This window comes from Clostridioides sp. LIBA-6622 (assembly GCF_056716095.1).
Genome location: NZ_CP196998.1, coordinates 132,843 through 190,513, shown reverse-complemented (window position 1 = coordinate 190,513; position 57,671 = coordinate 132,843). Strand labels below are relative to the sequence as shown.

34 protein-coding genes, 32 tRNA genes, 11 rRNA genes and 1 riboswitch (2 of these 78 cut by a window edge) are annotated in these 57,671 nt (G+C 36.0%); of the genes, 2 read left to right on the top strand and 75 right to left on the bottom strand.

Going from position 1 to position 57,671, the window contains the following annotated elements; genetic code table 11:
* The 10 genes from ACTG47_RS01255 to metK form a co-directional block, all read right to left on the bottom strand.
* Positions 1–149: the 5' portion of a glycosylasparaginase gene (locus ACTG47_RS01255; protein WP_479925809.1), read on the bottom strand. It extends 811 nt beyond the left edge of the window; the window shows 149 of its 960 coding nt (coding positions 1–149); its start codon is at positions 147–149; its stop codon lies beyond the left edge, outside the window.
* Positions 150–241: 92 nt separating this feature from the next.
* Entirely contained in the window at positions 242–760 is a 519-nt protein-coding gene (locus ACTG47_RS01250) for a GrdB-related putative oxidoreductase (RefSeq protein ID WP_169469738.1), read from the bottom strand.
* 10 nt (positions 761–770) lie between these two features.
* The gene (gene celB, locus ACTG47_RS01245) at positions 771–2,105 is read right to left on the bottom strand and encodes a PTS cellobiose transporter subunit IIC (RefSeq protein ID WP_169469739.1); all 1,335 of its coding nucleotides are present in this window, start codon (positions 2,103–2,105) and stop codon (positions 771–773) included.
* 38 nt (positions 2,106–2,143) lie between these two features.
* Positions 2,144–2,470: a PTS sugar transporter subunit IIB gene (locus tag ACTG47_RS01240; protein WP_169469740.1), complete on the bottom strand. Its 327-nt coding sequence runs from the start codon at positions 2,468–2,470 to the stop codon at positions 2,144–2,146.
* 25 nt (positions 2,471–2,495) lie between these two features.
* The gene (locus ACTG47_RS01235) at positions 2,496–2,804 is read right to left on the bottom strand and encodes a PTS sugar transporter subunit IIA (RefSeq protein WP_169469741.1); all 309 of its coding nucleotides are present in this window, start codon (positions 2,802–2,804) and stop codon (positions 2,496–2,498) included.
* A gap of 140 nt (positions 2,805–2,944) precedes the next feature.
* On the bottom strand, positions 2,945–4,858 hold the full coding sequence (locus ACTG47_RS01230; protein ID WP_479925808.1) for a BglG family transcription antiterminator: 1,914 nt from the start codon (positions 4,856–4,858) through the stop codon (positions 2,945–2,947).
* Between the two features lie 333 nt (positions 4,859–5,191).
* Entirely contained in the window at positions 5,192–5,932 is a 741-nt protein-coding gene (locus ACTG47_RS01225; protein ID WP_479925807.1) for a double zinc ribbon domain-containing protein, read from the bottom strand.
* 44 nt (positions 5,933–5,976) lie between these two features.
* Positions 5,977–8,196 (bottom strand): SF1B family DNA helicase RecD2, encoded by a 2,220-nt coding sequence (gene recD2, locus ACTG47_RS01220; RefSeq protein ID WP_479925806.1) that lies wholly within the window; start codon positions 8,194–8,196, stop codon positions 5,977–5,979.
* Between the two features lie 259 nt (positions 8,197–8,455).
* A complete protein-coding gene (locus tag ACTG47_RS01215; protein WP_479925805.1) occupies positions 8,456–9,553 on the bottom strand; it encodes a YkvI family membrane protein in 1,098 nt (365 codons plus the stop codon).
* A 318-nt stretch (positions 9,554–9,871) separates the two neighbouring features.
* Positions 9,872–11,065 (bottom strand): methionine adenosyltransferase, encoded by a 1,194-nt coding sequence (gene metK / locus ACTG47_RS01210; RefSeq protein WP_479925804.1) that lies wholly within the window; start codon positions 11,063–11,065, stop codon positions 9,872–9,874.
* Positions 11,066–11,201: 136 nt separating this feature from the next.
* Positions 11,202–11,305, bottom strand: a riboswitch (SAM riboswitch).
* A gap of 188 nt (positions 11,306–11,493) precedes the next feature.
* On the opposite strand from metK, the gene yyaC reads away from it, so the two are divergent.
* Entirely contained in the window at positions 11,494–12,003 is a 510-nt protein-coding gene (gene yyaC / locus ACTG47_RS01205; protein ID WP_161803358.1) for a spore protease YyaC, read from the top strand.
* A gap of 103 nt (positions 12,004–12,106) precedes the next feature.
* Here the strand turns inward: yyaC and fabZ are convergent, their stop codons facing one another.
* The 40 genes from fabZ to ACTG47_RS01005 form a co-directional block, all read right to left on the bottom strand.
* Positions 12,107–12,535: a 3-hydroxyacyl-ACP dehydratase FabZ gene (fabZ, locus tag ACTG47_RS01200; RefSeq protein ID WP_479925803.1), complete on the bottom strand. Its 429-nt coding sequence runs from the start codon at positions 12,533–12,535 to the stop codon at positions 12,107–12,109.
* Between the two features lie 15 nt (positions 12,536–12,550).
* Positions 12,551–13,570 (bottom strand): rod shape-determining protein MreB, encoded by a 1,020-nt coding sequence (gene mreB, locus ACTG47_RS01195; protein ID WP_169469747.1) that lies wholly within the window; start codon positions 13,568–13,570, stop codon positions 12,551–12,553.
* Positions 13,571–13,765: 195 nt separating this feature from the next.
* Positions 13,766–14,026, bottom strand: a complete 261-nt coding sequence (gene spoIIID, locus ACTG47_RS01190) for a sporulation transcriptional regulator SpoIIID (protein WP_044212029.1) — start codon at positions 14,024–14,026, stop codon at positions 13,766–13,768.
* 97 nt (positions 14,027–14,123) lie between these two features.
* Entirely contained in the window at positions 14,124–14,792 is a 669-nt protein-coding gene (locus ACTG47_RS01185; protein WP_479925802.1) for a peptidoglycan DD-metalloendopeptidase family protein, read from the bottom strand.
* A gap of 65 nt (positions 14,793–14,857) precedes the next feature.
* Complete coding sequence (gene spoIID, locus ACTG47_RS01180; RefSeq protein WP_479925801.1) at positions 14,858–15,919, bottom strand: stage II sporulation protein D; 1,062 nt, start codon at positions 15,917–15,919, stop codon at positions 14,858–14,860.
* A gap of 86 nt (positions 15,920–16,005) precedes the next feature.
* Complete coding sequence (gene murA, locus ACTG47_RS01175) at positions 16,006–17,259, bottom strand: UDP-N-acetylglucosamine 1-carboxyvinyltransferase (RefSeq protein WP_169469750.1); 1,254 nt, start codon at positions 17,257–17,259, stop codon at positions 16,006–16,008.
* A 20-nt stretch (positions 17,260–17,279) separates the two neighbouring features.
* Entirely contained in the window at positions 17,280–18,017 is a 738-nt protein-coding gene (locus tag ACTG47_RS01170) for a YwmB family TATA-box binding protein (RefSeq protein WP_479925800.1), read from the bottom strand.
* A gap of 86 nt (positions 18,018–18,103) precedes the next feature.
* Positions 18,104–18,973 (bottom strand): 4Fe-4S binding protein, encoded by an 870-nt coding sequence (locus ACTG47_RS01165; protein WP_169469752.1) that lies wholly within the window; start codon positions 18,971–18,973, stop codon positions 18,104–18,106.
* Between the two features lie 181 nt (positions 18,974–19,154).
* On the bottom strand, positions 19,155–20,456 hold the full coding sequence (locus ACTG47_RS01160) for a sulfurtransferase (protein ID WP_479925799.1): 1,302 nt from the start codon (positions 20,454–20,456) through the stop codon (positions 19,155–19,157).
* A gap of 193 nt (positions 20,457–20,649) precedes the next feature.
* Positions 20,650–22,482: a glutamine--fructose-6-phosphate transaminase (isomerizing) gene (gene glmS, locus ACTG47_RS01155; protein ID WP_479925798.1), complete on the bottom strand. Its 1,833-nt coding sequence runs from the start codon at positions 22,480–22,482 to the stop codon at positions 20,650–20,652.
* Between the two features lie 268 nt (positions 22,483–22,750).
* Positions 22,751–24,097, bottom strand: coding sequence for a phosphoglucosamine mutase (gene glmM, locus ACTG47_RS01150; RefSeq protein WP_479925797.1), 1,347 nt, complete (start codon positions 24,095–24,097; stop codon positions 22,751–22,753).
* A 170-nt stretch (positions 24,098–24,267) separates the two neighbouring features.
* On the bottom strand, positions 24,268–24,825 hold the full coding sequence (locus tag ACTG47_RS01145) for a 2-oxoacid:acceptor oxidoreductase family protein (RefSeq protein WP_169469756.1): 558 nt from the start codon (positions 24,823–24,825) through the stop codon (positions 24,268–24,270).
* A complete protein-coding gene (locus ACTG47_RS01140; RefSeq protein ID WP_003420710.1) occupies positions 24,826–25,578 on the bottom strand; it encodes a thiamine pyrophosphate-dependent enzyme in 753 nt (250 codons plus the stop codon).
* Entirely contained in the window at positions 25,578–26,657 is a 1,080-nt protein-coding gene (locus ACTG47_RS01135; protein ID WP_169469757.1) for a 3-methyl-2-oxobutanoate dehydrogenase subunit VorB, read from the bottom strand. The genes ACTG47_RS01140 and ACTG47_RS01135 overlap by 1 nt, the downstream gene beginning before the upstream one ends.
* Positions 26,658–26,686: 29 nt before the next feature.
* Entirely contained in the window at positions 26,687–26,902 is a 216-nt protein-coding gene (locus tag ACTG47_RS01130; RefSeq protein WP_169469758.1) for a 4Fe-4S binding protein, read from the bottom strand.
* Between the two features lie 42 nt (positions 26,903–26,944).
* Positions 26,945–27,622, bottom strand: coding sequence for an ATP-binding protein (locus ACTG47_RS01125; protein ID WP_479925796.1), 678 nt, complete (start codon positions 27,620–27,622; stop codon positions 26,945–26,947).
* The gene (buk, locus tag ACTG47_RS01120; protein ID WP_479925795.1) at positions 27,612–28,691 is read right to left on the bottom strand and encodes a butyrate kinase; all 1,080 of its coding nucleotides are present in this window, start codon (positions 28,689–28,691) and stop codon (positions 27,612–27,614) included. The genes ACTG47_RS01125 and buk overlap by 11 nt, the downstream gene beginning before the upstream one ends.
* Before the next feature lie 21 nt (positions 28,692–28,712).
* Positions 28,713–29,615: a phosphate butyryltransferase gene (ptb, locus tag ACTG47_RS01115; RefSeq protein WP_021382540.1), complete on the bottom strand. Its 903-nt coding sequence runs from the start codon at positions 29,613–29,615 to the stop codon at positions 28,713–28,715.
* 304 nt (positions 29,616–29,919) lie between these two features.
* A complete protein-coding gene (locus ACTG47_RS01110) occupies positions 29,920–31,101 on the bottom strand; it encodes a CdaR family protein (protein ID WP_479925794.1) in 1,182 nt (393 codons plus the stop codon).
* Positions 31,098–31,937 (bottom strand): diadenylate cyclase CdaA, encoded by an 840-nt coding sequence (gene cdaA / locus ACTG47_RS01105; RefSeq protein ID WP_021382536.1) that lies wholly within the window; start codon positions 31,935–31,937, stop codon positions 31,098–31,100. Before cdaA ends, ACTG47_RS01110 begins: the two co-directional genes overlap by 4 nt.
* A 915-nt stretch (positions 31,938–32,852) precedes the next feature.
* A tRNA-Arg gene (locus ACTG47_RS01100) sits at positions 32,853–32,926 on the bottom strand.
* 9 nt (positions 32,927–32,935) lie between these two features.
* Positions 32,936–33,010, bottom strand: a tRNA-Gly gene (locus ACTG47_RS01095).
* A 10-nt stretch (positions 33,011–33,020) separates the two neighbouring features.
* Positions 33,021–33,097: transfer RNA gene (locus tag ACTG47_RS01090), tRNA-Asp, on the bottom strand.
* A 5-nt stretch (positions 33,098–33,102) separates the two neighbouring features.
* Positions 33,103–33,178 (bottom strand) — tRNA-Val (locus tag ACTG47_RS01085).
* A 5-nt stretch (positions 33,179–33,183) separates the two neighbouring features.
* Positions 33,184–33,257 (bottom strand) — tRNA-Gly (locus ACTG47_RS01080).
* Positions 33,258–33,266: 9 nt separating this feature from the next.
* Positions 33,267–33,341: transfer RNA gene (locus tag ACTG47_RS01075), tRNA-Glu, on the bottom strand.
* Positions 33,342–33,348: 7 nt separating this feature from the next.
* Positions 33,349–33,424: transfer RNA gene (locus ACTG47_RS01070), tRNA-Met, on the bottom strand.
* A gap of 15 nt (positions 33,425–33,439) precedes the next feature.
* Positions 33,440–33,525: transfer RNA gene (locus ACTG47_RS01065), tRNA-Leu, on the bottom strand.
* A 5-nt stretch (positions 33,526–33,530) separates the two neighbouring features.
* A tRNA-Asn gene (locus tag ACTG47_RS01060) sits at positions 33,531–33,605 on the bottom strand.
* 6 nt (positions 33,606–33,611) lie between these two features.
* A 5S ribosomal RNA gene (gene rrf / locus ACTG47_RS01055) occupies positions 33,612–33,728 on the bottom strand.
* A gap of 114 nt (positions 33,729–33,842) precedes the next feature.
* Positions 33,843–36,739: ribosomal RNA gene (locus ACTG47_RS01050) — 23S ribosomal RNA — on the bottom strand.
* A gap of 207 nt (positions 36,740–36,946) precedes the next feature.
* Positions 36,947–37,022, bottom strand: a tRNA-Ala gene (locus ACTG47_RS01045).
* Positions 37,023–37,077: 55 nt separating this feature from the next.
* A 16S ribosomal RNA gene (locus tag ACTG47_RS01040) occupies positions 37,078–38,580 on the bottom strand.
* A gap of 110 nt (positions 38,581–38,690) precedes the next feature.
* Positions 38,691–38,767: transfer RNA gene (locus ACTG47_RS01035), tRNA-Ile, on the bottom strand.
* 11 nt (positions 38,768–38,778) lie between these two features.
* A tRNA-Leu gene (locus tag ACTG47_RS01030) sits at positions 38,779–38,867 on the bottom strand.
* A gap of 5 nt (positions 38,868–38,872) precedes the next feature.
* Positions 38,873–38,989: ribosomal RNA gene (gene rrf / locus ACTG47_RS01025) — 5S ribosomal RNA — on the bottom strand.
* Between the two features lie 200 nt (positions 38,990–39,189).
* Positions 39,190–42,086, bottom strand: a 23S ribosomal RNA gene (locus ACTG47_RS01020).
* A 240-nt stretch (positions 42,087–42,326) separates the two neighbouring features.
* A 16S ribosomal RNA gene (locus ACTG47_RS01015) occupies positions 42,327–43,829 on the bottom strand.
* The 16S, 23S and 5S rRNA genes sit together here with 12 tRNA genes alongside, the layout of an rRNA operon.
* Before the next feature lie 806 nt (positions 43,830–44,635).
* Complete coding sequence (gene nrdG, locus ACTG47_RS01010) at positions 44,636–45,175, bottom strand: anaerobic ribonucleoside-triphosphate reductase activating protein (protein ID WP_479925793.1); 540 nt, start codon at positions 45,173–45,175, stop codon at positions 44,636–44,638.
* Between the two features lie 21 nt (positions 45,176–45,196).
* On the bottom strand, positions 45,197–47,548 hold the full coding sequence (locus tag ACTG47_RS01005; RefSeq protein ID WP_479925792.1) for an anaerobic ribonucleoside triphosphate reductase: 2,352 nt from the start codon (positions 47,546–47,548) through the stop codon (positions 45,197–45,199).
* Positions 47,549–47,920: 372 nt separating this feature from the next.
* On the opposite strand from ACTG47_RS01005, the gene ACTG47_RS01000 reads away from it, so the two are divergent.
* Entirely contained in the window at positions 47,921–49,108 is a 1,188-nt protein-coding gene (locus ACTG47_RS01000; protein WP_479925791.1) for a pyridoxal phosphate-dependent aminotransferase, read from the top strand.
* Positions 49,109–49,283: 175 nt separating this feature from the next.
* Here ACTG47_RS01000 and rrf (ACTG47_RS00995) read toward each other — a convergent pair.
* From rrf (ACTG47_RS00995) to ACTG47_RS00875, 25 genes are all read right to left on the bottom strand, one after another.
* Positions 49,284–49,400, bottom strand: a 5S ribosomal RNA gene (rrf, locus tag ACTG47_RS00995).
* 114 nt (positions 49,401–49,514) lie between these two features.
* Positions 49,515–52,411 (bottom strand): 23S ribosomal RNA (locus ACTG47_RS00990).
* A 269-nt stretch (positions 52,412–52,680) separates the two neighbouring features.
* Positions 52,681–52,756, bottom strand: a tRNA-Ala gene (locus tag ACTG47_RS00985).
* Positions 52,757–52,811: 55 nt separating this feature from the next.
* Positions 52,812–54,314 (bottom strand): 16S ribosomal RNA (locus ACTG47_RS00980).
* Between the two features lie 116 nt (positions 54,315–54,430).
* Positions 54,431–54,507, bottom strand: a tRNA-Met gene (locus ACTG47_RS00975).
* A gap of 7 nt (positions 54,508–54,514) precedes the next feature.
* A tRNA-Phe gene (locus ACTG47_RS00970) sits at positions 54,515–54,590 on the bottom strand.
* Positions 54,591–54,593: 3 nt separating this feature from the next.
* Positions 54,594–54,670: transfer RNA gene (locus tag ACTG47_RS00965), tRNA-Ile, on the bottom strand.
* A gap of 6 nt (positions 54,671–54,676) precedes the next feature.
* A tRNA-Pro gene (locus tag ACTG47_RS00960) sits at positions 54,677–54,753 on the bottom strand.
* 60 nt (positions 54,754–54,813) lie between these two features.
* A tRNA-Trp gene (locus ACTG47_RS00955) sits at positions 54,814–54,889 on the bottom strand.
* A gap of 11 nt (positions 54,890–54,900) precedes the next feature.
* Positions 54,901–54,974 (bottom strand) — tRNA-Ile (locus ACTG47_RS00950).
* 4 nt (positions 54,975–54,978) lie between these two features.
* Positions 54,979–55,055 (bottom strand) — tRNA-Pro (locus tag ACTG47_RS00945).
* Between the two features lie 8 nt (positions 55,056–55,063).
* Positions 55,064–55,154, bottom strand: a tRNA-Ser gene (locus ACTG47_RS00940).
* Positions 55,155–55,178: 24 nt separating this feature from the next.
* Positions 55,179–55,267, bottom strand: a tRNA-Ser gene (locus ACTG47_RS00935).
* Between the two features lie 2 nt (positions 55,268–55,269).
* Positions 55,270–55,345, bottom strand: a tRNA-Lys gene (locus ACTG47_RS00930).
* A gap of 10 nt (positions 55,346–55,355) precedes the next feature.
* A tRNA-Gln gene (locus ACTG47_RS00925) sits at positions 55,356–55,431 on the bottom strand.
* 9 nt (positions 55,432–55,440) lie between these two features.
* A tRNA-Arg gene (locus ACTG47_RS00920) sits at positions 55,441–55,517 on the bottom strand.
* A gap of 10 nt (positions 55,518–55,527) precedes the next feature.
* Positions 55,528–55,601 (bottom strand) — tRNA-Gly (locus tag ACTG47_RS00915).
* A 9-nt stretch (positions 55,602–55,610) separates the two neighbouring features.
* A tRNA-Tyr gene (locus ACTG47_RS00910) sits at positions 55,611–55,695 on the bottom strand.
* A gap of 14 nt (positions 55,696–55,709) precedes the next feature.
* Positions 55,710–55,784, bottom strand: a tRNA-Thr gene (locus ACTG47_RS00905).
* Between the two features lie 11 nt (positions 55,785–55,795).
* Positions 55,796–55,872: transfer RNA gene (locus ACTG47_RS00900), tRNA-Asp, on the bottom strand.
* Between the two features lie 5 nt (positions 55,873–55,877).
* Positions 55,878–55,953: transfer RNA gene (locus ACTG47_RS00895), tRNA-Val, on the bottom strand.
* A gap of 5 nt (positions 55,954–55,958) precedes the next feature.
* Positions 55,959–56,033: transfer RNA gene (locus tag ACTG47_RS00890), tRNA-Glu, on the bottom strand.
* Between the two features lie 4 nt (positions 56,034–56,037).
* Positions 56,038–56,112 (bottom strand) — tRNA-Asn (locus ACTG47_RS00885).
* Positions 56,113–56,119: 7 nt separating this feature from the next.
* Positions 56,120–56,236 (bottom strand): 5S ribosomal RNA (gene rrf, locus ACTG47_RS00880).
* 135 nt (positions 56,237–56,371) lie between these two features.
* Positions 56,372–57,671: ribosomal RNA gene (locus ACTG47_RS00875) — 23S ribosomal RNA — on the bottom strand; it runs 1,597 nt beyond the window's last position.

The following is a 57,671-nucleotide window of genomic DNA, read 5'->3' as shown; positions in this document are numbered from 1 at the left end:
TAACCAACTGACTTATAAAATGGATAATCTTCAACTCTTCTTATAGCAAGCTCTACAGCATCTCCTGCTTCCAGACCTTTTTCTAAACGCTCTGATGCCTCAGTTATACCTTCTAGAGCCATTCTCCATGTTGCTATCATTCCCCACATGTCAAAATTCCCCTCCTTATTATATAGATTCTACCAATCTGTTTTTATTATAAATATTATATTATTTAGACTTGTTCGTATTAGAACATTAATTAATAACAAAATTCTTCTCTCATTAAAGTTATATCCTCTTTATTTGCCATTGATTTTGCTAATTTACATATGTTATTCAATGAATCATTAAGTCCAATTCCACCTTTTTTTGGTGTCTTAACTATACATATATCACTTTTATACTCGTTTATTATATCTACATTTTCTTCTGACATAGCTGCAAATGCTGATATATCCGTCTTATCATTTATATTTTTACATAATATAGCTGACATCTTAGAAAAATTTTCATAATTGAAACTTGGTCCACAAATTACTACATCAGGGTTTAATTTTTTTACCATTGCTATCATTTTATTTGTTACATCTTCTTCATTATTTATAAAAAATTCGTCTCCACAAAATAATGTAGCTATTACTTTAGATTCATTTAAAAATGGTTCCATCATTATACCTGGACCTAATGGACTTGATTTTCCAGCAGGAGGTATATTATTTTTTTCTTTTCCTCCAGCACCAGCTTGTATTTGGTCCAATATCATAACTATTTTTTTCATAATATTCCTCCTATAACACTAAATCATCAAAAGATATATCATCATCTTCCTCTTCAACGTTTGTCTTTTCCTCATTCAAATATTGTTTGTCCAACATTTTTATAAATGGCATATACATAAATATTCCTAGTACAAGAAGTGCTAATTGTAAAACAGCCCCTTGCCATCCTGTCGTTAGAAAACCAGAGAATATAATTGGAGTTGTCCATGGTAATTGAACTCCATTTGTAAGTGGCACCAAGCCTGCTGACATACAGAAATAAGCTATTATTATATTTATTGTTGGAACTATTGCAAATGGTATCAATAATATTGGGTTAAGCATTATTGGTAGACCAAATATCAATGGCTCATTTATACCAAATATTCCTGGTAAAATTGATAATTTTCCCATTGACTTTATACGTTTACTTTTACATATTAATAACATAGCTATGACTAATGATAGTGTACTACCTGCTCCACCAAATGTTGCAAACATATCTTGGAATTGACCAGTTATTATGTTTGGTATTTTTGAACCAGCTTGAAATGCAGCTAAATTTTCAGCTGATAAAATCTTTAATATAGGATTATATACAGCTCCAACAACACTACTTCCATTTATTCCAAAGAACCAGAATAAGTGTAAGAATATGTAAGCGATTGCCATCGCACCTAAGCTATTTCCTAGTTTTAATAATGGCATCTGTAAAAATTTAAATATAAATTCATGTATACTTCCATATGGTGTAGCTTCAAAGGCTATCTTAACTAAGAAGAAGACTATCATAACTATTGCACTTGGTATTAATGCAGCAAATGATTTTGATACAGTTGGAGGAACTCCATCTGGCATTTTTAATGTCCATCCTTTTTTGACGACTGCTGCAAACAATTTTACAGAAGTTATTGCTGTTATCATACCTACAAACATTCCTTTAGAACCCATCCATCCTAGTGGTATACCTGTTACCATATAAACTGATGTTGTTCCTTCTGGTGTATATGGTATTACAAATGGTGTTACTATAAAAAAAGCAACTATTGCAACTGCCGCTGATGCTATTGGGTCTACATCTATTTGTTTAGCATAAGAATATCCAATTCCTAGAACTGCAAGCAGAGTCATTACTTCAAATGTTGCTACAGTTGGTTGTTGTAATTTAACAGCCCAATCTGAGCCAAAAATTTGACCTACAAATTCATCCCATCCTTTTATCGGAAAATTTGCTACTAATAAAAATAATGAACCTATTATTAATAATGGTGATGATACTAAAAAACCATCTCTAATTGCAATTAATAATTTATTTTTACCTATTTTCTCAGCCAATGGCATAAGTATTCTTTCCAATTTATTCATCTATCCACCCTCATTTCCAATTATTTTCTATTACAATTCTACGCTTGTTTAGATTTTATTAACTTTATAGCAAGTTTTAATACTCTTTCCCCATTCATAGTTCCATAATCAGCTTCATTTATTATATCTATAGGCTTACCTTGAGCTTCAAACTTTGGCTTTAATTCCTTTAGCATGTATTTAACTTGTGGTCCTAATAATATACAATCTGGATTTTTTTCTACAACTATTTTATCAATTTCTGCGATTGGAAATGCTTCTACTTCTATTGGTAAATTATGCTCATCTGCTACTTTCTGCATCTTACCTGCAAGCAAACTTGTTGACATCCCAAAACTACAAAATAAATATACTTTTCTTTTCATTTTTTTAAATCCCCCTTAATTCTTTTTATTTTAATTTTTGAATTTCTTTTCTTAATATAATCATTTCTTTTATAAGATTTCTCTCACTCATACAAGTCATCAAATGGTCTTGAGAGTGAATTAATAAGATAGATATATCTGACTTATTTCCTCCAGCTTCCTTTTGTATAAGTTCAGTTTGTACTTTATGTGCTTTTAAGATTTCTTCGTTTGCACTTTCAACTAATTCATCCGCCTTTTTAAAATCGTTTTCCTTTGCACAACTAAGTGCTTCATAAAGCATAGATTTTGCATTTCCAGCATGAATTATAATCTTTAAAACTATTTCTTCCATTTTTTCCTCCTAAGTTGCTTCTCTGCTTTTAGTTAGTTTATATCTTACAAACATATAATATCGTATAAAAACAAAAAAACATGCACAACTTTTTCCATCACATGGAAAATTTTGTGCTTATTCACATTTTACTATGAATTTTATATAAGAATATCTTTTACTTTTGTTATATTACATTTAGTTAAAGTAGCTAACATTTCTTCATCTTCGGTTAAACTAGATATTTCTTTAAATAACTCTCTAAATACTTTTCTATCATCATCTTTTTTGTAAGCTAATAAAAGTATAATATTTATATCTTTTCCATTTCTAATTTTTATTGGCGTTTTTAATCTTGCAAAACATAACACAGATTGCTTTATATATTTCATGTCCCCATGAGGAAATAATATCCCTTTACCAACATTAGTTGGATATGATTTTTCTCTTGTTATAATAGATTCTAAATACGCCTTTTCTGCATAATGCTTTTCAATCAATAAATTAGTTAAATATGTTATAGCTTCATAAATATCATCATGCTCTAACTCTCTTATTAAATAATCAGACATCATTAATCTGTTCATAAGTTTATATGAGGTATTTTTTTCTTTTATTTTATTTGTAAATTCTTTGAGCTTATTCTCATCTTCATCAGTAAATAATGGAGTTGTTATGAAAATTGGCTTTTGAATATTTTCATATTCTTGAAATGCAATTATAAAATCTATTGTTTTATTAAAGTTATCTCTTTTTAAATCTTCCTCTCTTAAAGTTTCAACAATTTCTATATTATCAAATCTCTTTTCTATTTTTACTTTTAATAGCATACTTACCCCAAAACTAAACGGACACACAATACTTGCTCTCTTATTTAATTCCCTTTTGTTATATTTTCTTTCTAGAGAAGTTTGGAAATGAAGCGTAAGATAACCTATTTCATCTTCAGTTATTTGCTCTCCTTTTAATTCAATTCCTATTGAATTTGATATTACTGTGAATAAAAAACAAAACTTAGTCTTTATATTATCTAATAGTGGGTTTTCCAGATAGACATTACTTTTCATTTGGTGCATTGTAACATTTAAATGACATATTAATTGCTCATAAAGCAGTATATCATTATTGAAATTTATTCCTGATTCCTCTGACACTAAATTTATAATTTTTTTTGTATATTCTGCTAATTCTTCATTTAAATACAGTGCTCTTTTAGTGTTACTACTATTTATTTGCTTATTCATCCCAAATATTAAAGATTCTATAAACAATTTTTCTTCATGATTTAATACTATAGATAAATTAGAATTTAATTCATCTTCTACATCTAAAATAAGCATTTTTAACTTTAGTTCTTTCTTAGCATTTAATACTTCTAAAGAGTTTCCTAGTCTTATTCGTATTATATTTATAAGTAAAAACAACATTAATTGCCTAAATGATATATCTGTAAGTCTTATATCCATATTTTCTTCTATAGTAGACATTATGTTTTTGACAACTATTATATCTACTATATGGAAATATTCTACTTCATCTATATTGAGTCTGTATTTGTCTATGTACTTAAACAAGAATGATACTAGCATTACTCTTATATCTTTCTCATCCCCTTCAACGCATATACCACTACCTTTTTTAGTTGAGACATTTAAGTTATAGTTATTTAATGCCACTGACAATTTACTTATTTCTTCTCTTACTATATTTTTATTTATATACAATTTATTAGATAAATCATTTAAAGTGATTTTTTTATTGTTACAAAGCAGTAGATTCAATATCTCAACTTGCTTGTGTAGCTTACTATTTACTCTTTTAACTTCACCTCGTAACTTCTGATTTACTAGTATTTTATCTGTATCATCTCCACTAAATTTAATTCCTATGTTAGGTTTTCTTTTTATATAAGCATTACAAAAAGTAGATAACCAGTCATCAATATATTTACAGTCATTTCTTATCGTTCTTTCTGAGCATTCAAAATCATTGGCAATTTCATTTACATTTATAAAATCTTTTTCTAATAGCAATGTTGTTAACAAGTTTTCCTGTCTTTTATTCAAATATATCACCCCTTTATGACTTAACTTTAATTTATTATATACAAAAAAGAGCTACACATAAAAGTATTATGCTAGCTCTCTTTAATATGATATTTAGCTGACCTGGTTTTTGACCCCACACTCGCCTACTGGAGGGTTCGCTTGGGTTCGCCGCACTACTACTCTCTCTCGATTTTATTATCGGTAGGTCTTACTTCTAAGCCGCACCATGATCATTAACCCAATTTTTAGTGTTAACTTACGTGGATCCTTTTGCCTGCGACTGGCTTGGACTTTCAACCACAGACCTAAATATCACTTATTCATTTTAATCTTTAAAATTAAAATTGTCAACATATAAGATTATTCCATAATATAATTATCACTTGATCTTGTCAGTAGAGTCAATACAAACACCTTATTAGCACCAGATAACTTTAGAAGTTTAGAAATTTCATTTGTTGTCAAACCAGTAGTAAATATATCATCTATTAAAAGTAGATTTTTATCATTTATTAATTTTATATTTTCTTTAATTTCAAATACATTTTCTAGTTCTTCTTTTCTTTCTTTTTTGTTTAATTTATATAGCATTCTAGTATATTTCTTTCTACTTATACAATCTAATAATGGAATATTAAGTATCTTACTTAAATTAAAGGCTATTTTTTGTGCCTGATTAAAACCTCTTTTATTCAGTCTTTTTTTATGAAGAGGGACAAATAGTATATAATCAAATTTCAAGTTTTCTAAATACAACTTTTCTTTCATTATTTGAGCTATATACTTAGCCATAAATGTCTTTTGATTATATTTTAGTCCTAATACTATCTTTTTGGTTACATCATTATATTCAATACAAGATATAGATTTATCAAAATAAAAGTCTTTATTAAAACAATAGCTACATACTTCAAAAAACTCCTTTTCAATTGAATGACGTATTATTGGTTTTCCACATTTCATACAACCATCTTGTATAAAATTCATTTCATTAAAACAGCTTTTGCATATTGAATAAGAATTTGTTTTCTTTATGGATTTATCACAAATTATGCAACTTATATTCTCTGGATATATAAAATCCAAACATTTATTAATCATATTTTTTAAACGCTTAATAAAATTATCATTGCATACTTTCATATTTATTCTATCAACAGCCCTTCTCGTTTAAATTTATTCAACTTATATCCTAAATTTGAATACCTTTGATTCACTCTATTATTTTTTATCATATATTCAAGATATTTTACATCCCCAACTAATACAACTAATTTTTTTGCTCTTGTTACAGCTGTATATAATAAATTACGGCTAAGTAACATAGGAGGAGCCCAAGTTATTGGTAATACCACAACTGGAAATTCACTTCCTTGACTTTTATGTATCGTTGTACAGAAACTATGGTCAATTTCATCTAGTTCATCATATAAATAGGATACAATTTTAGTTTGGTCAAATAATACATATATAGTTTTCTTATCTTTATCTATGTGGTAAACATATCCTATATCTCCATTATAAATACCCTCTCCACTTTCTTTTTGGTCTTCTGTCTCCCATTTTTTTGTATAGTTATTTTTTACTTGCATTACTTTATCTCCAACTCTAAACAGTCTTTTAGAAAAACTCTCTTCAACTTTAAATTTTTCTTTTTTGTTAAGATACTTTTGTAACTCTATATTGAGATTAGTGACTCCTAACTCTCCTTTTCTCATTGAAGATAAAACTTGTATATCTTTTAATTTATCAACTTTATAAAATTTAGGTAATCTTTCATTAACTAATCCTATTATTTCATTTAATATTTCTTCATTAGTAGATTTTCTTATAAAAAAGAAATCCTTCTCTTTTGTATTTAAATAAAGTGGCTCTCCATTGTTTATTTTATGAGCATTTACAATTATCATGCTCTCCTGTGCTTGTCTAAAAATTTCATTTAATTTAACTACATTTATGATATTAGAATCAATCATATCTTTAAGTACATTTCCAGCTCCTACAGAAGGTAATTGGTCACTATCTCCAACCAAAATTACCCTTGTTCCTAGTTTTATAGCTTTAAGCAAGTTGTACATTAAAATAATATCTACCATTGAGACCTCATCAACAATTATTACATCTGAATTTATTGGGTCTTCTTCATCTTTGAAAAAAGTTAAATCATCATCTGTTGAAAAACCCATTTCCAACAGTCTATGTATAGTTTTTGCTTCTTTATCAGAAGTTTCACTCATTCTCTTTGCTGCTCTTCCTGTGGGAGCTGCTAAGGTTACACTTTTACCATTATTCTCAAATATTTCTATGATAGAATTAATAGTGGTTGTCTTACCAGTTCCTGGACCACCAGTTATAATTAATACTCCACTATTAATAGATTCTTTAACTGCTAAAATTTGTTTTTCTGCTAACTTGATTTTTTTATCTTCTTCCAAAATATTAATTTCACTATCTAGATCTATTTTCAGGTCTTCGAATTCATACTGTGATAATTTTACTATTTGACTACACACTCCATTTTCAGCTAAATAGTATGGCATAAGATATATAAGATTTTCATTGTTTACTTTCTCTATATGTATTTTTTGATTATAAACTAGCATCATTATGCACTCTTTTATTATCTCTCCATTTAACTCCAATAATTTTTCCGAATCTTGTATTAAAACATATTCTGGTAAGTACGTATGTCCATTGCCTAGAGATTTATTTAAAGTGTATAAAATTCCCTGACAAACTCTATCTTTGGAATTTTTATCTATACCAATTTTATTAGCTATACTATCAGCCACCTTAAATCCAATTCCTCTTATATCTTCAGCAAGTTGATATGGATTTCTATTTATAACTTCTATTGCATTGCTTTTATATTTTTTATATATTTTTAAACAGTAATTTGGTGTTATTCCAAAAGGAGATAGTTCTATTATTATATTTCTCAGTTCCCTATCTTCTTCATAGCTTTTTACTATTTGTTTTATCTTTTTACTCCCTATACCCTCTACTTCTTGCAGTCTTTCTGGTGAATTTTGTATCACATTTAGTGTATCTACACCAAACTTATCAATTATTCTCTTAGCCATTTTTTCACCAATACCATGTATCATTCCAGAAGATAAATAAACATAAATTCCTTCTAAGGATGAGGGTGTCACTGGCATAAAACTATTCACTTCAAACTGAGTACCATAAATTTTATGGTTTACCCATTTACCTTCAACTTCTATACTTTCTCCAATTGCCAAAGTAGGCATACACCCTACAATTACAATTTCATCCTTTTCATTTACTAGATGAGCTATTGTATATCCATTGTCCTCATTTTTAAAGACTATTTCACTTATCATTCCTTCTAATTTTTCCATTTTTATCTCCTAAAAATACTAATACTCGCTCCAGTTAAGTTAGTGTATTTTATATGTTAAACTATGATAGTGCTAGAAAAGTTTTTATATTTTTATACTTAACGTAATTTCCAACTATTATACATTTTATCAGAAACAAAAAAATTGTGCATCCAAAAAATATGGCACCTTAAAAGACAGGTGCCATATTTCAATACCTATTTTATTTTAATTGCTTTATGTGTATCTATAAAGTAAATTTGATAAATTTATTCTAATGCTAACTTATTTCAGATTTGTTTTCCTTATATCCACTGGTCTTAGTAATTCTTCTATAAAGCATACATAGTAAAATTAAAATTCCCATGTAACCTGTATATGGATATAGTGTTCCTACTAGTTTATCAAATGGTAATAGGCCTCCTATACATGCTAATATACTTACTACTATTGTTATCATTCTAAATTTAGGATGGTCATCTTCTACAAATCTGTTAGTTACTGACCATAATAGTGGTACTGCTGTTGTGTATATTCCTAATAAAAGTACTACTGAGAATAAAATACCTATTATTGGAGATATCTTATCAGCTAAGTAAAGTGCTGGTATCTCTTTTGTATATATATTTCCTATGTCTGAAAGTAATGCTAAATTCATCATTATAGCTGCTGCCATAAGGGCTACTCCACCTACTATACCACCCCACACAGCATCTTTCTTATTTACTGCAGAAGAACCCATTCCTGTCAAGAATGTGATTACTATTATTACATTATAACAAGTATAAAGTACACCTGAGAAATACCCACTTGATGTAGCAGTTTTGATATTTAGACTATCAACCATAGCCCCAGCATTTGGTAAAGCATCAATATTGCTACATAAACTAATAGCTCCTACTAAAAGTGTAAATATTATTATTATAGGACCTATATTACCTAGTATCTTAGAAAGTCTTGTTAAACCTAAAGAAACAGTTATTAGGGAAACGATTGCCATACCAATCCTACCTACATATGGATTTAATCCATAGTACTCTGATAGTGTAGCTCCTGCTCCTGCAATCATTATTACTAGTGTTCCAAATAAAAATAATGGTCCAAACCATTCAAAGAATGTACCAAGATATTTTCCACAATATACTTGATAAATCTTTATTGGCTCTTTAAGCTTTAACTCTCTTCCTTTATCTATAACTTCTGCTCCAAACCATGAAAATAATACCATAGATATTATTCCACCTATAATACCAGCATATCCATAAAACGTAAAAAATTGCAATATCTCTTGACCAGTTGCAAATCCAGAACCTATTACAGTAGCTACATAAGCTCCAGCAAAACTTATAACAGTTTTAATATTTACTTTGCCTGACATACACTACTCCCCCCTAATTAAAATAATTTTTTAAGTGTAAGTTTATTAAGATTATATTAGACGTATTATTATGATATTTCAATATATTTTTAATTATTTAACAGTAGTTAACACAATCTTAACCATTATTTAACATATTGACCATAATATGTACTCATTTAGTATAATATTATAAAATAAAATATACTATTCTAATTAAATACTGTTTATTTATTATATGATGAAAAATTAACATTTATTAAAAATATTTAATCTACAATAAAAAAACTGTTAGAAAGTAATCATAGAATTACATTCTAACAGTTTCTTAGTTAAAAATTATTCACCTAAAGCATCTTTTTTTAATTGCTCAACTTTGTCAATTTTTTCCCAAGGTAAATCTATATCAGTTCTACCAAAGTGACCATAAGCAGCAACTTTTTTGTAAAGAGGCTTTCTTAAATCTAAGTCTCTTATTATAGCTCCTGGTCTTAAATCAAAGTGTTTTTCTACTAATTCAACAAGCTTTTCCTCTGAAACTTTGCCTGTCCCAAAAGTATCTATGAATATAGATAATGGTCTAGCTATACCTATAGCATATGCAAGTTCTATCTCACATTTATCTGCAAGACCAGCTGCAACAATATTTTTAGCAACATATCTAGCAGCATAAGCAGCAGATCTATCAACTTTTGTAGGGTCTTTTCCTGAGAAAGCTCCTCCACCATGTCTAGAATATCCACCATAAGTATCTATTATTATTTTTCTTCCTGTAAGACCTGTATCTCCTTGAGGCCCTCCTATAACGAATCTTCCTGTTGGATTTATATAAATTTTAGTTTCTTCATCAAGTAATTCAGCTGGTATAACTGCTTTAATAACATGATTAATTATATCTTCTCTTATTTTATCATTTGATACTGTTTCACAATGTTGAGCTGATATAAGAACCGTATGCACTCTTATAGCTTTATTTCCTTCATATTCAACAGTAACTTGAGTTTTTCCATCTGGTCTTAAATAATCAACTATACCTGTCTTTCTAACTTCTGTAAGTCTTCTTGATAACTTATGAGCTAAAGATATTGGAAGTGGCATTAATTCTGGAGTCTCATTACATGCAAATCCAAACATTATTCCTTGGTCTCCAGCCCCAACCTTTTCTATTTCTTCTTCTATCTCTTCTCCAGTCTTACTTTCTAGACCTTCATCAACTCCCATAGCTATATCTCCAGATTGTTCATCTATAGAAGTTATAACTGCACAAGTATCACAGTCAAATCCATATTTTGCTCTTGTATATCCAATCTCTCTTACTGTTTCTCTTACTAGTTTAGGAATATCTACATAAGCAGATGTACTTATTTCTCCTGCTACTAAAACTAATCCAGTTGTAACTGTAGTTTCACAAGCTACTCTAGATTGTGGGTCTTTTTCTAATAATGCATCTAATATTGAATCTGATATTTGGTCACATATCTTATCAGGATGTCCTTCTGTAACTGATTCTGACGTAAATAAATGTCTTGCCATTTTTATTCCCCCTTATACATTCTTAATTTTTATTATAGGTTTTACCTTATTTTTAATTTTAGAAATTTTACTCAAAATAAAAAACCTCTCCTTTATAAGAAGAGGTTAATAATCGTAATTGCATACTAATTAACTGACCTCATCTTTCAAGACTTTTGTCTTGTAGGAATTAGCACCTTTTCCCATTTGGGTGGTTGCTGGGCTTCACAGGGCCTATCCCTCAGCCGCTCTTGATAAGGTAATCAAGATTTAAGTTTTATTTTACTTTACTAGCTTACTATTTTTTTAAAATTTTGTCAAGATTTTTAGTCACATTTTTCCCATTCCTTTTTTTGTAAGACAAATAAAATATTATCCCTATCTGAAATTTAAAGTTAGGTCTTTTTACTGTCTTTTATTCATATATTTTTTTGAAGGGGGTGTTCCTATTGTATTTAGCTAAAGTAAATTACAGCGATGATGATGTTATACAGATGCTAAGTTCAGTTCTAAAAACTATAATTAATGAAAATACGATTGTTGTTTGCATAGGAACAGACAGGGCTATAGGTGATACGTTAGGCCCTTTAGTTGGAACAATACTTAAGAACAGTAAATTTAAATACCCCGTTTACGGTACACTAGATAACCCTATTCACGCCTTAAATATATATGAGTCTTTAGATACTATAAAAAATACACATATACAAGGTAACTTCTTGGCTATAGATGCTTGCTTGGGGTCGCAGAGTAACATAGGTAATATACAGATTAGAGAAGGACCTATCCTGCCCGGAAAAGGTGTTGGAAAAAAACTACCTCAAATAGGAAATTATTCTATAGTAGGGATTGTAGATAAAATTGATGAAAACAATAGACTTTCATTTAATAATATACGTCTTAGCTTTATATTGGACTTAGCTGAAACAATAGCCTTAGCTTTATTAGTATCCACCTAAGTCCAATGTGAAGTAACTGATAAAATTCTTTATATAAAAAGGTAGATATTTTAGAGTATCTGATAGAATACTCAAAATTATCTACCTTTTTAATTTTGTATTTTTACTTTTCCACTAAAGCGAACATTAATTCCCCTTTACAGACAAGCTCTTCTCCAACATATGCCTTAGCATCTGCCTTAGCTATATTTCTTCTAAGAGTCGTCATTTCAACTTCCATAGTCAATGTATCTCCTGGTCTTACTTCTCTCTTAATTCTAACTTTATCTATACCTGCAAATACACCTAATTTTCCTTTATTTTCTTTTACAGACATCATTGCAACTCCACACACTTGTGCCAAAGCTTCTACTATCAATACTCCTGGCATTAGTGGATATTCTGGAAAATGACCTTGAAAAAAGGGCTCATTCACTGTTACATTTTTTATACCAACAGCTCTTTTTCCAACTTCTAACTCTGTAATCTTGTCCACTAATAAAAATGGATATCTATGTGGTATTAATTTCTTTATTTCATCTATATTTAGCATTCTAAACTCTCCTAATTATTTTCTTCTAAAAGACCCACCTGTTTCAAGTAAATCTATTGAACCCAAAGCTATACCTGTACCTTTTGCAACACAAGATAATGGCTCTTCTGCTATTGTAACAGTTATACCTGTTCTCTGTTCTATTATTTTATCTAATCCATATAATAATGAACCTCCACCAGTCATTATTATACCAACATCTCCTATATCTGCTGCTAATTCAGGAGGTGTTTTCTCTAAAACAGCATGAGTAGCAACTACTATTTGCTCAACACATTCTCTAAGTGCTTCTAGCATTTCTGTTGAATTTATAGTTATAGAACTAGGAAGTCCTGTAATTAAGTTTCTTCCTGTTATCTTCATATATTTTTCTTCTTCTCTCCTAAATGCAGAACCAATTTCAAACTTAATTTTCTCTGCTGTTCTTTCACCTATAAGAAGGTTATGTTGTTTTTTCATATACTTAACTATAGAATCATCAAATCTATCTCCACCAACTTTTATAGATTCACTTACAACAGCTCCCCCTAAAGATATTACAGCTATATCTACAGTTCCTCCACCAATATCTATAATCATATTACCATTAGGTTGAGATATGTCTACTCCAGCTCCTATGGCTGCTGCTATTGGTTCTTCTATGATATATACTTCTCTAGCTCCAGCTTGTCTAGTAGCATCCTCTACTGCTCTTTTTTCTACTTCTGTAACACCAGTTGGCACACATACCATAATTCTTGGCATGAAGAATCTTCCAAATCCTTTTTTATCAACTATCTTATCTATAAAAGATTTTAACATCTTCTCAGTTACATCATAATCTGAAATTACACCATCTCTTAAAGGTCTTATAGCAACTATATTACTTGGTGTTCTTCCTATCATTTTTTTAGCTTCTTCTCCCACAGCTAAAACAGAATCTGTCCTATTATCTATTGCTACAACAGATGGTTCTTCTAAAACGATTCCCTTACCACTAACATAAACAAGTACATTTGCAGTACCTAAATCTATGCCTATATCAGCTCCAGCCATTTTTTCAACTCCTTCATTTATATATTAGATTATATTATAAGTCTACTTTAATACTCCTATAATAAAGCATATACAAAAATCTCGCTTTAATCAAGAGAAAATAAATGTTTTGAGGGTATTATTATTTTGCTATTTATAATTATTTAATATATTTATTACAATAATCTAACTCAATAAAAAAAGTAGGTTTTTAACCTACATTTTTTTATGTTCCTTCTCATACTTTAATTTAGTTGCTAATCCCCCTCTAATATGTCTCTCTGATTTATTCTTGTCTAGCACACTTTTAACTTCTTTGGCAAGGGATGGATTTATTTCCTTCAATCTTTCTGTAACATCCTTGTGAATTGTACTTTTACTTACTCCAAATGTCTTGGCGGTTTGTCTTACTGTAGTGTTTTTTTCAAGTATATATTTTGCTACCACTATGGCCCTTTCCTCTATATGAGATCTCAAAGATTACCCCCCTCACATAATAGCTTTAATGATATATATGTAAAAACACCAAAAAATATAACAAGCTTAACCAAATATGATTAAACTTGTTATACTTTTACTTAATTAGACTCATTGGGTCTATAGATTTCTCTCCATTATATGCCTCTAAGTGTACATGGATGCCCTCTTCACTTTCTATTTGAGAAGTGCTTCCTACAGTACCTAGAGATTGTCCTTCTGTTACCTTCTGTTCTTTTTTAACACTAACATTTTCATCTAAGTTTGAATATACAACTACAATATTATTGTCACTTTTTATTTTTACTGATTTTCCATATTCTTCATCATCAAATACATCTACTACCATTCCGTTTAATAGAGATTTTATTTCTTTACCTTTAGTACAACTAACATCTACACCTTTATGAGTCTCCCAGACATCTAGTGTTTTAGAGTAACTAGGTTCTTTTTCTGAATATCCTCTTATTATTTTATCTCCAATGTAGTTTAATTTTGTTGCACTCGACTTATTTTCCTCTTTTGACTTAGCTTTTTCTAAGTTTTGTTTTGAATCTGTTGAAGTAGGAATAGCATCTTTCTTATCTTTTTCAATTAAATGTATTTCCTCTTCACTATCTTTATTAGCATTTTCTATCATTCCTTTATTAGAAGCTAATTTATCTACATTATTATTTGTAAACCAAACTCCACCTACTGCTAATAAACAAACACATACAAATAAAGATAAATAAAAACCATCTTTTTCTAACAGCTTTTTCTTCATTTTGCACCTCCAAATATATTTCTACATTTGGATTATTGACGTGTTTTTGGTATTTTATACAATTATTAGTATATATCTTTTATTTTTGTATCTGTGTAGTAATGTGATAATATATCATAATATTTATAGCCTTCTTCTGCCATTCCTTCTGCTCCCCACTGGCTCATACCAACACCATGACCATATCCTTTTACTACAAAATCTATGTATCCTTCTCCAAATTTTATGTCAAAGTTTGCAGAGTTCAACTTAAAAACAGTTCTAATGTCTGTTCCAGTCAGCTCTTTATTTCCTAGTTTTATTTTTTCTACAGTTCCTGCATCACTTCTTTGAGTTATTGAAACTTGTTTACTTAAATTATTTGTATCTATTACAATAGTGCTATATGCTCTTCTAAGACTCTTAACAAAGTCTGTATTACTTATTTTAAGTGTAGATGCAAACTTAGGAGAATACTTATCATAAGGACTTTCTACAGATTTTAGATAAGGATATTTTGCAGAAAATACTTCTTCACTGTTTTCTGTTTTTCCTGAAGATGTAGAAAAATAAAGAGGAAGTATTGCCTTATCATTATAAGTTATTATCTGTCCTTTAGTTCCTCTAACTGCTTCTTGGATTTTAGAGTATTTGTTCTTAATCCATTCTTCACCATTCAATTTTTTAAGAGTATCATAACTCTTGTATTCTTGACAGTGCTTATAGTCAGTACATACTACTGCATTTTTATGCTTACCTGATTGTCCATGCTCTTGCTTATATACTACATAGGTTCTAGCTGCCACAGCTTGAGCTTTCAGAGCCTCTATGTCAAAATCTGAAGACATCTCCCCAGCTATTACTCCACATAAATAATTCTCCATGTCCATTTTTTCAGTTTTTCCTTTTATATGATTGTACACATTGATGGTTGGTGTTTTTTTATTTACAGTTTCATAGTTCACTATCTTTTTTTCTTCATTACTTTCTTCTTTAATATCACTTTTTTTAATAGTTTTGTTTATAGAAACTGACTTCTCTGGCTTTTCAGTTAGTTCTACATTTTTATAAGAAACTAAAGTTATAAGTGATGGAACTAACACAGAACAAGTCACGAATCCTAACAAAACAACCAATGGGTTCTTCATATACTCTCCTCCTTAGCTTTTAAAACCTTGTATTTAAGTATATGAACAACCCTATTAATTTATAACTTTCTTCTCTAAACCAATTATTAATCTTCTACTATTTCGATTCGACCACCTAATGCTGTTATCTTCTTATCTATATCAACATAACCTCTTTGAATATGGTATATTTCTCCTATTTGAGTTTCTCCTTCTGCTATAAGACCGCATAAAATAAGGGCTGCACCTGCTCTTAAATCAGTAGCATTTACTGCTGCACCATGTAATTCATCTACACCATTAACAACTGCACTTCTTCCATCTATTTTTATATTAGCACCCATTCTATTAAACTCAGCAACATGCATAAATCTATTTTCAAAAACAGTTTCTATAACTACACCAGTTCCGTTTGCTACAGTAAGCATAGCCATAAATTGTGCTTGAACATCTGTAGGAAATCCTGGATGTGGTAAAGTCTTTATATCTATTGGTTTTAACACCTTTGGACCTACTACTCTAACAGAATTGTCCATCTCTGTAATCTCGCAACCAGCTTCTCTTAATTTAGCTACAACTGGCTTTAAATGCTCCATTAAAACATTTTCAACAGTTATATCACCTTTTGTCATAGCTGCTGCAACCATATAAGTTGCTGCTTCTATTCTGTCTGGAATTACATTATGTTCTGCTCCTTTTAGCTCTTTAACACCTTTTATCTTTATAGTGTTAGTACCTGCACCTTTAACATCTGCTCCCATTTCATTCAAAAAGTTTGCTAAATCTACTATTTCTGGCTCTTCTGCTGCATTTTCTATTATTGTAGTACCTTCTGCTAAAGAAGCTGCCATCATTATATTTTCAGTTGCTCCAACAGATGGAAAATCCAGATATAATTTATTTCCTACTAACTTTTCTGTTGCTGCCTCAACAAATCCATGGTCCATCTCTATCTTTGCACCCAAAGCTTTAAATCCTTTTAAATGTAAATCTATAGGTCTTGTTCCTATAGCACATCCTCCTGGCATAGAAATTTTTGTACTATTAAATCTAGCAAGCAATGGCCCCATAACCAAAAAAGAAGCTCTCATCTTTCTTACAAGCTCATATGGAGCTTCACAAGTCTTTATATTACTTGCATCAACAGTAAGTATATTTTCTTTATATTCAACTTCTGCACCTACATGTCTTAATAAATCTGATATAACATGAACATCTCTTAAATTTGGTACTCCATTCAATGTTGATTTTCCGTTCGCTAATAAAGTTGCTGCTATTATTGGTAAAACTGCATTTTTTGCGCCATCTATTTTAACACTACCTTTAAGTGGATTACTCTTTTTTACTATTATCTTAGCCATATTTTTTGATCTCCTCATAATTAATAATCTAATTTTATAATTGGTGTGGCAATATATATGAGTGTTTTTCCTTCATCCTCATTATATCTAATTCCTATATTTAAATTAATTTTTTCCCCTAAATATTCTAAATCATCATCATTTAATACTTTACTATATGCTGTTACTGATAAAAAGTTTACGTCTTCAACTTTATCTATTTGCTTAGCATTCATATTATATAATATTTTTTGTAAAATATCATCATATTTGTTGTTTTGTAACCTTTTTGTGTATTCTCCAACGATACAAGCAGACACATCTACTTGAGATGAATATTTATTTAACACAGCTTCTACGTTATTATAAATATCCTCTTTATGTTTATATACTTTGTTGTCCAATATGTCAACTATTATGTAACTTTCTTTATTATTTTTATTTATTCCTTTTATAGAAATTTCTTTATCGCTACCTTTTATAGTAGCACATAATTGTATTTTATCGCCATACCCTTTTTGATTCCAATTTATTCCTTTTTCATCTAGTTTTAGATTGTTAATTATTTCTATAAAAATATTACGAAATTCTTTATTTGATAAATTATAATTTATAACAGAATTAATTTTAACATTATAAAATTTGAAGTCTGCTTCTGAAATTTCAAGCGCATTAATTAATCTATTATATCTAGTATTTATACTTGTATCTGCATAAGATATAGTCATCCCTATAGTCATTAATATAAAAAAGCATATAGCTAATTGTATTCTTTTCATAATAAAAAATCCCCCTTAAATATGTTTTCCCGTATAATAGAATTATTAACAAATTTAAGAGAGATATACTTTCTCAATATGTATTTTTATGCATTTTGTAATTTTATATTCATTAAATGTTTCTCAAACTCTTCTATACCAATTCTTTCCAATACTTTGCTTATTCTTTCTCCTGGACTTGCTAATTGTTTATATGTATTAAATACATCTTGAACTAATTCTTCTATATTATCTTCTGTATATAAGTTGCTAAGTCTATCTCCAAATCTATAACCTCTTCCCATTCTACCACCAAGGTAAACAGCTAATCCTTTTTTATCAACTTCCATAGCTCCAAATGGACATACTTGAGCACATTTCCCGCAATTTACACACTCTTCTTTATTCCACACTAACTTCTTATTTTCCATATATACTGATTTCTGTCTACAAGATGATGTACATAATCCACAATTTTTACATTTATCTTCATTAAATTTTACATATACTTGTCCTACAATACCTACATCATTAGTATTAGCCTTAGCACAATTGTTTGGACATCCAACTAAAGTAATCTTAGTTTTAGATGGTAAATCATATCCAAAATATGAATCATGTAACTTTCCACATAATTCTTGTGTATCATATATTCCGTGTTGACATACAGTACCTTTACATGCAACTAGTGGTCTTACTTTTTTTCCTGTACCACCATGTTCTAAACCTACAGTTTTCAAATCTTCTTTTATTGAATCTATATCTTCATATTTTATCCATGGTATTTCCACAGCTAATCTAGTAGTAACACCCAAATAACCTCTACCATATTTTTCAGACAACTTTGACAAGTTAATAAGTTGTTCTGCTGTAAAGTTTCCAGCCCTACTTAATATTCTTATTGAAAAATATCCTTCTTGGCTTTGAGCCAATATACCTTCAGCTTTCAACTTTGCTTTTTCATCTTTGCTAATCATATTTCACACCTCGTAATATAAATTTATAGTTCTATACTGCTAATAATATGTTTAAATAAGTCTATATTTATATAATCATATTCTAACTCTGTTTATATTTTAAAACATAATAAAGGTATATTCAACTTAATAAAGCGAATACACCTTTATATTAAGTGATTCTATTGCACTTTAAAAGACTTTATTTATATTCTCCAACTTCAATTGGATTTGAGTTATCAAGACTCCATCCCATCCATCCATCACTATAAAGAGAGGTATCTTCTACACCCATTACATTTGCATATGTTAATACTTCAGCAGCACGCCATCCACTTCCACACATAAATATCAGTTGTTTATTCACATCTATATTTCCTTTATTCCACATTTCTAAAATCTCATATTTATTTCTCATTGTATCATCAATATTACGATATTCTTCTAGTGAAACACTATCACTGCCTGAATGCCCATATAAAGCACCTGGTACACGTCCTTTTTTATCATAATATGTATATCCAGATATTTTACCTATATGCTCATTCCAAGTACGAATATCTACTAATGCACATTTATTTTTTTCTTTTAGTTTTTGCTTTAATTCAGATGTTGTAACGATTAATTGTGGATTAGCTGGTATATTTGCTCCAAAATTAGTGCATGAATGCCTTGTGTTACTAGTAAATTCTAATTCATATCCTGCTGATATCCATGAATTTATTCCACCATTTAAAATCCTTACATCTTTTACTCCTATATATCTCAATATAACAGCTAGTCTATAAGATGCCATAGTTGTACCACTTGAAACTATTACAGTATCATCCTTTGTAAATCCATAATCTAATGCAAACTGAGTCAGATTATTATCATTAGCTAGCATCCATGTTGGAGGGGGTTCTATAATATCGGTATTTATATGAACACTTGTAGGTATATGACCTTTTGCATACGATTCTTTTCCTTCTCCCCAACTTGCTTCAATCATTTTTATATTTTTGGAATTTTCGAATGTCTCAGGTATTCCTCCATCCAGTATTTCTTTTATTATAAAAGCTGGCATTATCATTTGATAATTTTTATATCTTTCCATTGGAAGATTTTCATTCTCTGCCCATTGCTTAATGTCATATTTATATAGATACTTATATCCCTTTTTAAACAAATACTCTGCTACAAACAAAGAATCTTTTCCATTTGCATCATATAATACTATATTTTTATTTAAATCAATTCCTTTAGTCTTCAGTGCTTGCTCCAGTACTTCATCCTTTTTATCCGAATATACATTTAACCAATTAGCAGAAAAGTCTACAGCTCCTTTTATATGACCACCTCTTTTTACCCCATCTAACTTCCATCCATTGTATGCATCATTTAAACGAGTATCAACTACAATCCAAGATTTATCTTGTATTTTTTCTTGTAGAAATTCTGTAGAAATTGATTCAAGATTAACAAAAAAATCTTCTTTTTCTTTCTTTTTAAAATTATTTGACATAATTTATTATCCTATTTATAATATTTTTTTATTTAAAATTGTTTCATTAAGTTAAAACTATTTTCTCATAAAGTATCAAATTAATTATAACAAAAAAACAAGTCTAATTCTTATAAAAAAACTCATCCTATAAAATACAAATAATAGAATGAGCTTTTTAATAAATATTATCTATTTAATTTTTAATATATTTTTATTCAACTGTTACTGATTTAGCTAGATTTCTTGGTTTATCAACGTCGCATCCTCTTAGTACAGAAACATGGTAAGCAAGTAACTGCATTGGTACAACAGCTAATATAGGAGATAAAATATCATCTGAATTTGGTATATAGATTATTTTATCAGCAGCTTTCTCAACATCTTTATTGTGACTTTGAGCTATAGCTATTACATAAGCTCCTCTTGCTCTTACTTCTTCCATATTAGAAACCATTTTTTCAAATAATTTTTCTTGAGTAGCTATAGCAATTACAGGAGTTCCTTTTTCTATTAAAGCTATTGTTCCATGCTTTAATTCTCCTGCTGCAAAAGCTTCTGCATGTATATAAGAAATTTCTTTTAATTTTAATGAACCTTCCATTGCTAAACTATAATCTATTCCTCTTCCTAAATAGAATGCATGGTCAGAACTCACAACTGTTTTAGCAATTTCTTTTATATATTCTTCGTTATCTAGTATTTCTTGTATCTTTGATGGTATTTCTTTCATCTTAGAAATCATACTATCATAAAATTCTCTATTTATTGTACCTTTTTTAATAGCAAAGTCTAAAGCTATCATATATAGAGAAGTTATTTGAGTAGTATATGCCTTAGTTGATGCAACTGCTACTTCAGGTCCTGCCCAAGTATAGAAAACATCATCTGATTCTCTAGCTATAGATGAACCTACAACATTAGTTATAGAAAGTATTCTAGCTCCTTTAGTTTTTGAATCTCTTAATACTGCTAGAGTATCTGCTGTTTCACCAGATTGACTAACTAATATTACTAATGAATTTTCATCTACAAATGGGTCGCTATATCTAAACTCTGATGCTATATCAGTTATTACTGGTATATTTACAAATTTCTCTATAGCATACTTTCCAAGTAATCCAGCATTATATGCTGTTCCACAAGCCACTATATAAACTTTATTTATTTTATCTAAATCTTCTTTAGAAATATTTATACTATCTAAAACTATACTTCCATTGTCATCAAGTCTTCTTTCTAATGTTTCTCTAACACCTGTTGGTTGCTCGTGAATTTCTTTTGACATAAAGTAATCATATCCACCCTTAGATGCAGCCTCTACATCCCAAGTTACATGGAATACTTCTTTTTCCACTAAATTTCTATTAGAATCATAAACTGTTACATTTTCATCCTTTAGATGAACTATCTCTCCATTTTCTAAGAAATAAACATCCCTAGTATATTTTAATAATGCAGGTATATCTGATGCTATAAAGTTTTCGCCTTCTCCAACACCAACTACAAGAGGGCTATCTTTTCTTACAGCTACTAATTCATTTCCATGTTCTTTACATATAACGCCTAGTGCATAAGCTCCTCTTAATTTTGATATAGTTTTATATACAGCATCTAATAAATTACCTTCATAGTATTTATCTACTAAATGTGCTATTACTTCTGTATCTGTCTGAGATTCAAATTTAACACCTTCAGAGATTAATTCTTCTTTTATTTCCATGTAATTTTCTATTATCCCATTATGAACAACTGCTATTGTTTTAGATTGATTAAAATGAGGATGTGAGTTTACATCAGATGGCTCTCCATGAGTTGCCCATCTTGTATGCCCTATTCCCAAGTTTCCATCAATAGGATTCTTTTCTAAATCTTCTGCCAACACAGATAGTCTACCTTTAAACTTTCTAATATTAAGCTCTTCTCCATTAGAATTATTAACTGCTACTCCTGCTGAATCATAGCCTCTGTACTCTAACTTAGAAAGTCCTTCTACTATAACTTCTGCTGCCTTTCTACTTCCTAAATATCCAACTATTCCACACATTATTTGTGTCCTCCTAAAAAATATTATTTATATATTTTAAGAGTTAGGTCATATAAGTTTACTTTGGCTTCCCTTTGTCCATAAGATTACTCCTATTATTTAAAGAAGTCTTTCGATGGTAAACACACCGCAGAGCATCCGCCGACAATTCGATTAACTCTGACCTCGTCAACTTAGTTCCTATATTACTTAATAATTATGTCTATAACTAAGTTCTGGCGCTTAGAAAGGTGCCCTCAGTATTTATATCTGAGAATACCCTTATAAATTACGATAATTTTTCTTGTATAAGATTAGCTAAATTTGTTGCTAATTCTTTTATTTGACCTTCCTCTTTACCCTCTAACATAACTCTAACTAATGGCTCAGTTCCTGATGGTCTTATCAAAACTCTACCATTTCCATCTAAAATAGATTCTATTCTTTCTATCTCAGTTTTTATTTCTGGATATTCCATATATTTAGTTTTATTTTCATTTCTTATTGTTGCATTTACTAATACTTGTGGATATTGACTCATTATTGATGCAAGTTCTGATAAAGGTTTCTTTTCTTGCAAGATTATATTTGCAAGTATTAAAGAACTAAGTACTCCATCTCCAGTTGTATTGTAATCTAAGAATATCATATGTCCAGATTGTTCTCCACCAAGATTGTATCCATTTTTAACCATATCTTCTAAAACATATCTATCTCCAACTGCTGTAGTAGATAAATTTATTCCATTTTCTTTAGCAGCTATTGTCAATCCTATGTTACTCATAACTGTAACTACTAAAGTGTCTTGTGCTAATTTATTATTTTTCTTTAGATTTAAAGCACTCAATATCATTATATGGTCTCCATCAACAATTTGACCCTTCTCATTTACTGCAATTAATCTATCTGCATCTCCATCATATGCAAGACCTAAGTCAGCATTATGCTCTAAAACAGAGTTTTGAAGTTGTTCAGGATGTGTAGAACCACATTTATAATTTATATTATTTCCATCTGGTGAACTATTTATTGAAATTATACTTGCTCCTAATTCATCAAACACTATTGGTGCTACTTTATATGATGCGCCATTTGCGCAATCTAATACTACTTTTAATCCTTTAAAATCTGTGCTTATTATTGATTTCAAATAGTCTACATAGTCTCTTTGTGCACAGTGTTCATGTAATTTTCTTCCTACATTTTCACCAATTGGTAGACAATCAATTTTGTCTATATCATCTATATATTCTTCTATTTTTAATTCAATTTCATCATCCAATTTATATCCATTCTTATTAAAGAATTTGATTCCATTATATTCAACAGGATTATGAGATGCAGATATAACCACGCCACAATCAGCACCATATTTTCTAGTTAAATATGCCACTGCAGGTGTTGGTATTATTCCAACAGTAATAACATCACATCCAACAGACATAAGCCCTGCTATTAAAGATGCTTCTAACATATCCCCTGATATTCTAGTATCTTTACCTACCACTACTTTTACTCTGTGGTCTCCTTGAGCTAAGACAAAACCACCAGCTCTACCAAGTTTATATGCTAAGTCACATGTTAATTCTGTATTTGCTACTCCTCTAACTCCATCAGTTCCAAAATACTTTCTCACTAAATATTCTCCTTTCATAATTGAAAAGCTTGCAATTTGTATTATATTTTTATAGTCCATAAAATATCATTATATTCTTAATTTCAGCCATAAAAACATTTTAATACTTATCAGCAAAAAAGACAATAGAAATAATTCTATTGTCTTTTTTTTGACATCTTTTTTCTTTATTAGTTAGTTGCTTTAGAACATGCAGCATCCATACCTTTTTGTAGAGCTTCTCTGTTTAACGGAACGAATTTTTCTTTTCTAGGTCCGAAAACTTTTTTAAATGCTTCTAATACAGATTCTATATCTACAGTATCAGCTACTTTTAAGTAAGCTCCTAACATTATCATATTAGCAACTTTGTCATTTCCTAACTCAACTGCCAATTCATTTGCTGGTATATAATAAACATCTACATCTGTTCTTTCAACTTTTTCTTTTATTAAAGAGCTATTTACTATTATTTTTCCACCAGGTATAACATCGTTTTTGAATTTTTCAAACGCTGGTATGTTTAATAATATAGCCGCAGTTGCATCATCTGTTATAAGTGGAGAACCAACTGGTTCACTAGATACAGTTACTGCACAGTTTGCTGTACCTCCACGCATTTCTGGTCCATAAGATGGTAACCAAGAAACTTCTTTTCCTTCTAGCATTCCTGCATAAGTAAGTAATTGTCCCATAGACATAACACCTTGGCCTCCGAAGCCTGCACATATTACTCTAGCTGTAGACATTTACTTCACCTCCTCAACTTCAACATTTTTGAAATTTCCTAATGGATAGTATGGTATCATATTGTCTCTTAACCATTGTAAAGCATCATTTGGAGCTAGTCCCCAGTTTGTAGGACAAGTAGATAATACTTCTACTATTCCAAATCCTAATCCTGCTTGTTGAACTTGGAATGCTTTCTTTATAGCTTTTTTAGCTTGTCTAACATGAGCTGGAGTATCAACTGCTACCCTTTCTACAAATACAGCTCCTGTTAATGTAGCTAACATTTCGCTTACTCTTATTGGATAACCTTGAGTTTCAGCATTTCTTCCTGATTGAGCAGTAGTAGCTCTTTGTCCAACTAGTGTAGTTGGAGCCATTTGCCCACCAGTCATACCATATGTTGTATTGTTTACAAATATAGTAGTTATTTTCTCTCCTCTAGCAGCTGCATGAACTATTTCAGCAGTACCGATTGAAGCTAAGTCTCCATCACCTTGATAAGTGAATACTGTATTTTCAGGATGAACTCTTTTTATTCCTGTAGCAGCTGCTGGTGCTCTACCATGAGCAGCCTCTTGAGTGTCACAGTTAAAATATTTATATCCTAAAACTGAACATCCAACTGGAACAACACCTACAGCATCACCTAACACTCCTAATTCTTCTAATACTTCACCAACTAATCTATGAATTATACCATGTGTACATCCTGGACAGTAGTGAGTTTGAGTATCTTGTAATCCTTCAGTTTTCTTAAATACAACAGCCATTATCTAGCACCTCCTGCAACCAATTCTCCGGCAATAATTTTTTTAGCTTTTTCAACTATTTCTGCTGGTGTTGGAGTCATTCCTCCTGGTCTTCCATGGAAGTAAACTGGTAATTTACCTTCTACTGCCATTTTAACATCTTCCACCATTTGTCCCATACTCATTTCAACAGTTAATATGTTTCTAGCATTAGGAATTTGGTCAAATGCTTCAAATGGGAATGGCCATAATACTTTAGGTCTTATAAGACCTGCTTTTATTCCTTCTTCTCTTAATATATCAATTGCGCTTTTTACTACTCTTGAAGTAGTTCCATAAGCTGCAAATACAAATTCAGCATCTTCTGTCTTGTACATTTCGTATTGTACTTCATTTTTTTCCATCTCTTTAAATTTAGCTTCTAAATGCCAGCAATGGTCTTCTAGTACTTCTGGCTCTAAGTATAGAGAGTTTATTACATTAGGCACTCTTTTCCCTTTAGTTCCAACAGTTGCCCAATCTTTAGGAGGCAATTCTCTTTTCTTTTCAGGAGCTTTAAATTCAACTGGTTCCATCATTTGACCTATCATACCATCTGCAACTACCATAACTGGTGATCTGTAGTAATCTGCAACGTCAAAAGCTTCCATTATCATATCAACAGCTTCTTGAACTGTAGCTGGTGCGAATACTGGAGTTCTGTAGTCTCCATTTCCTCCACCTCTTGTAGACATAAAGTAGTCAGCTTGTGAAGGTTGTATACTTCCAAGTCCTGGACCACCTCTCATTACATTAAGTACAACACAAGGAACTTCTGCACCTACTGCATATGTTATACCTTCTTGTTTTAAAGCAACTCCTGGTGAAGATGAAGAAGTCATAACTCTTGCTCCTGCACCTGCTCCACCATAAACCATGTTTATTGCAGAAACTTCTGATTCAGCTTGAACGAACGCTCCACCTATTTTTGGTAACTCTCTTGATAAATATTCTGGTAATTCACTTTGTGGAGTTATTGGGTAACCGAAGAAATATTTGCAACCAGCTTCTATAGCTGCTTTTCCAAATGCTTCGTTACCTTTCATAAGTATCTTAGCCATTAAAATTCCCCCTTAAATATTAATTTAAATTAATCTCTTTCTACTGTTATAACTACATCTGGACACATAGTTGCACAACTTGCACATCCTATGCATTTTTCCATTTCAAAAACACTTGCTGGGTTATACCCTTTTTTGTTTATTACATTTGAGTCTAATTGTATGATTTTTACTGGACATGCTTCAACACATAATCCACAACCTTTACAACGTTCTTGATTAAAAGATACTTTTCCTTTAGCCATTTACCTAAGCCTCCTTAAACTTTCTATATATTTGAGCTCAAACTACATCCAGTCTTCTCTCATATATAATTTTATAGGAAAAACTTCTCCTTCTAAATCTTTTGGTAACTGTTCAACAAGATTTTCTAAACATGAAACATATCTTATAGGTATATTACATTTTTCAGAAACTTCTTTTGCAACTTTTTGACCTCTTAAAACATCATCAATAGTAGTAAATCTAATAAGATGAGTATTATTAATTAGACCTGTTACTTTTAATTTAGAAGATTTTTCTATTTCCTTTATATATTGGATAACTTCTTCAGAAGTTTGAGTTTTCTCCCTATTTGCATTTATTACAAAAAGCATATCATAATCGCCTTCTTTTAACAAATGACTAAATCTTCCTATAACTCTAGCACCTACATTATCTCCACCTAAATCTATAACAGAATTGTATGAATGGTCTACCATAGGAGACATCACTTCTGCTGATACTGCTGGTAAATCTAATGTTGGAGCATTGATTGAGCTATCAATTGGTTGTATACCTAAAGATTTCATTAGTTCTTTCTTTTCTCTAGTTCTAAAGTATACATTTACCACATCTAAATCAGCTATAGCAACTTTGCCAGAAACCATATCTCTTAATTTAACAACATAGTTCATCGCAAATTCACTTTTACCACTTCCATAGTGACCAGTTATGATTCTTATTCTTTTATCATTAGTTATCATAAACTTGAGCCTCTTCTTCACCAGTTAAAACTCTAAGTCCACCTTGAGCTAATGCAATCATTTCATCTTCACCTGGATAAACTTTTACATCTGCTATAAATTTAACTCTATCTGTAATCATTTCTGTAAACATTTTTGAATATGCGATTCCGCCAGTTAATAGTATTGCTTTTACATCTCCCTTAAGAACTGCTGCACTAGCTCCTATTTCTTTAGAAATTTGATATGCCATAGCTTCATATAATAATTTAGCCTTTTCATCACCAGCTTCAATTCTTTCTTCAACTTCTCTAGCATCATTAGTATTTAAGTATGCAACTAATCCGCCATTACCTTTTATTTTCTTTTTAATTTCGTCTTGAGTATATTTTCCACTAAAGCACATTTTTACTAATGCACCTACTGGTAATCCACCACTTCTTTCTGGAGAGAAAGGTCCTTCTCCATCTAATGCGTTTGCAACATCTACTATCTTACCATTTTTATGAGCTCCAACAGAAACTCCTCCACCCATGTGAGCAACTATAAGATTTATATCTTCATATTTCTTACCTATTTCTCTAGCATATCTTCTTGCTATTGCCTTTTGATTTAAAGCATGTACTACACTTGCTCTACTTATTTCAGGCATACCAGAAATTCTAGCAATATCTTCTAATTCATCCACAACAACAGGGTCTACTATGTATGAAGGAACATTTACTTCATCACCTATTTGCTTTGCTATTATTCCACCTAAGTTTGAAGCATGTTCTCCTAAAACTCCTACTTTTAAATCTTCAATCATACCAGCACTTACTGAATAAGTACCACCTTTTATAGGTTTAAGAAGTCCGCCTCTACCTACTACAGCATCTAATTCAGATGTTTTTACTCCACCTTCCTTTAGAGCTTCTTCAATTACTTGTTTACGGAATTCAAATTGATCTGACACTTTCTCATATTTTCCTATTTCTTCAGAAGAATGTCTCAAAGTTTTTTCAAATACTAAATCCTCATTATCAAATACAGCTATTTTAGTTGATGTCGACCCAGGATTTATTGTTAAGATTTTAAATATTTTGCTCATTTGCCTATTTCCCCCTTAAATTTAAGCCTTTGCTGCCATTAAAACACCTAAAGCTATTGAGTTAAGTTTAGTTTCTTCGCTGTCTGCTCTAGAAGTTAGTATTATTGGTGCTTTAGCTCCAACTATAACCCCTGCATTTTTTGATTTTGAGAAGAATACCAAAGCTTTATATAATATGTTACCACCTTCAATATCTGGAGCTAATAATATATCAGCTCTTCCTGCTACAGGATGATTTATACCTTTATGTTTAGCTGCTTCTAAAGATACTGCATTATCAATTGCAAAAGGTCCACCAACCATACAACCTTTGATTTCTCCTCTTTCATACATTTCTTCTAGTTCTTTAGCTTCAACTGTATCTTTCATTTTTGGATTTACTTTTTCTTTTGCGCATATTGCAGCAACTTTTGGTTCGTTTATATCTAATGAATGTGCTACTGTGCAAGCATTTTCTATGATTTGCTTTTTAGTATTTGTATCAGGTGCTAAGTTCATAGCTGCGTCAGTTATGAAAAATAATCTGTCATACCCTTCTACATCAAATACTGCTACGTGACTTAATACATTTCCAGTTCTAAGACCTACTTCTTTGTTTAAAACTGCTTTTAGTATTATTGATGTGTCTACTAAGCCTTTCATTACCATGTCGGCTTTTCCTTGTGAAACTAATTCAACAGATTTTAGAGATGCTTCTGCTAAATCTTTTATATCTATCAGTTCATAATTTTCGATATCCATGTCTATGCTTTTTGCAATTTCTTTAGTCTTTTCTATATCACCTACTAAAATAGCATCTGCTATTTTTTCTTTTCTAGCCATCTCAACTGCCATTAAAACTTCCTTATCTTGACAACATGCTACTGATATAGTTTTAGGTCCTCTTTCTTTTGCAAACTTAATTACTTCTTCAAAGCTTTTCATGCATTTCCACCTCATCTTGAATTTTTTGAAATAGAACTTTTTATATCTCAATTAAATTATAACTCGTTCAGCAACGTTTTCCTAGTGATAATTGAAATATTTAATTCAAAAATATTTATTTAAATCTATTTATCAGTCTTTTTTCATATATCTAGTACTTTTTAGATTTAACAAATATCTCATTGTCCTTATTTTATAATATAACTAAAATAAACAAGATGCAACAAAAACATAAAATTAACAAACTTAATTTTATAGGTTTTTTTGTCGCATCTTGTAACAACTAAATATTCGAAATATTTGTTCATTCCACTTCAACAATATTAGGTTCTATATTTATTTTTTTAAATTGATTTGTTGTTTCATATTTTATTTTATATTTACTATCTTCTTCAGGTCCTTGTGATAAATCAACAAACAACGAAATATCTTTTTTATTTAACTTACTTAAATCTTCTGTTGATTCCACAACAACTTTTATATTTACATCTGAAATTATACTTGGATTATCCATATTTGCTGGAATATTTCTCAATTCAATATCCCCTACATCATACAGAAACTCTGCACTTAACTGTTTTGTTTCATTTAATTTTATTGTTATAGAGCTATCTTCAAGAGTTATACCTTCTGGAACCTCTAAGCTCACTTCTTTTTCTTCTCCATTAGCTAAATCAGCTAAATCAACAGGTTTTGTCTTAATATAATTTATTTTGTCTATATTTTCTTTTTTTCCTTTTATTGTAACTTGTTCTGCACTTAACTTATAATTTTTCAATGCATCATTATCTTTATCATTCTTTAAATTTACCCTTATTGGAACTATTTTTTCTTTTAATAATTCTATCTGTGCAGTTACTGAAGATGAACTTAATGTCACACCTTCAACCTTTGTCCCACTACTATTTAAAGGAATTAATTCTAATTTTTTAGAAAAATCCTCTGTTTGATTTCCAACATCTAAATTAGCTCTTACACTTTTGACTTCATTAACCAAACTCCTTGGACCCGAAACGTCGACAAATTCCTTACTTAGTTCAATTTTATTTATATTTCTTTTTGAATTTCCACTTACTTCTACCTTTATATCTCTTTTTTCTTTTATATTTTTTTCAAGATTCACTACTAAAACATCATGTTTAAATTCTATAGTGACCCCTTGAGGAATATTTGCTTTTAAATATACTTCTTTCTGCCCTTGTATTGGATCTTCAATAGTTCCATATACATGTATATCCTCTTTTTTTACACTTTGTACCTTTGATAAACTACCTTTTATATATACATCTGCTGTTAATTTTTCGTCTGGATATATAACAAGATTTTTATCTTTTAAATCACTCATATTACTTATAGATACAGGTATATCTTCAAACCCTTTAGTTTCTTCAGGGTCAACTACGGCCATAACATACATCCATAATGCAATTGCACTTAAAAATGATATTATTTTTATTTTGGTATTATTTTTCAGTCTATTTATCATTTAAATATACCACCTTTGAAAAAACTTCTTGTTTCCGTGTTTGTTTTTAAATTACTACGTAATATATTCATCATTCTTTCTCTCGAAATATCTCTATATAACTTACCTGATTTAGCAATTGATACGCCTCCAGTTTCTTCAGATACAATCAGTGTAATACAGTCAGATACTTCACTTACACCTATTCCCGCCCTATGTCTAGTACCTAAATCTTTGCTTAAATCCTTACTTTCTGTCAGGGGTAAAAAACATGCAGCTGCCTTTACCTTAGAATCTCTAATTACAACAGCTCCATCATGTAGTGGTGTATTTGGTATAAATATATTTATTAATAGCTGTCTAGAAATCTCAGCATCAATAATAGTTCCTGTATTTATTATATCACTTATTCTGGTTTCTCTCTCCATTATGATAAGAGCACCTATTTTTTGTCTAGAAAGTGAATACAAAGCCTCTACAATTTCTTCTATATTTCTATTAAGAGTCTCTTCCGAAGTATTTACATTCTTTCCAAATAAATTAAATTTTGCTCTTCCTATATGCTCGAGTCCTGCTCTAAATTCTGGTTGAAAAATTATAAGAGCCGCTATAACTCCATAATCTAGAGCTTTAAGAGATATCCAATAAACGGTATGCAATTTAAAAGTGTTACTAAGTTGAGTTGCTAATAAAAGAAATATTATCCCTTTAAATACTTGTTCTGCCCTTGTATCTTTTATAAACATAAATATTTTGTAAAAAATATACGCTACTATAGATATGTCAATTAAATCATATATACTCATTCTTAATATTATATTAAAAAATCCATTTAAAAAAGAATTTATATCTAACACAGTTTTATCCTCCTGTTTGATAACTTCTTAATTATTTACACTATGTATTATACTATATAAATCTAACTCTATACAAACTATTTAACTTTTGTGTAAATAATTCTAATTTTATGGTTCGAGATTGTTAAATAATCTCTAAAGACATCAAAAATATCGATTCAATAAATACATATTTTTATTAAAGTTAATTTTAGTTCAAATAATTCAAACCATCAAGGCGCGAATACAAAGTAGTACTCGCGCCTTAATGCAGTTTTATGTTATAAAACCTATTTAATATATCATTAATTAATATATATTTACTAAAATAAATTTTATAATCTACTCATCAATTATAAAATTGAAACATCATCTATCATAAATATTAACTTATTAATATAATTCCTGCTTTAAAATAATAACTTTCTTTATAATCAGCTTAAATAAATTTATTTTAATATACTACTATAAATACCATTAGAAATTATTTTCTATAGGTAAAATAGCACACATATTCTAAAATTTATACATCTATTACTTATACTATTATAATTCATTTAGTTTAGTATAACTTATAAGTGTTACATTACATTGTCAATTTTCTATAATACCTAATTTTTAATAATTCATTATATAAGTAAAATTAATTAGTTTATAAATTAATAAAACACTCTAAAAGATTAATACTATAAAGTATACAATATAATGTATATAGTTCTTATCTAATAGTTAGTAATTCCTTCTAACTAGAACTTTTATAAATGTCTTGTAGACTATTATACATTACCATTCATATGTTTACAATATTAATGAATATACTGTAACTCTTACATAGTTTAAAGTTTATAAAGAAAAAGACACAGGTAATATACATGTATCCTGTGTCTTTTTAAACAATATAAAAGTTTACTATAAAATATAGTAAACTTTTCTTAATGAGCGCACAGGGATTCGAACCCCGGACACACGCCTTAGAAGGGCGTTGCTCTATCCAGCTGAGCTATGCACCCAAGTTATTATGGAGCGGGAAACGAGATTCGAACTCGCGACTTCAACCTTGGCAAGGTTGCGCTCTACCACTGAACTATTCCCGCTTATTTATTTTGGCGACCTGGAAGGGGTTCGAACCCTCGACCTCCAGCGTGACAGGCTGGCATTCTAACCAACTGAACTACCAGGCCGCAAATGGTGGGACCAACAGGGCTCGAACCTGTGACCCCCTGCTTGTAAGGCAGGTGCTCTCCCAGCTGAGCTATGGTCCCATTTTTGGAGCGGGTGAAGGGGATCGAACCCTCACAGCTGGCTTGGAAGGCCAGAACTCTACCATTGAGCTACACCCGCATATTTAATTGGTGACTCGTAGGGGAATTGAACCCCTGTTACCGCCGTGAAAGGGCGGTGTCTTAACCTCTTGACCAACGAGCCATTTTAATGGTTGCGGAGGCAGGACTCGAACCTACGACCTTCGGGTTATGAGCCCGACGAGCTGCCAACTGCTCCACTCCGCGATATTGTTTTATAAGTGCCGAAGACCGGAATCGAACCGGTACGAGAGGTAAGTCCCGCAGGATTTTAAGTCCTGTGCGTCTGCCAGTTCCGCCACTTCGGCTTTTTTGGCTCCAAGGGTGGGGCTCGAACCCACAGCCTACCGGTTAACAGCCGGTTGCTCCACCGTTGAGCTACCTTGGAACATTAACGTGGCTACGTCCTACTCTCCCAGGCAGTTTCCCACCAAGTACCATCAGCGCTAGAGAGCTTAACTTCTGTGTTCGGAATGGGAACAGGTGTATCCTCTCTGCTATTGTAACCACATAATCTTTATGCTTAATATTTCTATCAAGTTTTTAGAACCTAGTAATACTAGTTTCTTTAGAGTTAACACTCTAAAAACTACACATATATCTTACTGAATGAACATCAAATAATTTGGTCAAGTCCTCGACCTATTAGTATCGATAAGCTAAATACATTGCTGCACTTACACCTTCGACCTATCAACCAGATAGTCTTTCTGGGGTCTTACCCTTGCGGTGGGAAATCTTATCTTGAAGTCGGCTTCGCGCTTAGATGCTTTCAGCGCTTATCCATTCCGTACATAGCTACCCAGCCATGCCCTTGGCAGAACAACTGGTACACCAGAGGTACGTCCATCCCGGTCCTCTCGTACTAAGGACAGGTCTTCTCAAATTTCCTACGCCTGCGACGGATAGGGACCGAACTGTCTCACGACGTTCTGAACCCAGCTCGCGTACCACTTTAATGGGCGAACAGCCCAACCCTTGGGACCTACTACAGCCCCAGGATGTGATGAGCCGACATCGAGGTGCCAAACCTCCCCGTCGATGTGGACTCTTGGGGGAGATAAGCCTGTTATCCCCAGGGTAGCTTTTATCCGTTGAGCGATGGCCCTTCCACGCAGAACCACCGGATCACTAAGTCCGATTTTCATCCTTGCTCGACCTGTATGTCTTGCAATCAAGCTCTCTTTTGCCTTTACACTCTACGTACGATTTCCGACCGTACTGAGAGAACCTTTGAGCGCCTCCGTTACCTTTTGGGAGGCGACCGCCCCAGTCAAACTGCCCACCTGACAGTGTCCCAAGACCAGATTCATGGCCTATGGTTAGAGTCCCAGTACTACAAGGGTGGTATCCCAAGGATGGCTCCGCCAAAACTGGCGTCCTGGTTTCAAAGCCTCCCACCTATCCTGTACATGTAGTACCAAGACCCAATGTCAAGCTACAGTAAAGCTCCATGGGGTCTTTCCGTCCTGTCGCAGGTATCCGGCATCTTCACCGGAATTACAATTTCACCGAGTCTGTTGTTGAGACAGTGCCCAAATCGTTACGCCTTTCGTGCGGGTCGGAACTTACCCGACAAGGAATTTCGCTACCTTAGGACCGTTATAGTTACGGCCGCCGTTTACTGGGGCTTAAGTTCACTGCTTCGATTGCTCTAACAGATCCCCTTAACCTTCCAGCACCGGGCAGGCGTCAGCTCCTATACATCGTCTTGCGACTTAGCAGAAACCTATGTTTTTGGTAAACAGTCGCTTGGGCCTATTCTCTGCGGCCACCGGATGGTGGCACCCCTTATCCCTAAGTTACGGGGTCATTTTGCCGAGTTCCTTAACAACAGTTCTCTCGCGGGCCTTAGGATACTCTCCTCACCCACCTGTGTCGGTTTGCGGTACGGGTACCTTTAACCTCGATAGAGACTTTTCTTGACAGTGTGAAATCAGCTACTTCGCTACTAAATTTCGCTCCCCATCACATCCCAGCATTATCAAAGCGGATTTACCTACTCTGACTGCCTCAATGCTTGGGCACACATAACCAACAGTGTGCTTAGCTTATCCTACTGTGTCATCCCATCTCTCAAACGGTTATCGGTAGTACAGGAATATCAACCTGTTGTCCATCACCTACGCCTTTCGGCCTCAGCTTAGGTCCCGACTAACCCAGGGCGGACGAACCTTCCCCTGGAAACCTTGGGTTTACGGCCTGTGGGATTCTCACCCACATCTCGCTACTCATGCCAACATTCTCACTCCCATACTGTCCACATGTCCTTACGGTCATGCTTCAACCCGTATGGGAAGCTCCCCTACCCATCATAATGATGCCGTAGCTTCGGTAGTAAGTTTTAGCCCCGGAAATCTTCGGCGCAGGATCACTCGACCAGTGAGCTATTACGCACTCTTTGAATGAGTGGCTGCTTCTAAGCCAACATCCTGGTTGTCTGTGCAATCCCACATCCTTTACCACTTAACTTACATTTAGGGACCTTAGCTGACGATCTGGGCTGTTGCCCTTTCGACTATGAATCTTATCACCCACAGTCTGACTCCCAAGTATAAGATGACGGCATTCGGAGTTTGATAGTCTTCGGTAGGTGCAATACCCCCTAGGACATTCAGTGCTCTACCTCCGTATCTCTCACCTTGAGGCTAGCCCTAAAGCTATTTCGGGGAGAACCAGCTATCTCCGGGCTCGATTGGAATTTCACCGCTACCCACAAGTCATCCCCGAGCTTTTCAACGCTCGTGGGTTCGGACCTCCACGAAATTTTACTTTCGCTTCATCCTGCTCATGGGTAGGTCGCCCGGTTTCGGGTCTACGTCAAGTAACTGAACGCTCAGTTAAAACTCGCTTTCGCTACGGCTCCACACCTTAAGTGCTTAACCTTGCTACTTAACGTAACTCGTTGGCCCGTTCTACAAAAAGTACGCGGTCACACAAGAAATGTGCTTCCACAGCTTGTAAGTGCAGGGTTTCAGGTTCTATTTCACTCCCCTCCCGGGGTTCTTTTCACCTTTCCCTCACGGTACTATACGCTATCGGTCACTAGGTAGTATTTAGCCTTGGAGGGTGGTCCCTCCTGCTTCCCACAGGGTTTCACGTGTCCCGTGGTACTCTGGATCATATCTAAAGTCTTCTCGTTTAACATACAGGACTATTACCTTCTGTGGTGGGTCTTTCCAAACCTCTTCAATTACGATACCTCTTCGTTATGATATGTCCGCAACCCCAATAAAGAAAACTTTATTGGTTTGGGCTCTTCCGCGTTCGCTCGCCGCTACTTACGGAATCGAATTTCTTTCTCTTCCTTCAGGTACTTAGATGTTTCAGTTCCCTGAGTTCCCCTCATTAAGCTATGAATTCACTTAATGATACTTAGACATTACTCTAAGTGAGTTTCCTCATTCGGAAATCTTCGGATCAAAGTTTACGTGCAACTCCCCGAAGCTTATCGCAGCTTATCGCGTCCTTCATCGGCTCCTAGTGCCAAGGCATCCGCCCTGCACCCTTAATAACTTGACCAGTTAAAAAGGTTTGATAGATTAAAGTCTATCAACTTGATAATTTTAAAAAGTTATCAGCTTTATATATTACAAATTAGATGTCATATCACTAAATATATATGCAGTTTTTAAGGTGCTAACGCACAAAGCTTGGATAAAAATAAGCTTAAAGTGCAATGTAAGAGTCTACTAGATAAATCAAAGATTTAAGTAATATGCTCTTAAATGGTGGAGATGAGGAGAGTCGAACTCCTGACCCCTTGCTTGCAAGGCAAGTGCTCTCCCAACTGAGCTACACCCCCAAATATGAAGTTCATAAAGAACTTTCAAAATTAAACAGTAGGCAATTCTCCTTAGAAAGGAGGTGATCCAGCCGCACCTTCCGATACGGCTACCTTGTTACGACTTCACCCCAGTTATTGATTCCACCTTCGACGACTTCTTCCAAAAGGTTAGATAATCGGCTTCGGGCGTCTCCAACTCCCGTGGTGTGACGGGCGGTGTGTACAAGACCCGGGAACGCATTCACCGCAGCATTCTGATCTGCGATTACTAGTAACTCCAGCTTCATGTAGGCGAGTTTCAGCCTACAATCCGAACTGAGAGTAGCTTTAAGGGATTAGCTCCACCTTACGGCTTGGCAACCCTCTGTACTACCCATTGTAGCACGTGTGTAGCCCTAAGCATAAGGGGCATGATGATTTGACGTCATCCCCACCTTCCTCCAGGTTATCCCTGGCAGTCTCTCTAGAGTGCCCAACTTAATGATGGCAACTAAAGACAAGGGTTGCGCTCGTTGCGGGACTTAACCCAACATCTCACGACACGAGCTGACGACAACCATGCACCACCTGTCACCAATGTCCCCGAAGGGAACTCTCCGATTAAGGAGATGTCATTGGGATGTCAAGCTTAGGTAAGGTTCTTCGCGTTGCTTCGAATTAAACCACATGCTCCGCTACTTGTGCGGGTCCCCGTCAATTCCTTTGAGTTTCACTCTTGCGAGCGTACTTCCCAGGCGGAGTACTTAATGCGTTAGCTGCGGCACCGAGGGGGGTAACCCCCGACACCTAGTACTCATCGTTTACAGCGTGGACTACCAGGGTATCTAATCCTGTTTGCTCCCCACGCTTTCGTGCCTCAGCGTCAGTTACAGTCCAGAGAGCCGCCTTCGCAACTGGTGTTCCTCCTAATATCTACGCATTTCACCGCTACACTAGGAATTCCACTCTCCTCTCCTGCACTCAAGTCTCCCAGTTTCAAGAGCTTACTACGGTTGAGCCGTAGCCTTTCACTCCTGACTTGAAAGACCGCCTACGCACCCTTTACGCCCAGTAAATCCGGATAACGCTAGCCCCCTACGTATTACCGCGGCTGCTGGCACGTAGTTAGCCGGGGCTTCCTCCTCAAGTACCGTCATTATCTTCCTTGAGGACAGAGTTTTACGACCCGAAGGCCTTCATCACTCACGCGGCGTTGCTGCATCAGGCTTTCGCCCATTGTGCAATATTCCCCACTGCTGCCTCCCGTAGGAGTTTGGACCGTGTCTCAGTTCCAATGTGGCCGATCACCCTCTCAGGTCGGCTACTGATCGTCGCCTTGGTAAGCCGTTACCTTACCAACTAGCTAATCAGACGCGGGTCCATCCTGTACTGGCTCACCTTTGATATTTAAGAGATGCCTCTCAAATATGTTATCCCGTATTAGCATACCTTTCGGTATGTTATCCGTGTGTACAGGGTAGGTTACCCACGCGTTACTCACCCGTCCGCCGCTCTTTACCGAAGTAAATCGCTCAACTTGCATGTGTTAGGCACGCCGCCAGCGTTCATCCTGAGCCAGGATCAAACTCTCAAATAAAAGTTTATCAGGCTCAGATACTATTGTTATCAAAATATCTGGCTTTATGGTTTGTTTCTTGTTTTATAAATTAACCTACTGTTTAATTTTCAAAGTTCTTTAAATTATTGTGGTGGGCCATCAGGGACTCGAACCCCAGACCTACCGGTTATGAGCCGGGCGCTCTAACCAACTGAGCTAATGGCCCACAATAATTTGTGGTGCCGAAGACCGGAATCGAACCGGTACGAGAGGTAAGTCCCGCAGGATTTTAAGTCCTGTGCGTCTGCCAGTTCCGCCACTTCGGCACATCACCTGGCTATGTCCTACTCTCCCAGGCAGTTTCCCACCAAGTACCATCAGCGCTAGAGAGCTTAACTTCTGTGTTCGGAATGGGAACAGGTGTATCCTCTCTGCTATTATAACCAGATTATTGTCTAAATTTTCATTTAATTTTTTTCTAAGACAAGTATTATAATAACATTTTTGTCTTATTGTGTCAACACTTTTTTTATTCGATTTTTTAGCTTATAAAACTATTAAAAATCTATAATTTTTGACAACTTTAAATATATAGAGTTAGCACTCTAAAAACTACACATATATCTTACTGAATGAACATCAAATAATTTGGTCAAGTCCTCGACCTATTAGTATCGATAAGCTAAATACATTGCTGCACTTACACCTTCGACCTATCAACCAGATAGTCTTTCTGGGGTCTTACCCTTGCGGTGGGAAATCTTATCTTGAAGTCGGCTTCGCGCTTAGATGCTTTCAGCGCTTATCCATTCCGTACATAGCTACCCAGCCATGCCCTTGGCAGAACAACTGGTACACCAGAGGTACGTCCATCCCGGTCCTCTCGTACTAAGGACAGGTCTTCTCAAATTTCCTACGCCTGCGACGGATAGGGACCGAACTGTCTCACGACGTTCTGAACCCAGCTCGCGTACCACTTTAATGGGCGAACAGCCCAACCCTTGGGACCTACTACAGCCCCAGGATGTGATGAGCCGACATCGAGGTGCCAAACCTCCCCGTCGATGTGGACTCTTGGGGGAGATAAGCCTGTTATCCCCAGGGTAGCTTTTATCCGTTGAGCGATGGCCCTTCCACGCAGAACCACCGGATCACTAAGTCCGATTTTCATCCTTGCTCGACCTGTATGTCTTGCAATCAAGCTCTCTTTTGCCTTTACACTCTACGTACGATTTCCGACCGTACTGAGAGAACCTTTGAGCGCCTCCGTTACCTTTTGGGAGGCGACCGCCCCAGTCAAACTGCCCACCTGACAGTGTCCCAAGACCAGATTCATGGCCTATGGTTAGAGTCCCAGTACTACAAGGGTGGTATCCCAAGGATGGCTCCGCCAAAACTGGCGTCCTGGTTTCAAAGCCTCCCACCTATCCTGTACATGTAGTACCAAGACCCAATGTCAAGCTACAGTAAAGCTCCATGGGGTCTTTCCGTCCTGTCGCAGGTATCCGGCATCTTCACCGGAATTACAATTTCACCGAGTCTGTTGTTGAGACAGTGCCCAAATCGTTACGCCTTTCGTGCGGGTCGGAACTTACCCGACAAGGAATTTCGCTACCTTAGGACCGTTATAGTTACGGCCGCCGTTTACTGGGGCTTAAGTTCACTGCTTCGATTACTCTAACAGATCCCCTTAACCTTCCAGCACCGGGCAGGCGTCAGCTCCTATACATCGTCTTGCGACTTAGCAGAAACCTATGTTTTTGGTAAACAGTCGCTTGGGCCTATTCTCTGCGGCCACCAGATGGTGGCACCCCTTATCCCTAAGTTACGGGGTCATTTTGCCGAGTTCCTTAACAACAGTTCTCTCGCGGGCCTTAGGATACTCTCCTCACCCACCTGTGTCGGTTTGCGGTACGGGTACCTTTAACCTCGATAGAGACTTTTCTTGACAGTGTGAAATCAGCTACTTCGCTACTAAATTTCGCTCCCCATCACATCCCAGCATTATCAAAGCGGATTTACCTACTCTGACTGCCTCAATGCTTGGGCACACATAACCAACAGTGTGCTTAGCTTATCCTACTGTGTCATCCCATCTCTCAAACGGTTATCGGTAGTACAGGAATATCAACCTGTTGTCCATCACCTACGCCTTTCGGCCTCAGCTTAGGTCCCGACTAACCCAGGGCGGACGAACCTTCCCCTGGAAACCTTGGGTTTACGGCCTGTGGGATTCTCACCCACATCTCGCTACTCATGCCAACATTCTCACTCCCATACTGTCCACATGTCCTTACGGTCATGCTTCAACCCGTATGGGAAGCTCCCCTACCCATCATAATGATGTCGTAGCTTCGGTAGTAAGTTTTAGCCCCGGAAATCTTCGGCGCAGGATCACTCGACCAGTGAGCTATTACGCACTCTTTGAATGAGTGGCTGCTTCTAAGCCAACATCCTGGTTGTCTGTGCAATCCCACATCCTTTACCACTTAACTTACATTTAGGGACCTTAGCTGACGATCTGGGCTGTTGCCCTTTCGACTATGAATCTTATCACCCACAGTCTGACTCCCAAGTATAAGATGACGGCATTCGGAGTTTGATAGTCTTCGGTAGGTGCAATACCCCCTAGGACATTCAGTGCTCTACCTCCGTATCTCTCACCTTGAGGCTAGCCCTAAAGCTATTTCGGGGAGAACCAGCTATCTCCGGGCTCGATTGGAATTTCACCGCTACCCACAAGTCATCCCCGAGCTTTTCAACGCTCGTGGGTTCGGACCTCCACGAAATTTTACTTTCGCTTCATCCTGCTCATGGGTAGGTCGCCCGGTTTCGGGTCTACGTCAAGTAACTGAACGCTCAGTTAAAACTCGCTTTCGCTACGGCTCCACACCTTAAGTGCTTAACCTTGCTACTTAACGTAACTCGTTGGCCCGTTCTACAAAAAGTACGCGGTCACACAAGAAATGTGCTTCCACAGCTTGTAAGTGCAGGGTTTCAGGTTCTATTTCACTCCCCTCCCGGGGTTCTTTTCACCTTTCCCTCACGGTACTATACGCTATCGGTCACTAGGTAGTATTTAGCCTTGGAGGGTGGTCCCTCCTGCTTCCCACAGGGTTTCACGTGTCCCGTGGTACTCTGGATCATATCTAAAGTCTTCTCGTTTAACATACAGGACTATTACCTTCTGTGGTGGGTCTTTCCAAACCTCTTCAATTACGATACCTCTTCGTTATGATATGTCCGCAACCCCAATAAAGAAAACTTTATTGGTTTGGGCTCTTCCGCGTTCGCTCGCCGCTACTTACGGAATCGAATTTCTTTCTCTTCCTTCAGGTACTTAGATGTTTCAGTTCCCTGAGTTCCCCTCATTAAGCTATGAATTCACTTAATGATACTTAGACATTACTCTAAGTGAGTTTCCTCATTCGGAAATCTTCGGATCAAAGTTTACGTGCAACTCCCCGAAGCTTATCGCAGCTTATCGCGTCCTTCATCGGCTCCTAGTGCCAAGGCATCCGCCCTGCACCCTTAATAACTTGACCAGTTAAAAAGGTTTGATAGATTAAAGTCTATCAACTTGATAATTTTAAAAAGTTATCAACTTTATATATTACAAATTAGATGTCATATCACTAAATATATATGCAGTTTTTAAGGTGCTAACGCACATCTTCAACAAACAAACTTCACATTGGTTTAGTTTATCTAGTTGATTCAAGTGCTAATTTTGAGTATTCGTAAAAACGAACCCTCAAAATTAAACAGTAGGCAATTCTCCTTAGAAAGGAGGTGATCCAGCCGCACCTTCCGATACGGCTACCTTGTTACGACTTCACCCCAGTTATTGATTCCACCTTCGACGACTTCTTCCAAAAGGTTAGATAATCGGCTTCGGGCGTCTCCAACTCCCGTGGTGTGACGGGCGGTGTGTACAAGACCCGGGAACGCATTCACCGCAGCATTCTGATCTGCGATTACTAGTAACTCCAGCTTCATGTAGGCGAGTTTCAGCCTACAATCCGAACTGAGAGTAGCTTTAAGGGATTAGCTCCACCTTACGGCTTGGCAACCCTCTGTACTACCCATTGTAGCACGTGTGTAGCCCTAAGCATAAGGGGCATGATGATTTGACGTCATCCCCACCTTCCTCCAGGTTATCCCTGGCAGTCTCTCTAGAGTGCCCAACTTAATGATGGCAACTAAAGACAAGGGTTGCGCTCGTTGCGGGACTTAACCCAACATCTCACGACACGAGCTGACGACAACCATGCACCACCTGTCACCAATGTCCCCGAAGGGAACTCTCCGATTAAGGAGATGTCATTGGGATGTCAAGCTTAGGTAAGGTTCTTCGCGTTGCTTCGAATTAAACCACATGCTCCGCTACTTGTGCGGGTCCCCGTCAATTCCTTTGAGTTTCACTCTTGCGAGCGTACTTCCCAGGCGGAGTACTTAATGCGTTAGCTGCGGCACCGAGGGGGGTAACCCCCGACACCTAGTACTCATCGTTTACAGCGTGGACTACCAGGGTATCTAATCCTGTTTGCTCCCCACGCTTTCGTGCCTCAGCGTCAGTTACAGTCCAGAGAGCCGCCTTCGCAACTGGTGTTCCTCCTAATATCTACGCATTTCACCGCTACACTAGGAATTCCACTCTCCTCTCCTGCACTCAAGTCTCCCAGTTTCAAGAGCTTACTACGGTTGAGCCGTAGCCTTTCACTCCTGACTTGAAAGACCGCCTACGCACCCTTTACGCCCAGTAAATCCGGATAACGCTAGCCCCCTACGTATTACCGCGGCTGCTGGCACGTAGTTAGCCGGGGCTTCCTCCTCAAGTACCGTCATTATCTTCCTTGAGGACAGAGTTTTACGACCCGAAGGCCTTCATCACTCACGCGGCGTTGCTGCATCAGGCTTTCGCCCATTGTGCAATATTCCCCACTGCTGCCTCCCGTAGGAGTTTGGACCGTGTCTCAGTTCCAATGTGGCCGATCACCCTCTCAGGTCGGCTACTGATCGTCGCCTTGGTAAGCCGTTACCTTACCAACTAGCTAATCAGACGCGGGTCCATCCTGTACTGGCTCACCTTTGATATTTAAGAGATGCCTCTCAAATATGTTATCCCGTATTAGCATACCTTTCGGTATGTTATCCGTGTGTACAGGGTAGGTTACCCACGCGTTACTCACCCGTCCGCCGCTCTTTACCGAAGTAAATCGCTCAACTTGCATGTGTTAGGCACGCCGCCAGCGTTCATCCTGAGCCAGGATCAAACTCTCAAATAAAAGTTTATCAGGCTCAGATACTATTGTTATCAAAATATCTGGCTTTATGGTTTGTTTCTTGTTTATAAATTAACCTACTGTTTAATTTTCAAAGTTCTTTATGCTTTATTTGTTTGCCCTTTTCTTGAGGACAAGTATTACTATACCAACTTTTACTTTTAGAGTCAATAACTTTTTTCACATTTTTTATTTTCAAGTGACCTATTTATTTATATATGGTTATATTATCCACATTATAAACAACTGATTCATATTGTTTTAACTTATTACATTAAATATTATCCACATTATAAACATATTTATCCACAAATTACAAATTTTAATATTTTTTATACAAAGATATATCTTATATGCAATTATACTTAGTTATTTAATTGATTTACATTATAGAATTTGTTTATAAGCAAAATACAAATCAGGAAATCCAATTAAAAATACTCATTTTAAAGCTTTTCTATTTTTTAATATACTTAATGCCAGCTTTGATGATACTGGCTAAATTACCATTTGAGTTACTTATCAACATTTAATCACTTATTTAAAATCTTTTATTATACTAATTTAAAGATTTTTACATGGGAAATTTAACATTTTAGTTTCTTAGCAAAGAATCTATGAATTAATATTTGGTATATCCTTTATAAACTATCAATTAAAATCATATAAGCTTATAAAAAAGTTGAATAAAAATGCATGATAAGTATTTTTATTCAATCATTGTATTTTATATAGCACAGATTTAAGAACTTACATAAAAATAGACCGAGGTTAATATATTATTATATTAACCTCAGTCCATTTTTGTTTTATTCTGCTATAGATAAATCATCTTTCATATATTGTTCAACTAAAAATACTTTTTTGTACTTTAAACTTTTTTGAACATCAATTATTCTTTGATTTGATGAACCTCTAAACTTCAAACTTATATCTTTTTTCTCAGCTATAAATTTCCCATCCACTAAGACATCAATTTGTTTTAGTAAATTTAAATTTTTAAAATATCTACTATTCTTCTTATCTAATAACTGTTCAAATGTGAATCCAGTATATGACCACACATCCAGTCCATTTCTTTTAGCTTCTTTTGCTATTTCTTCTAATGGTTCTGGCTGTAAAAATGGTTCTCCTCCTGATAATGTAATACCTTTTTGTAACTTTAATGATTTTATCTTATTTATAATTTCTTCTGTATCCATATAAAATCCTCCACATAAATCATGTGTCTGAGGATTATGGCATTCTTTACAATTATGAATACACCCTTGAGTCCATATTACCATCCTTAATCCTGGTCCATCAACTATACTGTCATGGCTTATAGTAGATGACATTCTTATTTTCATAACTTATTCCTCCAAATAAAACTATCTATGCTTTACTCTATCTCTTACTTCAGCTTTTTTTGCATTATTAAATCTGTCAACTGTACCGACTAAGTACCCTGTTATTCTTCTTATTCTTTCAAATTTGATATCACTTTCATCTTCATTTCTTCCACATACAGGACATATATTACTTGCTATTACACCTGAAAAACCACAAATTGGGTCTCTATCTACAGGATGATTTATGCTTCCATATCCTATACCTAAGTTTTTCATAGCTTTTATAACTGTTTCAAAAGCTTCTAAGTTATCTGATGGATCTCCATCTAATTCTACATATGTTATATGACCTGCATTAGTCAATTCATGATATGGAGCTTCTATCTCAATTTTGTCATATGCACTTATATTATAATAAACTGGCACATGGAATGAATTAGTGTAGTATTCTTTGTCTGTTATACCTTTAATTTCTCCATATACTTTTTTATCTATTTTAGTAAATCTACCCGAAAGACCTTCTGCTGGTGTACCCATTAAAGAGAAATTTAATTCGTATTTATCTGTAGCTTCATCCATTTTATCTCTCATGTGTGACACTATTCTTAATCCTAACTCTTGAGCTTCTTTGCTTTCTCCATGATGTTTACCTATAAGAGCAATAAGACACTCTGCTAAACCTATGAATCCAATTGTCAATGTTCCTTGTTTTATTACTTCTTTTAATGTATCTTCTGGTCCTAAGTCATCAGAACCTTTCCATACACCTTGACCCATCAAGAATGGGAAATTCTTCATTTTTTTATTTCCTTGAACCTCAAGACGTTCTAATAATTGTTCTATAATTAAGTCGATCTTCTCATCTAATTCTTCAAAAAAACTGTCTAAATCCGCTTTCTCACCATTTACAATACCATGCTTTATACCTAATCTTGGGAGATTAACTGTAGTAAAAGATATATTACCTCTACCACTAACTGTTTCTGAACCACATACATTACTAAGCACTCTTGTTCTACAACCCATATATGTGGCCTCTGTATCTGGTTCACCTTCTCTGTAATATTTAGCATTAAAAGGCGCATCTAAGAAACTAAAATTAGGGAATAGTCTTTTAGCTGATACTCTGCATGATAATTTAAATAAATCATAATTAGGATCTTCAGGATTTAAATTTACTCCTTCTTTAACTTTAAATATTAAAATTGGAAAAATTGGTGTCTCTCCATTGCCTAGTCCTCTTTCTTGAGATAATAAAAGATTCTTAGTTACCATTCTTCCTTCTTCAGAAATATCTGTTCCAAAGTTTACACTTGAAAATGGTACCTGTGCACCTGCTCTAGAATGCATTGTATTTAAATTATGTATAAATGCTTCCATAGATTGGTATGTTTTTTTATCAGTTTCTCTATATGATTCTTCAAATGCAAAATTCTGCATGTTATTTACAAGTTCTTCATCAATATCAAAAGTTTCTATTAATTTCTCTTTTTCTAGGTTTAGATATAATGCCTCTTTTTTAAGACCAACCTTTTGATTTGTTTCTTTCTCTGTACTATATACTATGTCCTTTATTGCATCATTATTTTCAATTCCTTTAAATAATTTCAATGCTTTAGTTAAGTTTCCTATGTAGAATTTCTTAAAAGTCTTATATACACCTTCAGCCAATCCATAATCGAAAAATGGAATACTTTGACCTCCATGTTGGTCATTTTGATTACTTTGTATAGCAATTGCAGCTAATGCACCATAACTTATTATATCTTGTGGTTCTCTTAAGAAGCCATGTCCTGTTGAAAAGCCACCATTAAATAGTTTTTTAACATCTATCTGGCAACAAGTTAATGTACCCATATTTAAAAAGTCCATATCATGTATATGTATATCTCCATTCTCATGAGCAAAAGAATGTTCTGGCTTTAATATATGAGTCTTACAAAATTCTTTAGATACAGTGCTTCCATATTGTAGCATAGTTCCCATGGCTGTATTACCATTAATGTTTGCATTTTCTCTTTTTATATCAGCATCTTCTGCATCCTCAAAAGTAATTTCCTCTATTGCTTTCATCAATCTTGTTTTTGAATTTCTTATTCTACTTCTTTCAGTTCTGTATATTATGTATTCTTCACTAGTTTTTGCATGACCAGTTTCTATAAGAATCTTAACTACTGAATCTTGAATATCTTCAACACTTGGAACTGATTCTGAATATTTATGATTTAAAAATCTTATTACTTCCTGAGTTAATTGCTCAGATAATTTATAATCAGGTACTATTCCTTCCCTCTCTGCAACATTTGTAGCTGCTAAAAATATAGCTCTTGTTATTCTATCTTCATTAAATGGGATTACTCTTCCATCTCTTTTTTTTACGAATTCAACCAATTAAAAAAACCTCCTATTACTATATATTGTATTTTATTAATCTACATACCACTATATGTAGTATATTAAGTCTAAAAAAATCCCCTTCAACTAAGTTAAAGGGATTATCTTAATAATTTCTATATTAAGATTACCAAATTTGTACATAATAGTCAAACTTACGCAAGTCATTGCAAATACTATCTAGATATTTTGAACAGTAGCGTTTCTAACAACTTTGAGTGCCAAAACTTTTTTCTCTTTTTTTTACACTAATTTTAGGCAAAAAACGTATAATTTCATATACATTAATATATATATCTACAAATTTCCTTATGTAAATTCTTTAAAATTGTCGTATAATATAAATAATAATTTAAAAGGAGGCATTTTATGTTATCAAAAAGACTAAACTTTATAACTCCATCCTACACAATAGGTATTAGTTCAAAAGTTAAAGAAATGGAAAGTAACGGAATTAAAGTAATAAATCTTAGTATAGGAGAACCTGATTTCAATGTACCTAATAATGCAAAAGCTTATGGTATTGACTCTTTAAATAAAGATTGTACTAAATATGATTTAGTTCCAGGATTAAAGATACTTAGAGAGGAAATTTGTAAAAAACTTTTTAATGAAAATAACTGTAAATATTCAATAGATGAGATAGTTATATCAAGTGGAGCGAAAAACTCTATAACGAACACTTTGTTAGCTTTAACTGATGAAGGAGATGAGGTATTATTACCAAAACCTTATTGGGTTAGTTATCCTGAAATGGTTAAATTAGTTAATGCCGTTCCCGTTTTCATAGATACTAAAAAAGACAATGGATTCAAACTAACAAAAGATGAGCTTAAAAAATCTATAACAAATAAAACAAAAATTCTTGTAATAAATAACCCTTCAAATCCTACTGGTAGCGTTTATACAAAAGATGAGTTAATAGAAATAGTAGATATATGTATACAAAATAAAATATATATCTTAGCAGATGAAATATATGAAAAAATATGCTATGATGTGGAATTTACATCAATTGCATCATTAAGTGAAGAGGCTAAAAATATAACAATAACTGTAAATGGTTTTTCTAAATCTGCTGCAATGACTGGATTAAGATTGGGATATACAGCATCTAATAAAACCATTGCTAAAGCAATGAGCTCTATACAGGGACATCTTATATCTCATCCAAGTTTAACAGCACAATACATAGCATATGGAGCCTTAAAAGATTGCTCAACTGATATAGATAATATGGTTAAGACATATAAATCTAGAAGAGACTTAATTACATCAAAATTAGACTCTATCGAAAATGTAGGATATGTAAATCCAAATGGTGCATTTTATGCATTTATAGACCTTTCTAAAGTATCTGAGAGATTTGAGTATAAAGAGAGCTTTTCTATAGAATTTTGTAATAAATTTTTAGAAGAATATAATGTTGCAGTTGTTCCTGGAATAGCATTTGGTATGGATAAATATATTCGTATATCTTACGCTTGCAGTGAAAATACTTTCTTATCTGGATTAGATAAATTAAAAGAGTTTGTATATAAAATAATGGCACAATAACAATTTAAATTAAATAATTCTTGTATATAAAGTATTTAATTATAGTTAACATGCTAAATAAGTAGATAAAATGATAAAAGACCTACTGATTTTTATACCAGTAAGTCTTTTATTTTTCACAATTAAAACAATAAATTAAAGTAGTAATTTATAATAAAATATAATAAAAAAGATTACGTGGCTACGTCCTACTCTCCCAGGCAGTTTCCCACCAAGTACCATCAGCGCTAGAGAGCTTAACTTCTGTGTTCGGAATGGGAACAGGTGTATCCTCTCTGCTATTGTAACCACATAATCTTTATGCTTAATATCTCTATTAAGTTTTTAGAATCTAGTAATACTAGTTTCTTTAGAGTTAACACTCTAAAAACTGCACATATATTTTACTGAATGGACATCAAATAATTTGGTCAAGTCCTCGACCTATTAGTATCGATAAGCTAAATACATTGCTGCACTTACACCTTCGACCTATCAACCAGATAGTCTTTCTGGGGTCTTACCCTTGCGGTGGGAAATCTTATCTTGAAGTCGGCTTCGCGCTTAGATGCTTTCAGCGCTTATCCATTCCGTACATAGCTACCCAGCCATGCCCTTGGCAGAACAACTGGTACACCAGAGGTACGTCCATCCCGGTCCTCTCGTACTAAGGACAGGTCTTCTCAAATTTCCTACGCCTGCGACGGATAGGGACCGAACTGTCTCACGACGTTCTGAACCCAGCTCGCGTACCACTTTAATGGGCGAACAGCCCAACCCTTGGGACCTACTACAGCCCCAGGATGTGATGAGCCGACATCGAGGTGCCAAACCTCCCCGTCGATGTGGACTCTTGGGGGAGATAAGCCTGTTATCCCCAGGGTAGCTTTTATCCGTTGAGCGATGGCCCTTCCACGCAGAACCACCGGATCACTAAGTCCGATTTTCATCCTTGCTCGACCTGTATGTCTTGCAATCAAGCTCTCTTTTGCCTTTACACTCTACGTACGATTTCCGACCGTACTGAGAGAACCTTTGAGCGCCTCCGTTACCTTTTGGGAGGCGACCGCCCCAGTCAAACTGCCCACCTGACAGTGTCCCAAGACCAGATTCATGGCCTATGGTTAGAGTCCCAGTACTACAAGGGTGGTATCCCAAGGATGGCTCCGCCAAAACTGGCGTCCTGGTTTCAAAGCCTCCCACCTATCCTGTACATGTAGTACCAAGACCCAATGTCAAGCTACAGTAAAGCTCCATGGGGTCTTTCCGTCCTGTCGCAGGTATCCGGCATCTTCACCGGAATTACAATTTCACCGAGTCTGTTGTTGAGACAGTGCCCAAATCGTTACGCCTTTCGTGCGGGTCGGAACTTACCCGACAAGGAATTTCGCTACCTTAGGACCGTTATAGTTACGGCCGCCGTTTACTGGGGCTTAAGTTCACTGCTTCGATTACTCTAACAGATCCCCTTAACCTTCCAGCACCGGGCAGGCGTCAGCTCCTATACATCGTCTTGCGACTTAGCAGAAACCTATGTTTTTGGTAAACAGTCGCTTGGGCCTATTCTCTGCGGCCACCAGATGGTGGCACCCCTTATCCCTAAGTTACGGGGTCATTTTGCCGAGTTCCTTAACAACAGTTCTCTCGCGGGCCTTAGGATACTCTCCTCACCCACCTGTGTCGGTTTGCGGTACGGGTACCTTTAACCTCGATAGAGACTTTTCTTGACAGTGTGAAATCAGCTACTTCGCTACTAAATTTCGCTCCCCATCACATCCCAGCATTATCAAAGCGGATTTACCTACTCTGACTGCCTCAATGCTTGGGCACACATAACCAACAGTGTGCTTAGCTTATCCTACTGTGTCATCCCATCTCTCAAACGGTTATCGGTAGTACAGGAATATCAACCTGTTGTCCATCACCTACGCCTTTCGGCCTCAGCTTAGGTCCCGACTAACCCAGGGCGGACGAACCTTCCCCTGGAAACCTTGGGTTTACGGCCTGTGGGATTCTCACCCACATCTCGCTACTCATGCCAACATTCTCACTCCCATACTGTCCACATGTCCTTACGGTCATGCTTCAACCCGTATGGGAAGCTCCCCTACCCATCATAATGATGCCGTAGCTTCGGTAGTAAGTTTTAGCCCCGGAAATCTTCGGCGCAGGATCACTCGACCAGTGAGCTATTACGCACTCTTTGAATGAGTGGCTGCTTCTAAGCCAACATCCTGGTTGTCTGTGCAATCCCACATCCTTTACCACTTAACTTACATTTAGGGACCTTAGCTGACGATCTGGGCTGTTACCCTTTCGACTATGAATCTTATCACCCACAGTCTGACTCCCAAGTATAAGATGACGGCATTCGGAGTTTGATAGTCTTCGGTAGGTGCAATACCCCCTAGGACATTCAGTGCTCTACCTCCGTATCTCTCACCTTGAGGCTAGCCCTAAAGCTATTTCGGGGAGAACCAGCTATCTCCGGGCTCGATTGGAATTTCACCGCTACCCACAAGTCATCCCCGAGCTTTTCAACGCTCGTGGGTTCGGACCTCCACGAAATTTTACTTTCGCTTCATCCTGCTCATGGGTAGGTCGCCCGGTTTCGGGTCTACGTCAAGTAACTGAACGCTCAGTTAAAACTCGCTTTCGCTACGGCTCCACACCTTAAGTGCTTAACCTTGCTACTTAACGTAACTCGTTGGCCCGTTCTACAAAAAGTACGCGGTCACACAAGAAATGTGCTTCCACAGCTTGTAAGTGCAGGGTTTCAGGTTCTATTTCACTCCCCTCCCGGGGTTCTTTTCACCTTTCCCTCACGGTACTATACGCTATCGGTCACTAGGTAGTATTTAGCCTTGGAGGGTGGTCCCTCCTGCTTCCCACAGGGTTTCACGTGTCCCGTGGTACTCTGGATCATATCTAAAGTCTTCTCGTTTAACATACAGGACTATTACCTTCTGTGGTGGGTCTTTCCAAACCTCTTCAATTACGATACCTCTTCGTTATGATATGTCCGCAACCCCAATAAAGAAAACTTTATTGGTTTGGGCTCTTCCGCGTTCGCTCGCCGCTACTTACGGAATCGAATTTCTTTCTCTTCCTTCAGGTACTTAGATGTTTCAGTTCCCTGAGTTCCCCTCATTAAGCTATGAATTCACTTAATGATACTTAGACATTACTCTAAGTGAGTTTCCTCATTCGGAAATCTTCGGATCAAAGTTTACGTGCAACTCCCCGAAGCTTATCGCAGCTTATCGCGTCCTTCATCGGCTCCTAGTGCCAAGGCATCCGCCCTGCACCCTTAATAACTTGACCAGTTAAAAAGGTTTGATAGATTAAAGTCTATCAACTTGATAATTTTAAAAAGTTATCAGCTTTATATATTACAAATTAGATGTCATATCACTAAATATATATGCAGTTTTTAAGGTGCTAACGCACATCGCCAACAAACAAACTTCACATTCGTTCAGTTTATTCTGTTGCTTAAGGTGCTAACGCACAAAGCTTGAATAAAAATAAGCTTAAAGTGCAATGTAAGAGTCTACTAGATAAATCAAAGATTTAAGTAATATGCTCTTAAATGGTGGAGATGAGGAGAGTCGAACTCCTGACCCCTTGCTTGCAAGGCAAGTGCTCTCCCAACTGAGCTACACCCCCAAATATGAAGTTCATAAAGAACTTTCAAAATTAAACAGTAGGCAATTCTCCTTAGAAAGGAGGTGATCCAGCCGCACCTTCCGATACGGCTACCTTGTTACGACTTCACCCCAGTTATTGATTCCACCTTCGACGACTTCTTCCAAAAGGTTAGATAATCGGCTTCGGGCGTCTCCAACTCCCGTGGTGTGACGGGCGGTGTGTACAAGACCCGGGAACGCATTCACCGCAGCATTCTGATCTGCGATTACTAGTAACTCCAGCTTCATGTAGGCGAGTTTCAGCCTACAATCCGAACTGAGAGTAGCTTTAAGGGATTAGCTCCACCTTACGGCTTGGCAACCCTCTGTACTACCCATTGTAGCACGTGTGTAGCCCTAAGCATAAGGGGCATGATGATTTGACGTCATCCCCACCTTCCTCCAGGTTATCCCTGGCAGTCTCTCTAGAGTGCCCAACTTAATGATGGCAACTAAAGACAAGGGTTGCGCTCGTTGCGGGACTTAACCCAACATCTCACGACACGAGCTGACGACAACCATGCACCACCTGTCACCAATGTCCCCGAAGGGAACTCTCCGATTAAGGAGATGTCATTGGGATGTCAAGCTTAGGTAAGGTTCTTCGCGTTGCTTCGAATTAAACCACATGCTCCGCTACTTGTGCGGGTCCCCGTCAATTCCTTTGAGTTTCACTCTTGCGAGCGTACTTCCCAGGCGGAGTACTTAATGCGTTAGCTGCGGCACCGAGGGGGGTAACCCCCGACACCTAGTACTCATCGTTTACAGCGTGGACTACCAGGGTATCTAATCCTGTTTGCTCCCCACGCTTTCGTGCCTCAGCGTCAGTTACAGTCCAGAGAGCCGCCTTCGCAACTGGTGTTCCTCCTAATATCTACGCATTTCACCGCTACACTAGGAATTCCACTCTCCTCTCCTGCACTCAAGTCTCCCAGTTTCAAGAGCTTACTACGGTTGAGCCGTAGCCTTTCACTCCTGACTTGAAAGACCGCCTACGCACCCTTTACGCCCAGTAAATCCGGATAACGCTAGCCCCCTACGTATTACCGCGGCTGCTGGCACGTAGTTAGCCGGGGCTTCCTCCTCAAGTACCGTCATTATCTTCCTTGAGGACAGAGTTTTACGACCCGAAGGCCTTCATCACTCACGCGGCGTTGCTGCATCAGGCTTTCGCCCATTGTGCAATATTCCCCACTGCTGCCTCCCGTAGGAGTTTGGACCGTGTCTCAGTTCCAATGTGGCCGATCACCCTCTCAGGTCGGCTACTGATCGTCGCCTTGGTAAGCCGTTACCTTACCAACTAGCTAATCAGACGCGGGTCCATCCTGTACTGGCTCACCTTTGATATTTAAGAGATGCCTCTCAAATATGTTATCCCGTATTAGCATACCTTTCGGTATGTTATCCGTGTGTACAGGGTAGGTTACCCACGCGTTACTCACCCGTCCGCCGCTCTTTACCGAAGTAAATCGCTCAACTTGCATGTGTTAGGCACGCCGCCAGCGTTCATCCTGAGCCAGGATCAAACTCTCAAACAAAAGTTTATCAGGCTCAGATACTATTGTTATCAAAATATCTGGCTTTATGGTTTGTTTCTTGTTTTATAAATTAACCTACTGTTTAATTTTCAAAGTTCTTTAATGATATAGTTAGATGGTAGCGGTAATAGGAGTCGAACCTATGACCTTTCGGGTATGAACCGAACGCTCTAGCCAACTAAGCTATACCGCCCTATTTCTGGTGCCCAGAGGCGGAATCGAACCACCGACACGGGGATTTTCAGTCCCCTGCTCTACCGACTGAGCTATCTGGGCAAATGGTGGGCCTAGCTGGACTCGAACCAGCGACCTCACGCTTATCAGGCGTGCGCTCTAACCACCTGAGCTATAGGCCCTTTTCTTGGTCGAGGTGAAGGGACTCGAACCCCCGGCCCCATGGTCCCAAACCATGTGCGCTACCAAACTGCGCTACACCTCGAAATTTTATTTACTATCTTATACTACTCTAAAATTCATTTTTTTTCAAGTCCTTTTTATTTGGCAGGGGTGGAGGGACTCGAACCCCCGGCGCACGGTTTTGGAGACCGACGCTCTACCAACTGAGCTACACCCCTATGAAGAATAGTGGACCTTCAGGGACTCGAACCCCAGACCTACCGGTTATGAGCCGGGCGCTCTAACCAACTGAGCTAAAGGTCCAAGTTGGTCGAGGTGAAGGGACTCGAACCCCCGGCCCCATGGTCCCAAACCATGTGCGCTACCAAACTGCGCTACACCTCGTTTTTAAATGGCGGAGAAGGAGGGATTCGAACCCTCGCACCGGTTACCCAGCCTAATCCCTTAGCAGGGGATCCTCTTGAGCCACTTGAGTACTTCTCCAAATTAAGTCCTATTTATTTTACTTGGCGGAGAGGGTGGGATTCGAACCCACGGCCCCTTTCGAAGTCACTGGTTTTCAAGACCAGCTCCTTAAACCACTCGGACACCTCTCCATTGGTGATCTATCCGCGACTCGAACGCGGGACACCCTGATTAAAAGTCAGGTGCTCTACCGACTGAGCTAATAGACCATATTTTATTTGGCTGGGGATGCAGGACTCGAACCTACGCATACATGAGTCAAAGTCATGTGCCTTACCGACTTGGCTAATCCCCAATATATATGTGGTGAGCGCACAGGGATTCGAACCCCGGACACACGCCTTAGAAGGGCGTTGCTCTATCCAGCTGAGCTATGCACCCACGCTTTTTTTGGAGCGGGTGAAGGGGATCGAACCCTCACAGCTGGCTTGGAAGGCCAGAACTCTACCATTGAGCTACACCCGCATATTTAATTGGTGGAGGATGGTGGATTCGAACCACCGAAGTCGATGACAACAGATTTACAGTCTGCCCCCTTTGGCCGCTCGGGAAATCCTCCGTATTAGTTTTACATGGAGCTGGTGATAGGAATCGAACCTACAACCTGCTGATTACAAGTCAGCTGCTCTACCGTTGAGCCACACCAGCATTTTTTGTTTTGGCGACCTGGAAGGGGTTCGAACCCTCGACCTCCAGCGTGACAGGCTGGCATTCTAACCAACTGAACTACCAGGCCGCAAATGGTGGGACCAACAGGGCTCGAACCTGTGACCCCCTGCTTGTAAGGCAGGTGCTCTCCCAGCTGAGCTATGATCCCACAAATGGTGACTCGTAGGGGAATTGAACCCCTGTTACCGCCGTGAAAGGGCGGTGTCTTAACCTCTTGACCAACGAGCCATATTGGCTCCAAGGGTGGGGCTCGAACCCACAGCCTACCGGTTAACAGCCGGTTGCTCCACCGTTGAGCTACCTTGGAATATCCAACGTGGCTATGTCCTACTCTCCCAGGCAGTTTCCCACCAAGTACCATCAGCGCTAGAGAACTTAACTTCTGTGTTCGGAATGGGAACAGGTGTATCTTCTCTGCTATTATAACCACATTTTTTTCTTTCTTGTTGCTAGGACAAGTATAATATTAACATTTTTTGTTATTTTTGTCAATACTTTTTTTATTTTTTTTAGAGTTAGTACTCTAAAAACTGCACATATATCTTACTGAATGAACATCAAATAATTTGGTCAAGTCCTCGACCTATTAGTATCGATAAGCTAAATACATTGCTGCACTTACACCTTCGACCTATCAACCAGATAGTCTTTCTGGGGTCTTACCCTTGCGGTGGGAAATCTTATCTTGAAGTCGGCTTCGCGCTTAGATGCTTTCAGCGCTTATCCATTCCGTACATAGCTACCCAGCCATGCCCTTGGCAGAACAACTGGTACACCAGAGGTACGTCCATCCCGGTCCTCTCGTACTAAGGACAGGTCTTCTCAAATTTCCTACGCCTGCGACGGATAGGGACCGAACTGTCTCACGACGTTCTGAACCCAGCTCGCGTACCACTTTAATGGGCGAACAGCCCAACCCTTGGGACCTACTACAGCCCCAGGATGTGATGAGCCGACATCGAGGTGCCAAACCTCCCCGTCGATGTGGACTCTTGGGGGAGATAAGCCTGTTATCCCCAGGGTAGCTTTTATCCGTTGAGCGATGGCCCTTCCACGCAGAACCACCGGATCACTAAGTCCGATTTTCATCCTTGCTCGACCTGTATGTCTTGCAATCAAGCTCTCTTTTGCCTTTACACTCTACGTACGATTTCCGACCGTACTGAGAGAACCTTTGAGCGCCTCCGTTACCTTTTGGGAGGCGACCGCCCCAGTCAAACTGCCCACCTGACAGTGTCCCAAGACCAGATTCATGGCCTATGGTTAGAGTCCCAGTACTACAAGGGTGGTATCCCAAGGATGGCTCCGCCAAAACTGGCGTCCTGGTTTCAAAGCCTCCCACCTATCCTGTACATGTAGTACCAAGACCCAATGTCAAGCTACAGTAAAGCTCCATGGGGTCTTTCCGTCCTGTCGCAGGTATCCGGCATCTTCACCGGAATTACAATTTCACCGAGTCTGTTGTTGAGACAGTGCCCAAATCGTTACGCCTTTCGTGCGGGTCGGAACTTACCCGACAAGGAATTTCGCTACCTTAGGACCGTTATAGTTACGGCCGCCGTTTACTGGGGCTTAAGTTCACTGCTTCGATTGCTCTAACAGATCCCCTTAACCTTCCAGCACCGGGCAGGCGTCAGCTCCTATACATCGTCTTGCGACTTAGCAGAAACCTATGTTTTTGGTAAACAGTCGCTTGGGCCTATTCTCTGCGGCCACCGGATGGTGGCACCCCTTATCCCTAAGTTACGGGGTCATTTTGCCGAGTTCCTTAACAACAGTTCTCTCGCGGGCCTTAGGATACTCTCCTCACCCACCTGTGTCGGTTTGCGGTACGGGTACCTTTAACCTCGATAGAGACTTTTCTTG

Bases quoted from the DNA above. Each gene is read 5' to 3' on its own strand.
- ACTG47_RS01125 (WP_479925796.1), bottom strand. From the start codon at position 27,622: ATGATAACTAATGATAAAAGAATAAGAATCATAACTGGTCACTATGGA.
- glmS (WP_479925798.1), bottom strand. From the start codon at position 22,482: ATGTGTGGAATAGTTGGATATTTAGGAAGTAGAAAGGCAGCAGAAGTT.
- ACTG47_RS01145 (WP_169469756.1), bottom strand. From the start codon at position 24,825: ATGTCTACAGCTAGAGTAATATGTGCAGGCTTCGGAGGCCAAGGTGTT.
- ACTG47_RS01000 (WP_479925791.1), top strand. From the start codon at position 47,921: ATGTTATCAAAAAGACTAAACTTTATAACTCCATCCTACACAATAGGT.
- metK (WP_479925804.1), bottom strand. From the start codon at position 11,065: ATGGCAAGACATTTATTTACGTCAGAATCAGTTACAGAAGGACATCCT.
- ACTG47_RS01165 (WP_169469752.1), bottom strand. From the start codon at position 18,973: ATGATTAGCAAAGATGAAAAAGCAAAGTTGAAAGCTGAAGGTATATTG.
- buk (WP_479925795.1), bottom strand. From the start codon at position 28,691: ATGAGCAAAATATTTAAAATCTTAACAATAAATCCTGGGTCGACATCA.
- spoIID (WP_479925801.1), bottom strand. From the start codon at position 15,919: ATGAAGAACCCATTGGTTGTTTTGTTAGGATTCGTGACTTGTTCTGTG.
- fabZ (WP_479925803.1), bottom strand. From the start codon at position 12,535: ATGCTAAATATAGATGAAATAAAGAAATTAATACCACATAGATATCCA.
- ACTG47_RS01135 (WP_169469757.1), bottom strand. From the start codon at position 26,657: ATGGCTAAGATACTTATGAAAGGTAACGAAGCATTTGGAAAAGCAGCT.
- nrdG (WP_479925793.1), bottom strand. From the start codon at position 45,175: ATGAAAATAAGAATGTCATCTACTATAAGCCATGACAGTATAGTTGAT.
- ACTG47_RS01235 (WP_169469741.1), bottom strand. From the start codon at position 2,804: ATGGAAGAAATAGTTTTAAAGATTATAATTCATGCTGGAAATGCAAAA.
- ACTG47_RS01240 (WP_169469740.1), bottom strand. From the start codon at position 2,470: ATGAAAAGAAAAGTATATTTATTTTGTAGTTTTGGGATGTCAACAAGT.
- ACTG47_RS01215 (WP_479925805.1), bottom strand. From the start codon at position 9,553: ATGTCAGGCAAAGTAAATATTAAAACTGTTATAAGTTTTGCTGGAGCT.
- ACTG47_RS01130 (WP_169469758.1), bottom strand. From the start codon at position 26,902: ATGGCTAAAGGAAAAGTATCTTTTAATCAAGAACGTTGTAAAGGTTGT.
- ACTG47_RS01185 (WP_479925802.1), bottom strand. From the start codon at position 14,792: ATGAAGAAAAAGCTGTTAGAAAAAGATGGTTTTTATTTATCTTTATTT.
- ACTG47_RS01170 (WP_479925800.1), bottom strand. From the start codon at position 18,017: ATGAAAAGAATACAATTAGCTATATGCTTTTTTATATTAATGACTATA.
- ptb (WP_021382540.1), bottom strand. From the start codon at position 29,615: ATGAAAAGCTTTGAAGAAGTAATTAAGTTTGCAAAAGAAAGAGGACCT.
- ACTG47_RS01140 (WP_003420710.1), bottom strand. From the start codon at position 25,578: ATGGCTGTTGTATTTAAGAAAACTGAAGGATTACAAGATACTCAAACT.
- mreB (WP_169469747.1), bottom strand. From the start codon at position 13,570: ATGGCTGGAGCTGATATAGGCATAGATTTAGGTACTGCAAATGTACTT.
- celB (WP_169469739.1), bottom strand. From the start codon at position 2,105: ATGAATAAATTGGAAAGAATACTTATGCCATTGGCTGAGAAAATAGGT.
- ACTG47_RS01160 (WP_479925799.1), bottom strand. From the start codon at position 20,456: ATGTCAAATAATTTTAAAAAGAAAGAAAAAGAAGATTTTTTTGTTAAT.
- recD2 (WP_479925806.1), bottom strand. From the start codon at position 8,196: ATGGAAAAATTAGAAGGAATGATAAGTGAAATAGTCTTTAAAAATGAG.
- ACTG47_RS01225 (WP_479925807.1), bottom strand. From the start codon at position 5,932: ATGATTAATAAATGTTTGGATTTTATATATCCAGAGAATATAAGTTGC.
- ACTG47_RS01110 (WP_479925794.1), bottom strand. From the start codon at position 31,101: ATGATAAATAGACTGAAAAATAATACCAAAATAAAAATAATATCATTT.
- murA (WP_169469750.1), bottom strand. From the start codon at position 17,259: ATGGCTAAGATAATAGTAAAAAAGAGTAATCCACTTAAAGGTAGTGTT.
- ACTG47_RS01250 (WP_169469738.1), bottom strand. From the start codon at position 760: ATGAAAAAAATAGTTATGATATTGGACCAAATACAAGCTGGTGCTGGA.